At 59.6% G+C, this 42,958-nt stretch carries 50 protein-coding genes and 1 pseudogene; 24 read left to right on the forward strand and 27 right to left on the reverse strand.

Features of this window, described 5'->3' with window-relative positions:
* A partial coding sequence (locus GJ633_RS16890) for a YncE family protein (RefSeq protein ID WP_197431174.1) occupies window positions 1-1,013 on the forward strand: 1,013 nt, incomplete at its 5' end.
* A 113-nt stretch (window positions 1,014-1,126) separates the two neighbouring features.
* Window positions 1,127-1,510, forward strand: a complete 384-nt coding sequence (locus GJ633_RS01530) for a SaoD/DsrE family protein (RefSeq protein WP_156586580.1) — start codon at window positions 1,127-1,129, stop codon at window positions 1,508-1,510.
* A 104-nt stretch (window positions 1,511-1,614) separates the two neighbouring features.
* Here the strand turns inward: GJ633_RS01530 and GJ633_RS01535 are convergent, their stop codons facing one another.
* Window positions 1,615-2,412: a hypothetical protein gene (locus tag GJ633_RS01535; RefSeq protein ID WP_156586582.1), complete on the reverse strand. Its 798-nt coding sequence runs from the start codon at window positions 2,410-2,412 to the stop codon at window positions 1,615-1,617.
* Window positions 2,413-2,574: 162 nt separating this feature from the next.
* Between GJ633_RS01535 and GJ633_RS01540 the strand changes: the two genes are divergently transcribed.
* Window positions 2,575-3,288: a YqjF family protein gene (locus tag GJ633_RS01540; protein ID WP_156586584.1), complete on the forward strand. Its 714-nt coding sequence runs from the start codon at window positions 2,575-2,577 to the stop codon at window positions 3,286-3,288.
* Window positions 3,278-3,709 carry a thiol-disulfide oxidoreductase DCC family protein gene (locus tag GJ633_RS01545; protein WP_156586586.1) on the forward strand — a complete coding sequence of 144 codons (432 nt, stop codon included), beginning with the start codon at window positions 3,278-3,280 and terminating at the stop codon, window positions 3,707-3,709. Before GJ633_RS01540 ends, GJ633_RS01545 begins: the two co-directional genes overlap by 11 nt.
* Here GJ633_RS01545 and GJ633_RS01550 read toward each other — a convergent pair.
* The 4 genes from GJ633_RS01550 to GJ633_RS01560 form a co-directional block, all read right to left on the reverse strand.
* Window positions 3,706-4,137 (reverse strand): hypothetical protein, encoded by a 432-nt coding sequence (locus GJ633_RS01550; RefSeq protein WP_156586588.1) that lies wholly within the window; start codon window positions 4,135-4,137, stop codon window positions 3,706-3,708. The genes GJ633_RS01545 and GJ633_RS01550 overlap by 4 nt on opposite strands.
* A 62-nt stretch (window positions 4,138-4,199) precedes the next feature.
* Window positions 4,200-4,337 (reverse strand): hypothetical protein, encoded by a 138-nt coding sequence (locus GJ633_RS16895; RefSeq protein ID WP_197431184.1) that lies wholly within the window; start codon window positions 4,335-4,337, stop codon window positions 4,200-4,202.
* A gap of 250 nt (window positions 4,338-4,587) precedes the next feature.
* Window positions 4,588-4,794 (reverse strand): helix-turn-helix transcriptional regulator, encoded by a 207-nt coding sequence (locus tag GJ633_RS01555; RefSeq protein ID WP_156586590.1) that lies wholly within the window; start codon window positions 4,792-4,794, stop codon window positions 4,588-4,590.
* 5 nt (window positions 4,795-4,799) lie between these two features.
* Complete coding sequence (locus GJ633_RS01560; protein ID WP_156586592.1) at window positions 4,800-5,228, reverse strand: DUF2178 domain-containing protein; 429 nt, start codon at window positions 5,226-5,228, stop codon at window positions 4,800-4,802.
* A gap of 108 nt (window positions 5,229-5,336) precedes the next feature.
* On the opposite strand from GJ633_RS01560, the gene GJ633_RS01565 reads away from it, so the two are divergent.
* The gene (locus GJ633_RS01565) at window positions 5,337-5,972 is read left to right on the forward strand and encodes an IS6 family transposase (protein WP_156586594.1); all 636 of its coding nucleotides are present in this window, start codon (window positions 5,337-5,339) and stop codon (window positions 5,970-5,972) included.
* Window positions 5,973-6,028: 56 nt separating this feature from the next.
* A complete protein-coding gene (locus GJ633_RS01570) occupies window positions 6,029-6,868 on the forward strand; it encodes an ABC transporter permease (RefSeq protein WP_156586596.1) in 840 nt (279 codons plus the stop codon).
* Here the strand turns inward: GJ633_RS01570 and GJ633_RS01575 are convergent.
* On the reverse strand, window positions 6,813-7,013 hold the full coding sequence (locus GJ633_RS01575) for a 7-cyano-7-deazaguanine synthase (protein ID WP_321168853.1): 201 nt from the start codon (window positions 7,011-7,013) through the stop codon (window positions 6,813-6,815). The two genes, GJ633_RS01570 and GJ633_RS01575, sit on opposite strands and share 56 nt — an antisense overlap.
* 270 nt (window positions 7,014-7,283) lie before the next feature.
* Between GJ633_RS01575 and GJ633_RS18055 the strand changes: the two genes are divergently transcribed.
* Together GJ633_RS18055 and GJ633_RS18060 are read left to right on the forward strand one after the other, a co-directional pair.
* The gene (locus GJ633_RS18055) at window positions 7,284-9,263 is read left to right on the forward strand and encodes a UvrD-helicase domain-containing protein (RefSeq protein ID WP_321168858.1); all 1,980 of its coding nucleotides are present in this window, start codon (window positions 7,284-7,286) and stop codon (window positions 9,261-9,263) included.
* Between the two features lie 14 nt (window positions 9,264-9,277).
* On the forward strand, window positions 9,278-10,480 hold the full coding sequence (locus tag GJ633_RS18060) for a 3'-5' exonuclease (RefSeq protein WP_156586600.1): 1,203 nt from the start codon (window positions 9,278-9,280) through the stop codon (window positions 10,478-10,480).
* Between the two features lie 127 nt (window positions 10,481-10,607).
* On the opposite strand, the gene GJ633_RS01590 is transcribed toward GJ633_RS18060, so the two are convergent.
* The 3 genes from GJ633_RS01590 to GJ633_RS01600 form a co-directional block, all read right to left on the reverse strand.
* Window positions 10,608-11,447 (reverse strand): hypothetical protein, encoded by an 840-nt coding sequence (locus GJ633_RS01590; RefSeq protein WP_321168854.1) that lies wholly within the window; start codon window positions 11,445-11,447, stop codon window positions 10,608-10,610.
* 54 nt (window positions 11,448-11,501) lie between these two features.
* Window positions 11,502-11,954 (reverse strand): helix-turn-helix domain-containing protein, encoded by a 453-nt coding sequence (locus tag GJ633_RS01595; RefSeq protein WP_156586602.1) that lies wholly within the window; start codon window positions 11,952-11,954, stop codon window positions 11,502-11,504.
* Window positions 11,955-12,046: 92 nt separating this feature from the next.
* The gene (locus GJ633_RS01600; RefSeq protein WP_156586604.1) at window positions 12,047-12,856 is read right to left on the reverse strand and encodes a hypothetical protein; all 810 of its coding nucleotides are present in this window, start codon (window positions 12,854-12,856) and stop codon (window positions 12,047-12,049) included.
* Between the two features lie 359 nt (window positions 12,857-13,215).
* On the opposite strand from GJ633_RS01600, the gene GJ633_RS01605 reads away from it, so the two are divergent.
* Complete coding sequence (locus GJ633_RS01605) at window positions 13,216-14,130, forward strand: hypothetical protein (RefSeq protein ID WP_197431176.1); 915 nt, start codon at window positions 13,216-13,218, stop codon at window positions 14,128-14,130.
* An 87-nt stretch (window positions 14,131-14,217) separates the two neighbouring features.
* Entirely contained in the window at window positions 14,218-14,622 is a 405-nt protein-coding gene (locus tag GJ633_RS01610; protein WP_156586608.1) for a hypothetical protein, read from the forward strand.
* A 73-nt stretch (window positions 14,623-14,695) separates the two neighbouring features.
* Here GJ633_RS01610 and GJ633_RS01615 read toward each other — a convergent pair whose 3' ends face one another.
* From GJ633_RS01615 to GJ633_RS01630, 4 genes are all read right to left on the reverse strand, one after another.
* A complete protein-coding gene (locus GJ633_RS01615; protein WP_156586610.1) occupies window positions 14,696-15,409 on the reverse strand; it encodes a hypothetical protein in 714 nt (237 codons plus the stop codon).
* A 2-nt stretch (window positions 15,410-15,411) separates the two neighbouring features.
* Window positions 15,412-16,116, reverse strand: a complete 705-nt coding sequence (locus GJ633_RS01620; RefSeq protein ID WP_321168855.1) for a DUF6159 family protein — start codon at window positions 16,114-16,116, stop codon at window positions 15,412-15,414.
* Window positions 16,117-16,253: 137 nt separating this feature from the next.
* Entirely contained in the window at window positions 16,254-16,640 is a 387-nt protein-coding gene (locus tag GJ633_RS01625; protein WP_156586612.1) for a hypothetical protein, read from the reverse strand.
* 91 nt (window positions 16,641-16,731) lie between these two features.
* Window positions 16,732-17,133 carry a hypothetical protein gene (locus GJ633_RS01630; protein WP_321168856.1) on the reverse strand — a complete coding sequence of 134 codons (402 nt, stop codon included), beginning with the start codon at window positions 17,131-17,133 and terminating at the stop codon, window positions 16,732-16,734.
* A gap of 231 nt (window positions 17,134-17,364) precedes the next feature.
* Here GJ633_RS01630 and GJ633_RS01635 point away from each other — a divergent pair, with 231 nt between their 5' ends.
* Window positions 17,365-18,477 (forward strand): peptidase, encoded by a 1,113-nt coding sequence (locus GJ633_RS01635; protein ID WP_156586616.1) that lies wholly within the window; start codon window positions 17,365-17,367, stop codon window positions 18,475-18,477.
* Between the two features lie 336 nt (window positions 18,478-18,813).
* Here the strand turns inward: GJ633_RS01635 and GJ633_RS01640 are convergent, their stop codons facing one another.
* The 4 genes from GJ633_RS01640 to GJ633_RS01655 form a co-directional block, all read right to left on the reverse strand.
* Complete coding sequence (locus GJ633_RS01640) at window positions 18,814-19,239, reverse strand: DUF5518 domain-containing protein (RefSeq protein WP_156586618.1); 426 nt, start codon at window positions 19,237-19,239, stop codon at window positions 18,814-18,816.
* Window positions 19,240-19,351: 112 nt separating this feature from the next.
* Window positions 19,352-19,534 (reverse strand): hypothetical protein, encoded by a 183-nt coding sequence (locus GJ633_RS01645; protein ID WP_092817141.1) that lies wholly within the window; start codon window positions 19,532-19,534, stop codon window positions 19,352-19,354.
* 70 nt (window positions 19,535-19,604) lie between these two features.
* Complete coding sequence (locus GJ633_RS01650) at window positions 19,605-19,808, reverse strand: hypothetical protein (RefSeq protein ID WP_156586620.1); 204 nt, start codon at window positions 19,806-19,808, stop codon at window positions 19,605-19,607.
* A gap of 82 nt (window positions 19,809-19,890) precedes the next feature.
* Window positions 19,891-20,451: a hypothetical protein gene (locus tag GJ633_RS01655; protein WP_231741187.1), complete on the reverse strand. Its 561-nt coding sequence runs from the start codon at window positions 20,449-20,451 to the stop codon at window positions 19,891-19,893.
* 67 nt (window positions 20,452-20,518) lie between these two features.
* Between GJ633_RS01655 and GJ633_RS01660 the strand changes: the two genes are divergently transcribed.
* Both GJ633_RS01660 and GJ633_RS01665 read left to right on the forward strand, forming a co-directional pair.
* A complete protein-coding gene (locus GJ633_RS01660) occupies window positions 20,519-21,298 on the forward strand; it encodes a hypothetical protein (RefSeq protein WP_156586622.1) in 780 nt (259 codons plus the stop codon).
* Between the two features lie 257 nt (window positions 21,299-21,555).
* A complete protein-coding gene (locus tag GJ633_RS01665) occupies window positions 21,556-23,457 on the forward strand; it encodes a serine hydrolase (RefSeq protein ID WP_156586624.1) in 1,902 nt (633 codons plus the stop codon).
* A gap of 69 nt (window positions 23,458-23,526) precedes the next feature.
* On the opposite strand, the gene GJ633_RS01670 is transcribed toward GJ633_RS01665, so the two are convergent.
* Window positions 23,527-24,327 (reverse strand): hypothetical protein, encoded by an 801-nt coding sequence (locus tag GJ633_RS01670; RefSeq protein WP_156586626.1) that lies wholly within the window; start codon window positions 24,325-24,327, stop codon window positions 23,527-23,529.
* Between the two features lie 115 nt (window positions 24,328-24,442).
* Between GJ633_RS01670 and GJ633_RS01675 the strand changes: the two genes are divergently transcribed.
* Window positions 24,443-24,931, forward strand: a complete 489-nt coding sequence (locus tag GJ633_RS01675) for an ArsR family transcriptional regulator (protein WP_156586628.1) — start codon at window positions 24,443-24,445, stop codon at window positions 24,929-24,931.
* Window positions 24,932-24,995: 64 nt separating this feature from the next.
* Here the strand turns inward: GJ633_RS01675 and GJ633_RS18165 are convergent.
* Window positions 24,996-25,166 (reverse strand): annotated as a pseudogene (locus GJ633_RS18165) (transcriptional regulator); the annotation flags it as partial.
* 189 nt (window positions 25,167-25,355) lie between these two features.
* Here GJ633_RS18165 and GJ633_RS01685 point away from each other — a divergent pair.
* Window positions 25,356-26,438 carry a DUF2249 domain-containing protein gene (locus GJ633_RS01685; RefSeq protein WP_156586630.1) on the forward strand — a complete coding sequence of 361 codons (1,083 nt, stop codon included), beginning with the start codon at window positions 25,356-25,358 and terminating at the stop codon, window positions 26,436-26,438.
* 91 nt (window positions 26,439-26,529) lie between these two features.
* Here the strand turns inward: GJ633_RS01685 and GJ633_RS01690 are convergent, their stop codons facing one another.
* Window positions 26,530-27,153 (reverse strand): hypothetical protein, encoded by a 624-nt coding sequence (locus GJ633_RS01690; RefSeq protein WP_156586632.1) that lies wholly within the window; start codon window positions 27,151-27,153, stop codon window positions 26,530-26,532.
* A 114-nt stretch (window positions 27,154-27,267) separates the two neighbouring features.
* Window positions 27,268-28,626 carry a hypothetical protein gene (locus tag GJ633_RS01695; protein ID WP_156586634.1) on the reverse strand — a complete coding sequence of 453 codons (1,359 nt, stop codon included), beginning with the start codon at window positions 28,624-28,626 and terminating at the stop codon, window positions 27,268-27,270.
* Between the two features lie 207 nt (window positions 28,627-28,833).
* On the opposite strand from GJ633_RS01695, the gene GJ633_RS01700 reads away from it, so the two are divergent.
* Window positions 28,834-31,359, forward strand: coding sequence for a cation-translocating P-type ATPase (locus GJ633_RS01700; RefSeq protein ID WP_156586636.1), 2,526 nt, complete (start codon window positions 28,834-28,836; stop codon window positions 31,357-31,359).
* Window positions 31,360-31,405: 46 nt separating this feature from the next.
* On the opposite strand, the gene GJ633_RS01705 is transcribed toward GJ633_RS01700, so the two are convergent.
* The 4 genes from GJ633_RS01705 to GJ633_RS01720 form a co-directional block, all read right to left on the reverse strand.
* Window positions 31,406-32,017 carry a hypothetical protein gene (locus tag GJ633_RS01705; RefSeq protein ID WP_197431178.1) on the reverse strand — a complete coding sequence of 204 codons (612 nt, stop codon included), beginning with the start codon at window positions 32,015-32,017 and terminating at the stop codon, window positions 31,406-31,408.
* Window positions 32,018-32,144: 127 nt separating this feature from the next.
* Complete coding sequence (locus tag GJ633_RS01710) at window positions 32,145-33,869, reverse strand: cbb3-type cytochrome c oxidase subunit I (RefSeq protein ID WP_156586640.1); 1,725 nt, start codon at window positions 33,867-33,869, stop codon at window positions 32,145-32,147.
* A 1-nt stretch (window position 33,870) separates the two neighbouring features.
* Complete coding sequence (locus GJ633_RS01715) at window positions 33,871-34,413, reverse strand: cytochrome C oxidase subunit II (RefSeq protein WP_156586642.1); 543 nt, start codon at window positions 34,411-34,413, stop codon at window positions 33,871-33,873.
* Between the two features lie 326 nt (window positions 34,414-34,739).
* On the reverse strand, window positions 34,740-36,101 hold the full coding sequence (locus tag GJ633_RS01720) for a heme o synthase (RefSeq protein WP_156586644.1): 1,362 nt from the start codon (window positions 36,099-36,101) through the stop codon (window positions 34,740-34,742).
* A 189-nt stretch (window positions 36,102-36,290) separates the two neighbouring features.
* On the opposite strand from GJ633_RS01720, the gene GJ633_RS01725 reads away from it, so the two are divergent.
* The 8 genes from GJ633_RS01725 (at window position 36,291) to GJ633_RS01760 (ending at window position 42,332) form a co-directional block, all read left to right on the forward strand.
* Complete coding sequence (locus GJ633_RS01725) at window positions 36,291-36,773, forward strand: metal-dependent transcriptional regulator (RefSeq protein WP_156586646.1); 483 nt, start codon at window positions 36,291-36,293, stop codon at window positions 36,771-36,773.
* A gap of 68 nt (window positions 36,774-36,841) precedes the next feature.
* Window positions 36,842-37,075 (forward strand): DUF2249 domain-containing protein, encoded by a 234-nt coding sequence (locus GJ633_RS01730; protein ID WP_156586648.1) that lies wholly within the window; start codon window positions 36,842-36,844, stop codon window positions 37,073-37,075.
* A gap of 124 nt (window positions 37,076-37,199) precedes the next feature.
* Window positions 37,200-37,679: a redoxin domain-containing protein gene (locus GJ633_RS01735; protein WP_156586650.1), complete on the forward strand. Its 480-nt coding sequence runs from the start codon at window positions 37,200-37,202 to the stop codon at window positions 37,677-37,679.
* Window positions 37,680-37,757: 78 nt separating this feature from the next.
* Window positions 37,758-38,108, forward strand: coding sequence for a glutamyl-tRNA reductase (locus GJ633_RS01740; protein WP_231741188.1), 351 nt, complete (start codon window positions 37,758-37,760; stop codon window positions 38,106-38,108).
* 207 nt (window positions 38,109-38,315) lie between these two features.
* On the forward strand, window positions 38,316-39,413 hold the full coding sequence (gene nirK, locus GJ633_RS01745) for a copper-containing nitrite reductase (protein ID WP_156586654.1): 1,098 nt from the start codon (window positions 38,316-38,318) through the stop codon (window positions 39,411-39,413).
* 214 nt (window positions 39,414-39,627) lie between these two features.
* A complete protein-coding gene (locus GJ633_RS01750) occupies window positions 39,628-41,463 on the forward strand; it encodes a multicopper oxidase family protein (protein WP_156586656.1) in 1,836 nt (611 codons plus the stop codon).
* A 186-nt stretch (window positions 41,464-41,649) separates the two neighbouring features.
* On the forward strand, window positions 41,650-42,030 hold the full coding sequence (locus tag GJ633_RS01755) for a cupin domain-containing protein (protein WP_156586658.1): 381 nt from the start codon (window positions 41,650-41,652) through the stop codon (window positions 42,028-42,030).
* Window positions 42,027-42,332 (forward strand): cupin domain-containing protein, encoded by a 306-nt coding sequence (locus GJ633_RS01760; protein ID WP_156586660.1) that lies wholly within the window; start codon window positions 42,027-42,029, stop codon window positions 42,330-42,332. Before GJ633_RS01755 ends, GJ633_RS01760 begins: the two co-directional genes overlap by 4 nt.
* A gap of 113 nt (window positions 42,333-42,445) precedes the next feature.
* Here the strand turns inward: GJ633_RS01760 and GJ633_RS18400 are convergent, their stop codons facing one another.
* Both GJ633_RS18400 and GJ633_RS01765 read right to left on the reverse strand, forming a co-directional pair.
* Entirely contained in the window at window positions 42,446-42,616 is a 171-nt protein-coding gene (locus GJ633_RS18400) for a HalOD1 output domain-containing protein (protein ID WP_394351111.1), read from the reverse strand.
* Window positions 42,617-42,622: 6 nt separating this feature from the next.
* On the reverse strand, window positions 42,623-42,958 hold a 336-nt coding region (locus GJ633_RS01765), incomplete at its 5' end, for a DsrE/DsrF/DrsH-like family protein (RefSeq protein ID WP_197431179.1).

The raw sequence follows: 42,958 nt of genomic DNA on the forward strand, positions 1-42,958 counted from the left end.
GCCGCGACGCGGTCGCCGCCGTCGCCTGCGAGGGGGCGGACGCGCTCGCACTCTTCGCGCTCGACACCGGCGAGCCGCTCGGCGAGATCCCCGTCGGTAGCCACCCGGTCCACGCGACGACAGTTCGCGGACAGACGTTCGTCGCCACGATGGGCGACCGGGCCGTCAGCGTGGTCGGCCCCGATGGAACCGTCTCGCGGATCGAAACGGGAGTGCTCGGTCCGTCTCACTTCGCGATGGCGGACGGGAAACTGTTCGTCTCCTGTTCGGCCGGAGACGTACTGGCCGTTATCGAACCGGACGAACGGACGCTCGTCGACAGGATCGGCGTCGGGGCGGAGCCTCACGAGATGGCGGTCTCGGCGAACGGACGCTGGCTGTACGCCGGGAGTCGGCGCGACGGCGTCGTCGACGTGATCGAGGTCGAGACGCGTGAACGCGTCGCTGCCGTCGACATCGGTGCGGGAGCCAGGGTGCAAGGAGTCGCACTCTCCCCGGAAGCGGAGCGCGGGTACGCGGTCGACCAGCGTGGCGAACGGGTCGTGGCCTTCAAGACGGACGAATCGACCGGCACCGTGACCGTTCCGAACCCCGGATCCGCGGTCGACCCCGACGCCACGCCGATCGTCGGTACCGCGGAGGTCGGCGCAGATCCGTACGACCTCGTCGTGGCCGATGGTCGCGTGTTCGTCCCGGGTCGAGAGGACGGGACCGTCAGCGAGTTCGATCTCGACCTGACGCTCCGGACAGTCCACGACGGGTTCGTCCGGCCGGTCGACCTGTGCCGTCTCGACGAGCGCTGGTGGGTACTCGACGCGGGCGACGCTCGTATTCGGTCGCTCGACGGCGAGGTGATATCGACGACCGCGCCGGGACTCTCGGCGACGACCGCCGGTGACCGGCTCGTGGTCTCTCACTACGACGACGACGCGGTCTCGGTCGTCAGCGTCACCGCCGGGACGGTCTGGACGGCCGACTCGCCGGCGCACCCGTTCGGATCCGTGGTCGTTTGAGCGGTGCGGGGTCGCGGTCGTTCGAACGGTACGGAGCACGGCGGGTCGTCATCGACGTCGGGGATTCCTGCCGAAGCCCGAGCGACGATAATCTCCGTGGTCGTGGTCCGCCCATGAAAGTCGCCTACGTCTTCGCGACGGCGGGTCAGACCATCGATTACGTGCTCGGGGACATGATCCTCCCGCAGCTAGAGGCCGGTACGCACGGCGTCGACGTGGTCGGGATGTTCTTCTTCCACGACAACACGTTTGCCCTCCGCGAGGACGACCCGCTCGGTCGGCGGCTCGCGAGCGTCGCGAGCGAACAGGGGATCCTCCTCATGCTGTGCGACCAGTGTGCGAGTCGACGTGGACTCGCGGAGTTCGACCGAACCGACGAGCACGGCCGCGATCACTACGAGCCGACGAATACGGTCGAAGGAGTCACTGTCGGTTGTTTCCCGGACCTCTATGACGCGCTCGGAGAGGTGGGTGTCGATCACGTCATTACGCTGTGACCACCGCTTCTCGGATCTCTCCGGCTGTCCAGCAGCCGATTCGACGGATCACACGAACGGATCCGCGAAACGGAACCGCGCTACGTGGGGAGTCCGCCGCGCGGTTAGAGCCGGTCCATGCTCTCGGCCGAGGCCGTCGCCGAATCGGTGGAGTCGACGGTTACGGGCCCGCTTTCGCCGTCCCCCCCGTCGTCACGAACCCGGAGGTACGCCTCCGCGGTCACGCCGTAGAGGAACACGAACAGCACGCTCCCGAGGGTGTTGGTGACGAGCTCCGCGACGAGCGGCTCGTTGGCGATGTCGAACACGCTCCCGACCACGCCGAGGACGAGCCCGAAGACCGCGGCCACGACGACGATCAGGGCGAGCCGGAGCCGGTTCCCCCGCGAGAGCGCCCAGCTCCGCTTGAGCGCCCCGACGACGCCCCGGTCTTCGACGCCGACGGCGAACATGAAAAAGATGAAACAGGTGCTGAGGAACACGCCGGGGAAAAAGAACAGGGCGGTCCCGATCGTGACCGCGATCCCGACGACGATCCCGCCGACCAGGGTCGTGAGCGTCGATCGACCGATCCGCCGCGTGTACAGTTCAGAGGGGAACGTCGCGAGCTCCCGCCGCGGGCGCGTGAGCGCCCGGGAGACCGCGACGACGTACGCGGAAGCGAGCACGACGCCCGCGGCGAGGAGACCGCCCGCAACCCTCCCCGAGACGGGGAGCGTCACGCCGAGGTACGCTTCTAGTTCACCGGCCGGTCCGGGCGGGAAGAAGCCGACGACGGCCGTGTTGATCGACGCCTGGATCAGCAACTGGATCGCAACGAGCGCCGCTATCAACACGCCGCCGGTTCGGGTGAGTACCCGTCCGATGCCGTCGCGTACCGTCTGACCGAGGTGGAGGGCCATGTGCGACCGTTCGACGGAGTGGCTATAACGGTCCCGGTGACTCACAGCCGCGTTTGAGTGTCTCTGCGGGATCAATTGCGGGGTGTGTGAACCGTTCTGTGACCTCGTTACCGCGGAGTGGCAAGTGAGAGGCTTTTTCGCCGGTGTGCGTGAATATCCTGTATGGTCGTCCCGCTGGAGATGGGCTGGCGACAGCTGCTGTTCGAGAGTTGGCCGGTCGACCCGGAGGTGATGGACGCCCATCTCCCCGAGTCGCTCAGCGCGGACCGTCACGACGGGAACGCGTGGCTCTCCGTGATTCCGTTCACGAACGTCGCTGTCCGGCCGAAAGGACTCCCCCGACCGCTGGGCGTGCGGCTCCCAGAGATCAACGTCCGGACGTACGTCACTCGTGACGGCGTCCCGAGCGTCTACTTCTTCAGCCTTGACGCGCAGGGGCTCGCCGGCGTCACGGGCGCCCGCCTGTTCCACCATCTCCCGTACTATTACGCCCGTATCTCGTTGGCGGTGGCCGACGGGTGCGTTCGGTTCGAGAGCTGCCGATGCCATCCCGGGGCCCGTCCCGGGCGATATGAGGCCACCTACTGGCCGACCGGCGAGCCGTTCGACGCGCTTGCAGACCCGCTGGCGGAGTTCCTCGTCGAGCGCTATCGCTTCTACACCGAAGCGCCCGACGGTTCCGTCCGCTACACCGACGTCGATCACGACACGTGGACTCTCTATCCGGCCGACGCGACCGTTGAAACCGACACGCTGGTACGGGCCGACGGCTTCGCTCGCCCGGACGCGGACCCGGTGTACTACTACAGCCCCGGGTTGGACGTCGTCGCGTCTCGGAGCCAACGACTACGGAAGGAAGCCCAGGATGACCGCTGAAACAGACAGCGAAACGGATTCCGCGCCGGAAGGGCCAGTCGTACTGTTCGACGGCGTCTGCAATCTCTGTAACGGCCTCGTTGCGTTTCTGATCCCCCGCGATCCGGAGGGCCGACTCCAGTTCGCCCCGCTCCAGTCGGAGGCGGGCCACGAACTCCTGACCAGACACGACCTTCCAACGGAGGACTTCGACTCGTTCGTGGTCCTCGAAGGCGACCGACTGTATACGAAGTCAGACGCCGCGATCCGAGTTGCGGAACTGCTCGGCTGGCCCTACCGGGTGGCACGCATCGGTCGCCTCCTCCCGACCCGTCTCCGCGATTACCTGTACGACGTCGTCGCCAACAACCGCTACGACTGGTTCGGGCGCAAGGATCGGTGTATGATTCCCGACGAAGACGTCAGCGACCGGTTTCTCTAACTCAAAGCGACCGCGAGGTGGAACAGTCCGAGGAGTGCGAACCCGGCTGCGACCAGCCGATCGCCCGTCCGCGACCCCATATGACGCTGGGTTGCCGCACGGAGGAACCACCACCCGGCGATCCACGCGAGCAGGTACGGCGCGAACCACGCCGCAAGCCAGCGCGACGCGAGTAAATCGACGATCCCAATCGAGACGAGGGTATAGCTGACGGCGTGATTCATGATCTGGGCAATACCGCGGAGATCCGACCGCTTCGTCTGGTATGTGACGACGCGCAGCTCGAGCGGACGTAACGGGTCCCCGTCGACCGGGATGGCGCCGTCGAAGTCCAGCAGCCACGGCATAGCGAAGTGAACGAGACCCAGTACGACGGTGAACGCTCCACAGACGAGGAAGCCAGCCGTGAGAACGAAATCAGAAACCATCGGTAAACCGGATGTTTGTCGGGAGAGGTATTGGTGCTGATGGTTCAGTTACCGTTCAGAGATCACTTCTCCGCGTGTTTCAGTATCTGTGGAGTGACGATCACTTCGAGGGCAGCAATCCCGAGTGCGACCCAGCGGATCGTACCCTCAAGGAGGACGAAGGCGATGATAGCGATAACCGCGGCACTAACGAGGCTCATCCCATAACGGATGGCTGGACTGTCAAAGATGGAGGGCATCTGTATGGTCCGATCAGGAGCACAATATTATTCTTTTATGTCTCTCATCATAACGACAGGAATCAGCTTCCGATCAGAGATCGACATCCTCACTCGTCTGAAACAGTTGGTCGCTGAAAGATGCGTATACAACGATTCTCGACCGAGCCGCAAGAATACCCTCCGAATTAGAGATCTGGATGTGCGGTTTGTCAACACAGTTACCTGAATCTCACGCCGATCCACCGTCTTCGGGCTGGAAGATGTCCTCGATGTGGCACTCGAAGTGGGCTGCGAGCTTGAAGGCTAACTCCAGCGATGGGTCGTAGCGCTCGCGCTCGATAGCGTTGATCGTCTGTCGGGTGACGCCGACTGCCTCGGCCAACTCACTCTGGCTGAGTCCTGCCGCCTCGCGTCGTCGTGGAAGGTTATTCTCCATTATTGTTATCGTCGCTTGACGATCCCGTAGGCGACACCCCACAACAAAAAGAGTCCCGAAGCGAGGAATATCGCGCCAGTCACTTCCGGCGGCGCTTCGATGCGTCCTGCAGCTTCAAGCACGTAGATCACCGGGATGATTGAAAGTCCGCCCACGAACAGGACACCCAGCGTCAACCCGCTAGCACGGTTGTAGAGATCCGTATCGCGCTCGTCTTGGAGCGGTACGTCGGTCAGCTTCGGAGCGAGAAATGATATTCCGCCGCCAAGCCACACACCAACACAGTAGATACTCGTTCCGATGAGTTCCCGCCCTGTGGCCATCCCGGCGAGTAATCCAATGATCGCTACCGTCACGATGGCGTACACGCTCCGGTAGTACAGACGGCGGGCGCGTCCTGGATCGTCCGTTTCGGGTACTACGGTGTCAAACATACTTTACAGTAAAGCCTGCTTTACAGACGATATAAAACTTTGCCTGGGAGATGGGGCGGTGTTCAGATAAGGATTGAAAGGTGAGGCGGTGCGTTCTCAAAGTGATCTATGCCCGAAAACGACCGCCTCTGCGGCTGTTTAGACGAGATCAACTTAGAGTTTGTGGAGCGAGAAGCAACACCGCGACTGTTGATGAAGCTCAGGATTCAGCTTCATTTGTCTGGAGTATCGCTTTCGAATACTGTCTCGTTTCTTGAGGTATTCGGTGTTGATCGGGTTCGATCCACTGTTCATAACTGGGTTCACAAGGCCAATTTACAGCCGGAATTTGGTCGGATCCCGAATCACGTTGCGGTCGATGAAACGGTGATTCAGCTTGACGATGAACAATATTGGCTGTACGCCGCCGTCGATCCTGACTCGAACAATTTTCCCCACACAAAGCTTGAACCGACAAGAACGAACGTGATCGCAGATCAGTTTGTCGCGGAACTCCGCGACACACACGATGTGGATGACGCGATCTGTCTCGTTGATGGTGCGGTTCCACTTCACCGAGCCTGTGAAAAACATGGCCTCGATCTCAGAAACGAACGACATGGAAATCGGAACAGCGTCGAACGTATCTTTCGTGAGGTAAAACGCAGAACTATCTGTTTCTCAAACTGTTTCAGCAACGCCGAAGCAGAAACTGCCAACGAGTGGTTGAGATCGTTCGCTTTCGCATGGAATCAGCTTATCTGAACACGACCTCTCCAACTCTCAAGATTTATTGACAGCCCTGGTCAATTATCCAACAAATGTCCCTCCACGCGGTCGTTTGGAAAGACTTCAACGACTCAATCCGTTCAGGATCATTCCTCGCCACCACGCTGTTATTCGTCCTCGTCTCCGGGTTTTGGGCGGCGATCCAGCACGTCCCTCAGATGTATTCCAATAGCGATGTCCCGACCAGTACCCTAGCACTGCTCAATAGTATGGGCCAGCCAATGGCCTTCTTTGTCCCGCTGCTGGGATTGGGACTCTCCTACGGGGCCATCGCTGGAGAGCGCGACAGCGGGAGCATCATGTTCCTGCTCAGCCTGCCGAACTCCCGCTGGGATGTCGTTCTCGGAAAGTTCATCGGTCGGTGCGCCGTATTGACTTTCGCAATCCTCAGCGGCTATTCGGCCGTTGGCGTCTTCGCACTGGCAACCTACGAATCATTCGCCGCCATCAAGTTCCTCCTCTACACCGTACTGACAATCTTCTATGGTGCAGTCTACGTCGCAATCGGCATCGGGTTCTCGTCGGTGATGAAGTCTCAACATACGGCGTTTATCGGTGCAGCGGGCCTCTACGCCCTGTTTCAGTTGGGATGGGATGTCGTAACAGCAATTCTACAGACAATCACCGTCGGCTACATTCCCCCAGAATCCGGTGCCCCTCCCTGGCTGATCGTCGTCCACGCTCTCAACCCAACAGCAGCAGTCGGCTACGCAACACGGGCGATAATCCCCACGTTTGACGAACTAATGTCATACCCAGTATCAGCCACGTTCCACCCCCCGAAATGGACCGGGTTCGCCATACTCACGGCTTGGCTCATTCTATCACTCGGATTCGGCTATCTTCGATTCCAATCAGCAGACATACTGTGAACAGCCTGCCGGCCACCATCCTACTGATACGTGATCGTGTCGCGTGACTCTTCCGGAACACACACGCGTCACACGTTCCGTAGGCCGGGTCGTCATCGCGGTAGCACGACTGTGTCAGGTCGTACGGCACATCGAGCTGCTGCACGACGAACCAACATCACAGCACGTTCAACGAACTAGAGAAGCTAGGACTTCGGGAGAGCATCTATTGCCCCCCACGCTACCCACTCGTTATGGCTCTCAGCAAAGGGACCAACAGGGCCTCAATCCTCGTTTGTGAGCAGCGTTGCACCAGCGGGCGTGAGGACCGTTCATCGGTGTACGGATGAACCAAACCCTAGATGAATGGTGCGGCATCTACTGTCAGATGAGGATAAGTTTTATTGAGCCAACGACTTGGAATTGTATCTTGATCGTGATCGGCCCGGATACTCCAAACGTACCGGATATCTCCGTTGAAGACCCAGACTGGAAGACATTCGAAGACATTGAATCATATATTTCCCGTGAATCAACTGGGATCCTCCAACGGTTACTCCCAAGTACTGTCTGGGAATACTTTTTTGCCCCAACCGACGCCGATCCATCGATACTTCGACGAACTCGGGAAACAGTCGTAACGCAACACCAGAACGTTCGACATATTTGTGATGCTGCGATAACACGACTTGATATTGATGCTGCGTCCTCTGCTGAAGTCTCTTCAGGCCACCTATACGAATTCTTCCCAGCAAATACTCCAGAACAATACCCGTTCTCCTCACCCAATTCTATCAATTATGACGATCGAGCAGAGTACCTGTCTGCTGTCCGCTCAGCGATCACTACCGAACGTGAACTCGTTACCATAATCAACCACTTATTAAGTCACCCTGCGGCCGCGTTTCTCCAACGCAGTGAAAAACAGGTTCTCGCTACTGCACGCACTGCCTTCGAACATTCCATTGAACAAAGCCGAGATATCGTTGAGCACACCGAGTGGTTTGACGACCAATTCGAAACGCTACAGGACCAGTGGACGCGCCTCCTTGATACTGCTACTCCATTCATCGAATACGAGCAGTACCTTACTGACCCGACGCGGGAGGAACTTACAGACCACATCAACGAACTACGAACCCGGATACGTCATATCGCTGGTGAGATGGACTCCGACCTGCTTCGGGAATCAGATCTAACCCAGTTTGAACACCTCCGCGACCGCCTTGATTCCGTTGAATCTCAATTAGAAGGATACAACCCTGAGTTCGTCGCCCGGCAGCGAAAAGCCTGCAAACCACTGTTCACTGATATCGGCCCAGAGAAGCTCGATTTAACAGCCGAACAGGAACGCGCTGTGATCCGCAACGGGATCTACAACCAAGTAATCGCTGCTGCCGGCACCGGGAAAACCCTCACCCTCACGACACGCGTTGCGTATCTAATCAGCGAACAAGACGTTGACCCGGATGACATCCTCGTTGTCACCTACACGAACGAGGCAACCGACGAAATGCGAGAACGACTCAGAAACCAGTTCGGAATCACCGACGTCTCCGTGCAGACCATCCAATCATTCGGGTACGGGTTGATTCAAGAAACACAGGATGAGTTCGTCGAATCTATCGATCCGAACGAACAACGGAATTTTATCGATCAGCAGATTCGGGACGCCCGGAACGATGCGTCGTCCGCATTTCTGAATCACTACTACGAATTCCTCGTCCATTTTGATGACGTGTATTATGATGAATCCGATTTCGAAACGCGGAAAGCGTACGTTGAGGCACGATTGGAACAAACGTACGTGACGCTGAAAGGTACTGAAGTGAAATCACGAGCGGAGAAGCTAGTCGCCGACTTCCTGTTCACACACCAAGTCGAATATCAATACGAAGCCCGTGCATCGTGGGCTGAGTCTGCAGCCGACAAAGCCGGGTATACACCCGATTTCTACCTCCCAAACCACGACCTCTACATTGAGCACTGGGGGATCGACGAGTCAGGCTCGGTTGCACCGTGGTTCTCACAGCGTTCTGGGGAGTACCGTGAAAAAATTCGCTGGGGACGCGAACAGTTCACCGATACCGACCATACACTCGTCGGAACCTACGAGTTCGAACACGAAGCCAACCGCCTCAAACAAGCGCTTCGCCATCGACTCACACATCACGGGGTCAAACTTGACCGCTTAGAGTTCGAAGAACTCGTCGATACTGCGTTCGAATACGATCAGCGTGAAGGATGGATCAAAAGCCGGTTTGTCAATTTCATCGAGAACGCCAAGCGATTCGACGTTAAGCCAGCCGACATCACCGCGCAGCTCTCAGAAGAGAACCCACGCCAGTACCACTTCGGGCACTGCGGCGTCCACCTGTTACAACAGTACGTTCTGTACCTCACACGAACGGTCTGATCGATTTTCAGGACATGGTACACGACGCGGTGGACACTATCCAACAGCACCCAGAACTGTACAAAGATCGATATGAACACTTACTTGTTGATGAGTTTCAGGATATCGGGAAAGGAAAACTCGAACTCATTCAAGGGCTCACTGGTAAAAACGCAGCGCAATTATTCGCCGTCGGCGACGACTGGCAAAGTATCTACTCGTTCCAGGGCGCGGTTATCGACTACTTCACCGACTTTCGCACTTACTTCGGCGATCCAGTCCGAACGGAATTAACTGCGAACTTCCGATCACCACCCACCCCCATCGAAGCAGGGAACGACCTTATCGAGAACAACTCAAACCAGCTCGACAAGACCGTTCAACCAACGCTTGACCGCGATCACACACCACGCGTTCACGTGTTACGCGGGTACCAATTCTACGATTACGTCCGACGTGTTCGACGTTACGCTGTGAACCTAGTCAGTGAATACATCGCTTCAGGCGCTGATCCAAGCGACATCATGGTGTTGTGCCGGTACGATGATGCCGTACCGTACCTCAGCGAAATCAAAGACGGACTTCAATCACAACACATCCCGTATACCGGGAAATCTGACCAGTACCGAGGTCCTAACGGCTCCAACGACGACGGCGTCTCCGTGTACTCACTGTACCAAGCCAAAGGCCGTGAAGCAAAACACGTCATCCTTGTTCACGCTGCTGAAGGCCCGTACGGGTTCCCATCTGATCGTCGGGAGAGGGAGTTACTCGCCCCTGTCAAACCATTAGAGATCGGTGGCCTTGAAGAAGAACGCCGTGCGTTCTACGTCGCCATCACTCGAACCAAACATACACTCGGCTTCCTCACGCGGGCCGAGAAGCAATCCCAATTCCTCGACGAGATCGACGAGTACACCGACACGATCGACGCTGGGCAGGTTGAACCACTCGACGATGTCGGTGAACGAATGACTGTTATCGCCGAAGTGGACCAGTTACTGGACCCGTGGACGAAGCAACATCAACGCGGTATCCTCGCCGACCGGTACGGCGGATCCGCACGGTTTGTTTCTTGGTCTAACACCGACCCTCCAACACTCGAAGCAGACGAGTGGTACCGACTAACGAACCTCAAGGTCGGTGAGTTCAACGACGAGAAAGAACTGACTTGGACCGCCGATAGTACAGCACAGCAACTGTCCACCGCCCCGTCAATTACGGAAAATTCGAGGTGAAAGCCTCGCACTTCAGCACGAGGAGGATGTCAATGATACGAGTTCGATCCCGACAGAGCCAGTCGTGATCGCAGCGATCGTTATCGATGCGATTCAAGGAAATTGAATCTCCGGCCCAAGCCTCAGTTTACGACACGATCCCTTGGACGTAGATGTGCGCGTAGGCGCTTGCCCACACGATTGAGAGTAGTTCACCGACACTCGCTGAGATCACGCTCAAAACGGGGTTCAACGAGGCCAAACTCTCCCCCATCTCGGGAAGATATGTTGGCAGATAGAGGCTAAGTGCACTTCCGGTAGCGATCATCCCGATAAGCACAAACTTTCCCCGGTAGTTTGTCGTAATGTGCCAGCTAACCCGTAGTGATTTGAGCGGGCCGTATTGGCCGATGACGCACGCCTCGGGCGCGAACCAGAACTTGAACAAGAGGAACAGAAACGGCACGGCAAAGGCGATTCCACCGACCGCCGCAGCGACGGGAAACCCCACCATATTCACGGGATTCCCTGGAATCGCGCCGGCCAGAACCAGGAGTGGAAGAAACACGAGGAACGGGATCGTCATCAGGGAAAACACGATGAGAAGGATAACGCCGACTAACGATGGTGTCCGAGCGAGGCTTCGACGGAGTCCCTTACGTATCGTGACAGACTCTCCTGTCAATTCGCTGACGACAATCGTTCCCACGTAGGCGCGAATCGAGATAATAAACACGAACGCTGTCAGGACTTCGGCTACGCCGATTGCGGGCATCGGAAGCACGGTAATAATGTCTGTTTCGAGAAGCCGGTTGGCCAAGATGATCACACCCGCAAAAGCCAGGATTGACGGATAGGATCGAAACAGGCGAACTGACCAGACGAGCGCGTCAAGGACGGTACGATTGGTGGTGGTTGTCTCGATGTTGCGGCATTCGAGACAGCCACAGCCATCGACATCGTCTCGGGCCTTGATCGTCGGTGCCACGTCACACGTAGTTGTGTTGTCGCCGGTAGAAGTGCTTCGAATCGGTGTGTTCGCTCATTCGGCAGTAACGAATTGAGAGATGGATTCGCCGGCAGCAAGCAGAATCGATGGCGGGCCGAGCAGCGAGGCGAAGGACTTGAACGCGCGTTTGAGACTCGGCCGGTCGTCCTCGGTGCCGAGAAAGAGCAGCGTCGGATCTTCAGAGACGACGTACACGCTCATCTCCCGGCCCTTCTCCGAATAGCAGGTGTCCGTGACTTCGATCACGCCAGCCGATTCGAGATTCTCCAAGTGGTAATGGACGTTCTGCACGCTCTGGTCGAGCTGATCAGCGATCCGCGACGGGGTCGCCGGCGTCTCGTTGAGCAGCTGGAAGATCTCGTAGGCGGTCTCGGAAGACAATGCCTCGATCACGTCTCGCGTCGTGTCGTCGTCGAGACTCAGGACGGCTGGGGTATCGCTTCGTTCGACGGTTGCGTCAGTTTGTGTCGGGAGGATCCGTGACATAGGGTTTGGCTAGTTTCTGTGGGTGGCGATCGCAGGGATCTGATCTGGTCGGTGGCTGTTCGAAGCTAGCGTACGTAATTGTTGGTGGATGGTCATACTGAGTCCAGAGTATCAGTTGAGGCAGCGATTAATCGCATATAGTAGGCCGTGTACACCGTGTAGAAGTACGCGAAGCCGACCGCGGAAAGAGCGATCCCGATCGGGAGCAGGACAGCGATCGGAATCCCGAGCTCGATCGGTAATACGTCAGCTGGGCCAGCGTCTGTCATCGTCAACTGGAGCAGGTATTCCGGAATGAAGAAGACGTTTAGTAGGACGAGCCACGCCACGGAGAATCCAGCGACGCTTTTCAGGTTCGAGCGAACGAGTCCAACGCTTCTCCGGAACGCATCAGTAACACTCGCGTTTTCGATGACGATCGCCGTGTCGTAAAACTGCACGAACATAATGACAACGAGGATCGACACGAGCCAAATAAGCAGAGAGATGACGCCTGCTGCGAACGCAGCCATCTCGTGAATCGCGGTGAGCGCTATCGATCCGATACCGAGGATGAACCCGATGAGCCCAAATCCGATCGCGGTTCCAAACACGAGTAGCACGAACACCACAGTTGCAAGGAGAAGCCGAAGGTAATGAGTCCGGGCTACAGTGAAAAAGTGAGCCAGCGACGCGTCTGTGCCGTCGATCGCAGCTCGGGCAGTGCCGATGAACCCGCCGAGAACGAACGGGAAGACGATCAGCCAGGCGAGCGACACGCCAGCCGAGAGGAGTGGTGATTCAATCAGGTGATCGACGTATTGCAGCTGGCCGCCGGCCCCGACGAGCAGGCCGGCGGCGAACAGGATCGGATTCGCGCGGAGGGCGGTGAATCCATCTTTGAATGCGGAGACGGTGACCATCGTGTCTACGGGTTACCGCTGTCATATATTAGGTCGAACGTAGTATCAAAACCATATTTAACCATTTGAGGCCTTCTATCGCCTGTTTCGCGGACACGACGCAAAGCACAGTTTCGATTTGAGCTATCGGGGTCTTGAAGCATCCCGCCCAGCGATAACTGGCTACTCGTGATACTACGTCAGTATCGTCTATTGTTCGACCAGTTCTGTGGGGCAGAACCGTTTCGAACCTTCTCGGTGATCGGTGGACGGGGCAAATGAGTGCTCAATATACTCGACGGACATTGTTGACGACACTCGGGGCAGCGGGCGTCACGAGTGTCGCTGGCTGTCTCTCGTCAGGTGATAGTCGCTTTCGATTGAGTGCGTATCCGACAGAGGATCCGTACGAGTCGTTCCTACTGACAGATCCAGCGGGACACCGGGCCCAGTTCGCTATCGATTACCCTGACGAGTACAAGTGTGCCGTCTACGACGAACTGCTTGCGAGCGGCTCGGTTACCGTGCTGAACTACCAGTTGGCCTACGAGTACGAGTTCGGCTCCGAGCAACGGGAACGCCCCCAGTTCGCTACGGACGGCGATAGTTACTACCGGACCCACGTCGAGACGGTTCGCACTGTCGAACGAGACTGGTGGGAATTCTATCTCGACTTGCAGGGTTCGGAACTGCCTGACGGTGCTGATCCGGCGACAGTACCGATCACGTCACTGTCGGATCGTGACCAGCAGATACTCCAGCAGGCGATGGAAGCCGCCGCCGCGGATCGAGATCCGGCGATCGATGTCGGTGATCAGGAGCCCGGTTCACGCGGCGTCACGTATCACCACTACCTCGATACCGAAGCAAGCGATCTCGTCCCGTCGCCGCCGTTCGAGTATCTGCAACACAACGACTATCTGTTTCAGGCACGAGCCGAGCAGAATGCCATCCCCGTGACCGAACGGACGTTCACGGCCGAGCAGATCGGGAGATCACAATCTGAATACGAGCGACACGTACGCGATACCGTTCTCGAAGTCGACTTTTCCACGGTCTCGCTCCCAAGCGAGGCGACGGACGTACTCGACACGGCAACGGACGGACGCCCAGTCTCGGGATTTTATGAAGAGTCGCCACCAATGTCGGACGGACTCGACACAGTCCTCACGCAGCTCAACGCCGCCGACCACGTCCAGGAACACAGCGAGTATACAGAATATACGACGTTTCCGAATATGTACGCGGTCTACGACGGGAGTTGGTACGAATTCGAGTTAGCTGTCTATCCCTGAGCGAAATCACCAGCTGATAGCTTTTGATCTGGTTGCGGTCTGTATAACTAGGTGATTGATTAAGTGCCTCGATCAAAATTGTGAATTATGCCAAACACAAGCCCTTCTATACTTTTTGAAAAGAAAGGTGAGGGACGCCCACCAGTAGATGTCCTCGGTCTTGTAGCCGGATTAGCGGTGTTCTCAGCCCTTTCGTTCCTGTTTGCGGCACTATCTCAGCTATCGGGGCCAGTTGTTGAAACGGGGGTCAGTCCCCAAACTGTCGCTGCTTTCCAATGGAGTGTGGTAGGCATTGTACTTGGTATACTGACGGGTTTTGTCTATCAACAAAGGCCTATTGGCTGGTACGGAACACTCGTAGCGGCGATAGCTAGTGCGATTCAGGCTGTGAGAATAGATATTCCATTTGGGGTATTGATCATCTACCTATCAGTCCCAACGGTCGTGATCACTCTCCTGTTGGTACGCCGAGACACATTCTTTGGTCGGTAGGTTCGCACTCTTCAGCGACCAGCTGTTTCGGATGAAATATACCTGATGGATAAGATTTCAACAGCAATCGGATTTAGCTTCGATCGCCAAGTGCCGCTGTCAGCGCCCGGATTTGCCCCCATCCGTTGGATCGAAGCGCTGCAGGCAAGCGGTGACGCGCTCCATCAAGGGCCGTCCTCAAAGCCGGCGAGGCGTTCTCAAAGATTCCCTGGCCGTGTCCGACGAGGATTCGTTGTGGAGACAGCTCCTCGAACACGGCTCGGGGTGGTGTAAACCGGCATAGAAGGTACATTCCGAGCCGCTCCTCACCCACGGTGAACAGCGGCGCAGTCCCGAGTACGTCGGGGACGTAGAGCGTTTCATCGGATCCACGATACGCAACTGCTTCGGACCAACCCGGAAATGGGTGGCAACGACGGAGTTCGAATCCGGACGTACCGACGGTACTCGTTTCCAGTTCGATCACAGTATCGAGTTGAGATGTCGCCCGAGAGAGCCACGGGGGACAGTACACTGGTACGTCGTGACGCGCCGCGAACACGTCCGCGTCACGGACGTGGTAGTTCGAACAGACGATCACACCGTGTACGTCGCCAAGCGTCGAAAGCTCTTCATCAATTCGTGGCGCGTCGATCGGATCGATGAGCCACACGCCACCGTTCTCTCCAACAACGGCGTGACTCGTCCGGCGACCGGTTTCGTTCGGATGTGCGAGCCACCCGATCCCGCCGTCCCATCGATCGACTACCTCGTACTCCGAAGGGGGACGCCGGTCGTAGATCGGCATCGTCAGCTCTCGGGGAAGACCGTGTCCGGATCCCGATCCTCGAACGGGCCGACCCCTTCACCCGTCGTCGCGTATCGATACAGCGCGGTCCGGACGATTGCAGATGCCGTCTGCGAGCCGACGATGGCAGTGACGATGATCACGCCACCACCGACGAGCGCCCCCGTAGCGACTATGCCATCAAGCACGAAGTATCCAACTGCACCCAGTGCGACACCGGGCAGCGCAACGAGTAGGAAGACGAAACTCACGCCGAGCGTAGCGGAGACGCTTTCACCCCACGTGTCTCGAAAGAGCGACCCACTTCGCCGTAGCTGGCGGCGCAGACTCCGTCGCTGATCGAGGACGATGACCGGCACGATGAAGAATGTCAGGAGCGCCCACGCGAGATTGAAGACAGCTCGTGTCAGGCTTCCGACGACGCCGAACTTCTCATCGAGGATGTACAAGACCGTCCCGAGCGTCGCGGCGACGACGGCCCACACAGCGATCTGACGGCGGGCACGCCACGCTGCGGCGAGTCCATCTCGAACGGATGTCGAGTTACCATCGAACAGCTGGGCCGCACAGTGCACCACGGCGGCGTTGAAAAACGTCGCTACGCTCGACGAGATCGCAATCGCACAGAACAACGCCCCGTACTGGTAGAGATCGTTGGTGACAAGCGACTCGACGAGTCCCTGCTGGAAGGCGATCGCTGCGAGCACAGCGAAGGCGCTCCCGACGGCGAGAAGGCTCAACACCGGCAGGAGTATCAGACTCGGTTCTCTGGTGAACACGCGCAGGCTGTCACGGGTAATGTCGAAGCCGCGTCGGTATTTAGAGGCCATACTGAATCACCAATTTAGGGCGGCGTTGCAACGACGAAGCCGATTTCGTCCGTGGAGACACCGACCGATAATGCGTTCTCTGGATCGGTTTCTTCCCATCGATACGTGTTCTCCAATCCGGTTTCCGTGCGAATCGTCACGTCAAGTGGTTCATTAGACACGAGACCAGTGTATCCGTGATCGCCGTTTGCCGAAATGGCTGCTGTGTCGTCGACGAGAACCTTGCTATCTTCTACAGTGCGGATGACCGTCGTGATGTCCAGTTCGCGCTTCGTTTGATTGTTCACGATCAGATGCGGCGCGTTCTTCTGTGTCGTATGTGCCACGGCACCGCCGATTGCGCTGAGAGCAACACACCCTGTGAGCAGGCCAATCGTCTTTCGTCGCGTGATGGAGGGCATCTGTAGCAGGATTCAACAATAGAATATATAAAAACTTGGAAGAGTCAAAACGGGCTTGAACGAGAACGAGAAGCGAAATAGATAGTGCCAGTTATGCCTGTGCGAAGTCGCTCAACGACTCGCCAACGATAAAGCCGATCGCGTCATCGACCTCTTCCATACCGAACGCGATGGCGAGCATCTCCTCTGACGTGTCATCAATCGAGATTGACTCTGATGCAGTGGATTCTCCCTGAACTTCGGAATCACCATCCAATTCGACACTGGCTTCATAGGTGCCAGGATCAGTCCACACGTCTTCGTAGGCCGTCACGCCGTCTTCGTCGTTGTTCTCGTCAGTATCGTCGTCATCCGATTCTGGTGGTAAATCGAACGATTCTGAGAGAACAGTCTCATCTCCCGGACCGATGATGGTCACAGTACCGGTAAGGACATCCTCAGTTTCGTTGAAGAGATTGACATCGCCTAACGCGAGATCGGCAAGGCTGTCCACGATCGTCGTACAGCCAGCAGTGCTGCCGAAAAGTCCAACGCCACACGCGGCGAGGAATCGGCGTCTATTGGGGCTGTTCGAACACGAGCTAAGTGTCTGATAGAGGGTCATATGTAGCATCAAAGTGCAGGCAATGTCAATATCTCGAACGTTCAAAATCTGTTTTGAGAAACGGCTATCGTTTCCCATCAATCGCAGTGATTTTAGTGCGTGTTTCAGGAAGACACCAGTATGGCTGCCCTCCAAGCCACGCTGCCCTCGATTAGTGCCGCGATCGCCGCATTTGTTGGACTTGCGCTCATCGGTGGCCTCATCGGGCTCGTCGGTACCGTCGTGGTTCGCCGGCTTCGAAACCCCGTCGGAAAGTACCGGTTGCTGTATGGAGCCGTGCTATTCCCGTACGCATTACTCTCCTACGGCGTGTTCGCTCTCACTGGATCCGGGGCCGCGTTCCTCACGGCGCTCCCCGCTATTCCGGAACTGCTGGACGGAGTGCTCTCGCAATTCGTCACGTTCCTCGCGGCCGGCTGCATCTGGCTCGTTTCGTATCTCCCGACGGTACGTGGTGTCCGCGAAGTACGTGATCTAGAACTTGCCACTAGCACCGCGATCAGCAAGATGGCACGGTACATCGTTGGACTTAGCGTCCTTCTCACGGTCATACTCACACCGTTGCAAGTGTTCTCGCTTGAATCCTCACTACTTGCCCCAGCACTCACACTCATCGTTCTCATACTTGGTTTGCTGTACGCGTCCCCATGGGTAATCCCGCTACTTCGTTCGACGGCGACACCAACTGGAGAACGTGCCGACAGACTGGAACAACTCCGTTCACGGGCCGGTCTCAGCGTTCGAGACGCCCGAATCCTCGATACTGAAAACGAAGAAACGGCGAGTACAATCGTTCGCGGGCCACCAAACTACCGACGCCTCTTCGTCACAAGTACATTTCTCGATGTATTCGACGATGAGACAGCCACTGCGCTGCTTGCAATCGAGGCAGGGAAACTTCGGACCCATGTTTTCGAGATCAGGCTTGGTACTGTCCTCGTTGCGAGTATCGCACTCATCGCGTCCGTCATCGGTATCGGACCACAGTGGCCGTTACTCGGACTCTCACTTGGAGTGGTTCTTATCGGGTTTTGGCTTGCCCGTCGACGAATCCGTGCAACTGACGAGTACGCTGCCGAACAGGCCGGGCGGACAACCGTCGCTGATGCGCTCACCGAATATGCCGACGTGCACGCCTTAGAACCAACACGAAGGCGAGTCCCGAATCCGCTCTCTATCAAGGTGGCGCTCGGGGATCGAATCGATCGGCTTCGCACAGCCCGCGATCGATAACTGATGTGCTATGTAGAACACATAATCCAGAAAACAGGGTTCTAAGTATGCCTTCCAAGCGTGACCTACTCAAAATGGATACACCATATGATGGATCAAACTGGTCCGAGTTTCAGTGGGACCGGATCTTAGCCTTCATTGGTGGAGTCGTTATGACTGTACTCTACCTCTTGACGGATCCATTCCAGCATTCTCCAGATTGGACTGCGGCGGCGCTCGGATCAGTCCCCGTTGGATTCCTCTTTTATAGTTTCAGTTCGCAGTCTTGGCAAACCTGTGCGAAAATCGCCGCCGGTACTGCAATCGGAATAAGTCTTGGAACGTATTTTTGAGATCTTACTTGATCTCGGGATTGGTTTTCTTAGCGACCCATCCGCCGAAGAAACCGCCGAATACGCCGATTAGTGTCGCCAACATCCCCGTGGCAAGAATAAGAAAACACAGAAGCACGACCGCGAATATCTGCCCACCTTCGGAAGCCGACGTGATAAACCAGCCTCGTAGAAAGTCAGACGACCATGCAAAGGCGGGAACTGTTCCGAGGATACCGGCACCCATCCCCGCTCTTTTGAAATGCCCCGATCCGTTCGCGGCGAGAAAACCGGCGAAACCACTGCCGACAATTACTCCTGAGAGGTGATAATACGATTCTGCCCCGATGAACAGATTATGTACTGTCACCACCAGAATACCGACCACGCCGCCGAAGAGCGCATACACATACGTTGGCAGATCCTGGTCGAACAACCAATCTAGATCCATACTGACTAATTCAAAAAAGGAGCATATATTCGCTCCGCTGGCTCAAACTGATCTCGAAGCTATCCATTCAAATCTGGGAGTAGATAGTAGCTTCAATTCTTGCTAACTATGTCTACGATGTAATCGCGTCTGTGTAGCCTTCAAAAAAGAATTTCAGTATCCACAGTAATGCAATGACGACACCAACGAACACGATAAGTGCCTGCGCGATGCCTTCAACAGCCTGAGCCGCAGAAAGCGTTATCCCAAGAACGATGAGGATGCCAACTGAATCCTGGAGAGACCAGCCGTTCATAATTTCCGATACTGCTGTTTCCGTAATCGGTCTTTTGTTACTGAAGGTGGTTCCGAGGCAGCCGAGACTATTATTGAGATACACCCCACAGATACAACCCGACACTCGCAAAGACGACGGTTGTCAGCCAGACTGCTTCGAGTTCAGACGCGAATGATGCAACGAGATGGACGGTAAAGAGATACCCAACAACCCCACCAATAGCACTCGCAAGGACAACAATCGAAACCGCGTGATTCACCGGAATCACCGTCTCATCCGAGTCCTGACTCATGGCTTCGATGTCTCTTCAACAGGTAAAATATCTTGACACCGTTCTGGATGCGTTATTCCACTATCAGGGCACTGTGTGCCAATTAATCGAGAGCGAACGCAAGTGAGATGAGCGCGCCGTTGATACCCAGAAACCCAGTAATGAGAAGGCCCAGCGGCGGATCGTCGCTTGATGACGTAACGAGGAGCGCGAACGATCCGATTCCAACAGCACCGAGACACACCGTCAACACGAGATCGGACCACACGTTCCAGGTGTCTTCAAGTGCCGGCTCGACTCGACTCAGCCACCACTCTGTTTCCTGTTTTTCGTCCGTATTCGGTTCCGCGCGTCCGGCCAGCCGTAGCACAGCTGTCTGCCCGCCAGCCGCGAAGAGGGCGACGATCGTGACAATCCCGATCGTCAGTAGAACCGGCAGTGAAACGAGCCCCGTCTGCGCAAACAGAAATATCAGCACGAACCCCACCCCCGAGAGTCCGGCAACGAACCCCCGAAGAATGGCCCGGATCTTCATCCTAGTCGGGAGATAGCGCCGACTAACGAGGTTAATCTGGCGGTCGATAGGGAACGGTGAGATAGTAGCTGACACCACCACTTCTAACTCGATCTCCCGTGAGTGGTTCGATATGCCCTCCACGAGCATCGAGCAAGGAGATTCAGGTCTCAGCTGGGAGACGAACCTACACGGCATTCGTCGGCTCCCACACCGGATGGCGGCATTCATCGTCACGATGCACCCTATGATCTGGGGTGGCTTTTTCATCGTGCTACCGCTGGCGGTTCTCGGTTCAATGACCGTCTTCGGCTCTCGGGCAGCTATCGCGTACGTGATCGTCTGTGCGTGCCTGTGGTTGATGGTGTGGTTTTCGAGTGCGGGATTCAAAACAAACCATTACCGGCTCAATCCCGAGAAGCAAACATTAACGATCAGGCCTGAATTCGACGATCCAGAGACCACACAGTTCGCAGCCGCTACCGGCACTGACGAACGGACGATCGATGTCGACACAGTAGACGCGCTTCAAATGATTCCACTCGGCCCGATCGTTGCCGCTCGACTCCGCTATCAGTCTCCTACTGTCACGAAACCGGAAGGGATCTTCATACCGCGCGAACAGGTACGCGAAATTGCGGGTGACTTTCGGTCATGTGGTGTGTCAGTCTCTGAACTGACGCCTGGCGATCGCCCGACGCCGGAGCGCCGGCCGCTCCGTCCTGTGGCCCGGATCGCAACAACGCCGATTCTGATCGGCGTACTCCCGGTCTATATCGTACAGGTTCGACTCGGAATCGACGTGTGGCCGTTTCTGTTCGGGTTTGTGCTTGTCACGTGGGTCGTGATCGTTCGACACCTAACGGTCCGGTTCGGTATTCGCCCCGAGGGAGCGCGGGTGCGAGACTGGTTGCTTCGATGGACGATTGATTTAGTCGTCGCCGCGCTTGGCTTGGCAGGTGCGTTCGGGCTTCTCACCATCGTGGGATCGAGCTGACAACCGATTCTGAAGATAAAGATTCATATAACATGGAAAGTAAGCTTTACTGTAAAGTGTATTTGACACCACGACACCCGTGATGAAGGTGCGAAGGTGGGCACCCCGCGTGACTACCGGGTTAGGTAGAGAGATATGGCTGTCTCAAACCACAACATCCGGCTGGCCACCTTCACCGGAGCAACGTAGGTACACGCTCAATCAGACGACTTGTCCCGCCTTTCACGGCGTGAATCGTCTTTCACACACTCCCACCGATGCCCTCCACACTCTCACGACGCAGATTCCTGTCGCGGTCCGCGGCCGTCGGCGCTGGCACCGCCGTCGCGGCCAGCGGTCTCGCCAGTGGTTCGACCGAACCGACTCAAACGACCAGCGTGGATGCGCTCGACGACGCGGCCACCCGCGCGTTAGCTGACCACGATGCGGGCGGGCTGACGGTCGCCGTCGTCGACGGTGACACGGTCCACACGAGCGGCCACGGTCACGCATTCCGAAGCGAGGATATCCCGGTTCGAGCGGACGAGACGCTCTTTCGTGTCGGCTCCGTCTCGAAAGTCGCTACCTGGACGGCTGCGATGCAGGCCGTCGATCGCGGGCAGATCACACCAGACGCACCGGTGGATGATCACCTCGAAACCGTTGATCTTCCCGAAACGTACGATGAACCAATCACGCTCGAACATCTCGCCACCCACACGCCAGGATTCGAGGTCCGCGGTCGAGGCGATTCGGTGCGAAAGCCCGAGCACGTCCGTCCCCTCGCTGAGTCGGTGTCGACAGACGTACCGGCGCGTGTCCGCCCGCCCGGCGAACTCCATCAGTACACCAACTATGCCGCGGCACTCACCGGACAGCTGATCGCGGACATCTCAGGGAAACGCTTCCGGTCGTTCGTCACGGACAACGTGTTCGCGCCGCTAGGCATGTCGAACAGCACGTTCCAGCCAGCACCCCCCGGCCTCGTGCCCGCCGATGGAACGACCGTCGAAGACGTTGTGAGTTTCTACTCCGACGTGTCACCGGCGTCCGGCCTTCACACGACCGGAGCAGACATGGCACGGCTGCTCCAAGCGCATCTACACGGTGGCGTCGTCGACGGCGAACGGATCCTCTCGGAGAGCGCGGTCGACGCGATGCACCAGCAGTGGTTCACCCCACACGAGCGGGTCGACGGGATGACGTTCGGGCTTTTCGAGGGATCGCGTGGGGACACCCGACTGGTGCGTCACGGTGGTAGCGTCCCGCAGTTCGCCGCTGAATTCACGCTGATCCCAGAGGAAGATGTCGGCCTATTTGTTGGTGCTCACGGCAACGAAGCGTCCGGGGCGAAGCAGGAAGTCGTAGATACACTACTCGACGAGTTCGCACCCGTTGATTCAAGCGGAAATCGACGGACGCCCGACGGGATGCCCGAACATGCCGACGAACTCGAGGGCCGTTACCGGTCGGTGAACACGACCGACACCGTCAGCGCTGAGAAACTCGTCTACGGGCTGCTCACAAGCCAGCCAGTCGACGTCCGAATCACTGACGACGGGCGACTGATAACCGAACAGGGAGACAGAACGGACGAATGGATCGAAGTCGAGCCGCTCGTCTTCGAACACGTCGAGGAGGACTCGACGCTGCTGTTCCGGGAGACGGACGGTGAAGTGACCCACCTGTTGAACGGACTCAGCGCGTACGAACAGATCGGCTACCACGAGCAGCTGTCAGTACAGGGATGGTTAACGGTAGCTGCTTCGGTGATGGCGCTGACCGGATTGGTGGGGTGGCCAGCAGCCCGAGGGTGGCGTCGGTATCGCGGCGGCGAGTCACCACCACAATCCGTTACCCGCGCTCGATGGGTGGCTGGCGCGGGCCTCGCCGGGCTCTTGCTATTCGTCCTCGTCTTCGTCGGTGTTACCATCGCCGTGGCGTCGATGGACAGACCGACGCTGTTCAATCGTCCGCCCGCGTGGTTCGAGGTCGTGTTCGTTGTGCCGACGCTGGGAGTCATCGCCACCGCTGGCGCAGTCGCCTACGCGGCTCGTGCGTGGCTGCGAGACGACTGGTCACTCGTCACTCGTGTCCACTACTCGGCGGTCGTTGGCGCGACGAGCGTCTTGTACTGGATCCTCCAGTATTGGAACCTGCTGTGGGTCCGGATGGGCTGAATACGCCATCTCCACTCCAATCCGACTCACTCTGATGTGTGTGTAGCCGAGCGAGTAGGGCAGGATAGTTCATCGTTCCCCACTTGCTTCCCACTCTGGACGTGGTGTCGGGGATGGAAGTTCGTCAACGACAGTTCGAAGTTCGTCCTCTGTCGTCCACGGGAAGCACCGATCGTGGAGTTCGAATTTGCGGAACTTGTTGAGATGGACCCAACTGTACGTGGCCGGTTCTTCGCCCTCATCTATCCGGTCATCGATCACATTCCAAACCTCTTTTTCGTCGATGTCAAGACCGCTCTCTTGTGCGCGATCAACGAGCGAATCGACCTTTGATTGGACCTCATCTGCCGACAAATCGTCTGCGAACGCAATCTCAAGGGCGGCCTGAATGGCGTGCTGTTTCGAGTCAAGGTTCGCGTCAGTTACCCACGCGTAATCACGCGGGAACACGTACGACTTGTCGAAATACGGTGGGTCATCGATCTGACCCAATTCAGGAGCCTCACCACCACTCTCCTTCTCGAAGACACCGACGATGTAGTCGCTGTATGTCGCGAGCAACGAAAACATAATATCGAACGTATTGAGCCGGTCAGTCGGAAGCTCGAGGAGATCACCCATAATGAACGGATAGGCACTGAGCTGCTTCGTGAGTTCGTTCTGGACGGCGCGGAGCCGGCGGAGATAGGGGTCGCGATAGCTCCCCAGGATGAAATACGACGTCCGCTGACTCCAGAGATACGGCAATTCACGCCGGGCGAACCGCCAGATCTCCCGTTTCTCCGCTGGTTCAAGTTCGATGCCCCCGACGGCCTCGTGAACGACTGCCATAATCTCCCCAGCGGCCGGCGGAGAGCTTGGATCAGTCATTAGCTGTCGATTCAAACCACAACACCTTATCCCTTCTGAATCACTTTGGTTTTTTCTATTTTAACCAACTTGGATGACCCTAACTATTATAGCGCCCCTTCTCGTACCATCACGTATGAGCGAAACCGACACTGGCGGGGCCGATGCGGGGCCGTTTGCGGAACAACAGCGGCTGTTCAAGCTGCTGTCCCAGGATACGCGCCATCTCATCATCCAGGAGCTGCTGGGCCACCCCGCCCATCTGATGTCGCTCGCCGAACTTGAGTATATGACTGGGAGGAGTCAGGCAGCAATCAAAGACCAGCTGGAGACGCTGATCGACGCCGGGCTCCTCGCACGCTACACGTACGAACCAAGTGAGGAAAAACGTGATCTCCCGGCACAGTTCTACGGGTTCACCGAGCGGGGCGTCGGGGTCCTCCACGACTACAAGTATCTCCGTGGCCTCCCGGTCGCACGCGCTCTCTACGAAAACACACGTAAAACCGAAAAAATCGACCGCCACGAATCGGCGCCCCGCCCGGAGCTTCCGGATGCTGTCGCAGACGCACTCGAGTTCGACGAACCCGATCTCGACGCCGTCGATGGTGGCACGAACCCATAGTCCGTCGTCGAACAGCACCGTTCTCAACGCCGGAGGCTGAAGGTACGGCGACTTCGTACCCTGGTCAGGACTCTGTCGGCGCCAGCGTGGCTGGCTCGACGTTGATCCGGAGGCGATACGTGCTGTTGGTCGAGCCCGTTTCAGGTTGCGTCGGATCCAGCAGCGAGTACCCACTCGTGAACGATTCGACGAGGTCTTCGCGGACGGGGAGGTCGATGCCGAGTTGGTCGGCGATGCGTCGATCGTTCGCGAAAGCGTCACCGAATTCACCGGTTGAGATTTTCTTCGGAAAACAGCCGAGTATCCTGTACTGGATTGGTGAGCATTCGATAATTCACTCCTCGACTCCGTCTTGTTTGATGGATATCCCGAACAAGTTCGGCTGAGGGTCCATCCCTCTTCGCGACCGTACTCGATCCGAGAGATGGTTACTGAAATCGACCTGCGTGATTCCTCGCCTCACGAGTTTCCAGACCGGATCTACGCCGCGCTCGACGAGACCGAGACAGGTGTCGAAGTTCTCGTTATCGCTGATCGAGATATCGACGCTCATCTGATCCAGTACCAGATCGAACGGGACTGTGCCCTCGACTGGGCCCACGAGGATCCTGACGCGGAGCCCCGCGAGGTTCGGGTGTCCAAACAGGAACCACTCGGTGACGATGAGTTAGGGACGTTCGACGTGCGTGACCTGATACCGCAGCGGCGACACGAGGTGTTGCTCGATACGTTCGATCGCCTCGGACCCGGCGAGGGGTTCGTGCTGGTCAACGACCACGACCCGAAGCCGCTCTACTACGAACTTCGATCGATGCATGGCGATGTCATCGAGTGGGAGTACGCGAGTCGCGGGTCGGGTGAATGGCGCGTCGAGATCGTGAAGACCGACGCCTCGATAGCCGACGACGAGGGCGTGATCACGCGATACGATGTCCGGGAGATCCCGAAGCCGGATCGCCACGAGACGATCCACCACCGGTACGGCATGATACCCGATGGGGAGACGATGGAGCTCATCGCTCCGCACGAGCCGCAGCCGCTCCGTCGCGAGTTTCGGGAGCAGTACGGTGACGCGTTCGACTGGGAGGTAGTCGAAGAAGAGCCCGGCCGCTGTCGGGTACAGATCACGAAGGCCGAACGAAGCGATGCCACATCCGACGGTGAGGAGCCCACGTCCGCGACGGCTGACAATGACGGGGTGTCCGCGGAAGCGTCCGACGAGATACCAGAGAGTGCGGCAGAGCTCGACGTCCGCGATCTTCCACCCGCTCAGCGCCACGAGAAGATCTTCAAGGCGTACGCGGACCTCGACGACGGAGAGGGATTTACCCTCGTGAACGACCACGACCCGAAGCCGCTGTACCACCAGTTCGACGCCGAGGCCGGCCCGGAGTTCTACTGGCAGTACCGCAAGCGTGATCCCGGCGAGTTCAGGGTGCTGATCGGGAAGACAGAAACGCACAGCGGTGAACCAACTGTCTCAGAGGATCCGAACGCACCGTTCTGACGAGTCAGTTTCGCAGACAGACGGATTCGGAGAGACTGCAGATCGCAGTGCTAACCGTGTAGTGTCCGTTGCCCCAAATGACTAGTCCCTCTCAGAATGGAGCGTCCGTCGATCCGCGGCTCGGACCGTCATTCTCCATCGATCGTTCCATCGGGTTCGACCCGATCTCGGTACCGCCCGCTGGGTCGGCGGTCACGTCCCCCGTCTCGAGATAGGTGTGCTCAAGTTCGGCGAGCTGCTCGTTAATCGCTTCGCTCTGGTGGTGCATCGGTGCTGCACGGACGCGGACGAGGTCGTACTCGTGCCGATCCGAGAGCCCGTTCCATGCGCGGAACGACCCGATCGTCAGCGTGTGGGTCTGCGGACAGAACGGGGTGGTCGGCGTGAACTCCGCACGGAGTACGCGGTCGATGTCCGCCGCTTCGATAGCGTCGGCGGCGTCGTCGCGTTCGACGGCGTAGCGGTAGCCGGCGCCCGTGTGACGCGTGTCGAGGTTCAGCCGTGCGAGGTTGTAGTTGAACGTCATATCGTACACCTTCCGGTCCTCGAAGCAGTCGCGCGTGAGGCGGTGAAACGCGACGTGGTCCGCCCCGGTGAGCAGGTCGTGAGGCTCGAGGAACTCGCCCGGTCTCGGGAGGTGAGCCGCGACGAACTCGTCGTACCCGTCGAAGAGATCGCTGTCATCAGATCCGAACGGAGACGGAAAGCTGGGCATACGCACGTGTTCGAGACCGGAAGTGGTACTCCTGATCCCGTACATGTTCGAACCGAGCGGCTCGTCGCTCCGGAAATTGCCGTCCTGTCGGCTGTTCCGTTCGTCGATCTATCCTCACTCCTTGACCGTCTCGTCGGAGCCGTGTACTCGAAGCGGCGAGAACGACCCCAACACGATCCGATCGATCGAGTGAGGGCTGTGACGGACCAACACGAGGACCATGTTCGACACGAACGCCACGACGCCGACGCCCACGAGTACCCCGCCGAGGAGCGCCGGCGTTCCGGTGACTTCCAGTAGGTTCGCGCCCACGATCAGTGCGCTTCCGCCCCCGAGGAGTACCCCGTCGATCGCGGCGATCCGGTCGCCGTAGAGGTCGTCGATCATCGGGACGTCCTCTAATCCTAGCAGATCGCTGTACCGGTTGACCCAGATAACGAAGGGAATGATGTGATAGAGCGTCCCCACGACGACGAACCCGATCGCTCCCAACAACAGCAGATGGCCGGCGTTCGCCGCGCCGAGCAGATGATCGCGCGTCAACGGGTCAGATATCCACGCGGGCACTGAGACGGCGATCCACAGCGCGAGTGCGCCGACCGCCACGATGTACCGCGTGTGCATCGGAGTCCGTTCGACCTGCATCTCGTACAGTTTGCGTGCCAGGATGAGACAGAACGCCGACGCGGCGAACAGGATCAACAGACCACCGACCCTCGAGGCGGGGGCGTGAGCCACGAGTCGTCCAAACGCGAGCACGACCACGCCGGTGGGATGTGCGATCTCCTCGATCGAACGAAGACGGTGGTCGATCCCGTGTAGTTCCGTCTGTGTGAACATCGTCCCGAGCTGGTACAGCGCTCCGTACATCGTCGTGAGTACGGCACCGAAGACCGCGAGGGTCGCGTGGGCTCCAACCACCCCGGACCGGCTGACGCCGATCCGCGAGAACGTCGGAACCGTGAAATCGACCGCGAGGAGGACGCCGAGAACGGTCAACAGAAGGAAGAAGCCGAGCGCACCGAGGAAGTGCCGTTCGGTGACGTCGTACTCCTCGACCGTGCCGAGCGTTCGGATGATGTTGTACGCGAAGGCCCAGAAGCCGACGAGCATGAGCGCCGCGAACGGGATCAGCCACGCCGTCTCGACTAAGAGAAACGCGACGACGAATCCCGAGAGACCGGCGACGACCAGCCCCAACTGCAGATTCGCGAGCCGCCGCGAGTGGAGGATCGCTCCCGACCAGACGGGCACGAACTGCGTCATCGCACCCATGATCGTGATACAGATCCAGCCGGCTAACAGGAGATGGACATGAGCGAGCCGGCCCAGTCCGGGAACGGCGTTCAGATGTAAGCCAATCCCGAGTCCGACTCCCGCGACGAGGAAGGCAAGCCCGACGACAAAGTGTCGTAACGGGACCGTCATCGGGGGCTGTTGGTCCGTCTCGATATTGCCTGGGATGGCGCCCATGGGGCTGGCTACGTTCTCTTCGCACCTGACAGTACCACCGAAGATGTTCCCCTTCTCCCCACTGTGGTCCTCCTCGTATTCGGATGGAAGTGACCACTACCTCGGCTCGTCTGGGTACCAGAGCGAACGTGACTCAACAGGACGCGACGTCCGTACCCGAACACGTTCGCGGATAGCGACTCCCGGGTCGCCGGACGATCACGATCGATGGCTGATTGCCGTCTCTGTGATCTCCCGACTTCGGACTCACCTATCAGGACTGCCGATATCGATGGGGAGTTCTGCTGTCGCGGCTGCTTGGAGGTGGCCCGTCGCCTCGACGACTTGGATCACGTGAAGGATGCGGGCGGGGTCGGGACAGACTCAGGGCCGTTGGGAGATGCGACGACCGAAAGCGGCGGATCGGCAACTGAGACGGCACTTCCGTCGGGAGCCACCGAGGCCTATCTGGCGGTCGACGGGATGCACTGTACGACCTGCGAGGCGTTCCTCGGACTACGCGGTGACGACCAAGCCGGAATCCACGCCGTGGAAGCGAACTACGGCACCGAGACCGCCCGCGTCGTCTACGACCCGGGGGAGATCCAACGGACAGCCCTCCCGGAGGCGCTCTCCGGTTACGGCTACACGCTCCGACTTCGAGACGAGACATCGGCAGACAACGGTGCGGCCGCCGGTGATACCCGCACGTCCTCACAGAACGATCGGTCGGTCGAGCGACTCGTCGTCGGCGGCTTCCTCGCGATGCTGATCATGCCGTGGTACGTCCTCTCGCTGTACCCGAGGTATCTCGGCGTGGAGACGAACGTCCTCACAATCGATACGACCACGGCGGTCGGGTGGTACCTTCCGCTGGCGTTCATCGCGCTCCTCACGACCGTTCTGTTGGCGTACACGGGCGCGCCGCTCCTCCGAGGCGCGTACGTAAGCGTTCGAGCACGCCGGCCGAACATGGACCTCCTCGTCGCGGTCGCCGCGCTGTCAGCGTACGCGTACAGTACCCTCGCGCTCGCGACCGGCGGCACGCATCTGTACTACGACGTCACCGTCGCCGTCGTGATGGTCGTCTCGCTCGGCCGGCACTACGAGCGACGAGTCCGATCGCAGGCGACTGACCTCCTCGAGACCGTCACGGCCGCTCGCGTCGAAACGGCCACGCGGATCACCGAAACCGGCTTCGAGACCGTCCCGATCGGGGACCTCGATCCGGGCGACCGCGTTCGAGTCACACCGGGGGAACACGTGCCGATCGACGGCACCGTTATCGAGGGGGCCGCCGACGTCGACGAGTCCGTGATCACCGGAGAGTCGCTCCCCGTGCGAAAGCGACCCGGCGAGACCGTAATCGGCGGTGCGACCCTACTCGGCGATGTCGGTCGAACCGACCAGGGGGAAGCCGAGGGGAACGGGCCGGCCGGTGCGATCGTGATACGGGTCGGCGAGGACGCGGAGAGCACCGCGGATCGCCTCGCCGCCGCACTCTGGGAGGTCCAGACCGCCACGCCGGGGATCCAGCGGTTCGTCGATAGGCTCGCGACCGTCTTCGTACCGGTCGTGCTCACACTCGGGCTGCTCGTCGCTGGCTGGCAACTTGCGACCGGCAGAACGGTCGCCGCTGCGATGCTCGCCGGGCTGACCGTTCTCGTCGTCTCGTGTCCGTGCGCGATGGGACTCGCGACGCCGCTCGCCGTCTCCGGCGGGCTGCGCGACGCGCTCGATCGCGGCGTGGTCGTCACGGACGCCTCGGTGTTCGAGGTCGCCCAGGAAGCTGAGACGGTCGTGTTCGATAAAACGGGAACGCTCACCGCCGGGGAGATGCGCGTCAGCGCGACGTACGGCGACGACCGGACGCTCCGGCGCGCCGCCGCGGTCGAACGCCGCGCCGATCACCCAGTCGCGGATGCGATTCGGGAGGCGGCTACCGGCGACCGGCCGGCCAACGTCCACGCCACTGAGGCGCCGACGGTCGAATCGTTCACCCACCACCCCGGATCGGGGGTCTCGGGGACGCTCGCTGATGACGATCCCGACAGATCCGGTCCTCGACCGGGTGGAACACGCGTCGTCGTGGGGACCGCCGAGCTCGTCGAACGGGAGTGTGGTCCGGTCCCCGAAGAACTGCAGGAGCACATCGAAGCCATCACGGGCCGGGGCGCGCTGCCGGTCGTCGTGGGCTGGAACGGTGCGGCCCGCGGGATGATCGCCGTCGAGGACCGCGAACGAACGGGCTGGACGGCGACGCTGGAGGCGTTCGCCGATCGAGAGGTGGTCGTCCTGACCGGCGACGAAGGTCCTCGGGCCGATCGATTCCGGGATCATTCCGCGGTGGACGAGGTCTTCGCGGGCGTGCCGCCGAACGGAAAGCTCGAGGCGCTCCGCGGGTTCGCGTCTGCCGGGCCCACCGTAATGGTTGGCGACGGGACCAACGACGCGCCGGCGCTCGCGGCGGCCGACCTCGGTATCGCGATGGGCGACGGGACGGCTCGCGCCGTCGAGGCCGCGGATGTCGTGATCACCGACGAGGATCTCCGTGCAGTCGAGACGGTATTCGACCTCGCGGCAGGGACGCGACGGCGCATTCGGGAGAACGTGGCCTGGGCGCTGTGTTACAACGCGGTGGCCATCCCGCTCGCGGTTGCGGGGGCGCTCAACCCATTCTTTGCTGCGCTGGCCATGGCCGCCAGCAGCGGTATCGTCGTGACGAACTCGACGCGATCGGTGCTCCGAGACTGAAACGTGACCGCCCCGTCCAGAGTGATGGGTTATCCCAACAGCCGCGTCAGACGATCCGAATGAATCGACGGAGGGTCTCGCCGTTCGAATCCCGAAGTTCGATCACGAACTGCGCCCCGGACGGCCCCTCGGAGAGTGAATCACGCGGCGCTGAAACCGCGTACGGCGGCTCGTCACTCCGATCTATCTCTTCGCCTCCGGAGAGGAGTACGACGTGGTCGACACCCGCTGCGGTCTCGAGCTCGCAGGTGATCGGGTCGCCGTCTGTCTCACAGACGAGGTCTGCGGTCACGTCGCTGCCGTCGGTTCCAAAGCCCGACGAGAAGTCGAGCAACATCACGCCGGGCCCGACCGTCCCCACGACCGCGACGATCACAAGGAACGTCGTGAAGTTGATCTTCGATCCGTGGCGGACGATCCGCCGCACGACGGGATTCTCGGCGGTACGACGCAGCCGAATCACGGCCGGCACGACGACCAGGTGGGTGAGCGGTCCCCACGCGATCAGGACGAAGCCGTAGGCGGTCGCGTACCGCAGCGCGGTCGCGTCTATCCAGTAGGCCAACAGGACGTTCCCGCCCATCCACAGAAAGAGCCCGAGGAAGACGAGCGCCCCGCTCTTGAGCCAGCGCCAGACCGGCGTGTTGGCGTAGTACACGCTCAGGAAGTCACGCCAGGCCTGGCGAACGATACCACCGAATCGTGTCCGAGGAGTAGTTCGGGAGGTGTCAGTCATTCGTTGGATGTCGCACAGTCGGTCGGTCAGTAGTCCGGGCGGTCGGCGGCTACGCACCGATCGCCCACAGCTGGGTCAGCAGATACCAGTTCAACACGTAGACGGCGACGAAGACGCCGAGGAAGATCAGACAGAGCGCGAAGGTTCCGCGGAGCTCCACCGCGTGGACGGGCTCTCCGCCGTCTGCGTGGAGTCCCCCCTCGGGTAGCATTCCGCCGTCGTCACCGTCGGGGAGCCGCCCGCCGAACAGCAGCGAGCCGACCGAAACGACAACGAACAGGACCCCGGAGAGAGTCGCCAGCAGCGCGAAGACCCCGAAGATCATGAAGATCGGGATCGCGGCCGAGAAGCTGAACTCCGAGCCGGGGATGTTCCGGACCACTTCGGCGGTCCGGCGCGGCACGCCGTAGAGGATTCCGGCGTACATCAACATCAGCGTGGCGACGCTCATCGCGCCCCCGTAGGCGTACGGGATCGCGGTCGCCAGCGTGTCCGAGACGAAGTCCCGCCGAAACATCGTTTTAATCACGAAGAGGACGAGCCCGAAGAACGCGAGCGTCGTCCCGAGCGCGACGGTGGCGTGGAAGTGTCCCACCGTCGCGAGGGTATTGTGCCAGGTCATGTTCACCTGTATCTGCCCCATCACGACGCCGGTGATCCCGCCGAGAAAGCCGAAGAGGATAATGCTAAAAATCGTCGCAGCGAAAACGGGATTCTTCCACGGCGCAGAGGTGAGCCAGCCGAAGAGCCCGCCGCCCTGTCCTCGACGGCGACGACCGGCCTCGATCCCCGCCGGGATCGCGAACGCGTGAATCATGCTCGCGAAGGCCGCGCCGTAGAAGGCGTAGGAGGTGTTCCAGATCCGCCAGCCGGCAGAGACACCGGGATCGACGAGGAGGTGGTGGGCCGCTCCGAGATTGATGAAAAAGAGGTAGAGTATGAACGCGGTCCGAGAGACCTTCTCGGAGATTACCACCGCGCCGCCAACGACGTGGGTGAGGAAATACCACACCGTGATCATCGCAAGCAGGTTGATCTGCTGAGTTCCGTGGCCGACGATCCAGTAGAGCTGCCGGTAGATCCCCGGATCTACCGAGGCGATGAGGTCGACACGCCAGGCGAGCGCGTACGCGAACGCGGCGATCCCGCCGAGGATCGCTTCGACGGCGATAATCCCGGTGACGAACGCGCCGAACGCGACGAGCGGGAGCGTTCGCCGGCTATCGCGGGTCTCCGACCAGATCGTCGCGAAGAACGGCACCGCGGCGATCGTGGCTCCGATCAGAAAGACGATCGCCGTTCCGTAGAACCACGGCGTGACGGGAAGCGGGACGTACGCCGTCAGAAGCGGCGCCTCGTTGGGCGCCTCGGACAGCCAGATGGATGCGTTCACGCCGATCGCCCCGGCGACCATGGTGATCCACCCGACAGTCGCGAGCCGCCGAAGCGGGAGCTTCCGGCCGAGCACCATCGGGCCGCCGACGTAGAGGACGGCGATCTCCATGAACACCATCCAGAAGATGAGCAGGTTCCACGCGTGCATGCTCAGGTGCGTGTAGTAGCTGCTCGGGTCGAGCAGACCGACGAACTCCCAGCGCGTCATCGCGACGGAGAAGGCGAAGCTCCCGCCGACCGCGAGCGCGATCACCGCGGTCAGCCCGAACAGCTTCACGTAGTTCTCCACGGATCGGTGGATGTCGAGGCCGGTCACCGAGCACGTGCGGAAGCCGTCCGCGCCGTAGTCGTTCCGGAACAGAGAGGCGATCGCCGACATACTACCCCTCCACCACGGTGAAGCGGCCGTGCATCGTTCGGTGTCCCTGTCCGCAGAACTCGTTGCAGACGACGTGGTAGGTGCCCGGTTCGTCGAAGGTCATCGGGATCACCCACTCGGAGCCCGGAAACACTTGGAGATTGATCTGCTTGTTCAGGTTCTCCTCGGGCCTGACCGAGAAGCCGTGTTGGACGTCGTAGGCACCGAGGTGGATGTCGTACTCGCGTCCCGCTTCGAGGACGGCCGGGAGTCCGTCCCAGTTGAACCGCATCGCGCCGACGTACACGTCGTCGTTGGGCGGGACCAGTCCGTCTTCGGTCTCTTCGGCTGCGTCCTTATACTCGCCGACGCGTTCCTGATACCGATCTGGATCGACATCGTAGGTCGTGCCGATCGGATTCTGATCGCCGAACTGGGTGAACCCTGCCATCCACGTGAAGATGCCGAGCGACCACGCACCTGCAATTCCCAGCCAGATGCTCTCACGACGGTTTACCGGGGAATTCCACCAATCGTCGTCGGGGTCCTCGAGCGGATTACTCATGCAGAAGTCACCTCACGGACAACGAGAGGAGGTCGAGCAGCCCCCAGCCGACGTAGGCCACGAGGAAGAAGACCATCGCGGCCACGGCTAACAGCCAGATACGGTTATAGAGGCGTTGCATCGCCGGGATATTGCCGTCGTCGTGTGTCGGTTCGTTACTCATCGATCGCTCACATAGAAGGGTACAGACACGCTCGTGGTGGAAGTTATCACGCACATGTTCGACGGCCGTTTCGGATCGTGAGAACACGAGGCGTGAGCGGGGAGGGGGATCCGGGGTCGGCAGTTCGGATCGGCGGGTCCGCCGACGGTCCGGCGATCGCTGGCTACAACACGAGCGTTTCGACGAGGATCGCCACGAGTACGGTCCCGAGGTAGGCGTTCGAGGCGTGGAAGCTTCGGTAGGCGGCAGCCCGTTCGTCTTCGGATCCCCGTGGATCGACGTCGTACTGTCGGACCACGCTTCGAACGAACACCGCTCCGAGCACCGTGGTGGTGAGCGTGTAGAGGATACCGAGATCGGTAGCGGCTCCCAACAGAACCGCGGCGATCAGGGTGACTCCGAGCCAAGCAAGAATCCGCTGGCGGGCGGTCCGCACACCGGCGACGACGGGCAGCATCGGGTAGTCGGCGCGGGCGTAGTCCTCCCGGTGGGCGATCGCGAGGTTGTAGAAATGCGCCGGGGTCCAACAGCAGACGACGATCGCAAGCAGAATTGCGGGGAGGCTAACGGTCCCTGTCACCGCAGCATATCCGATCAGCGCGGGTAACGCCCCGGATCCTCCGCCGATCACGGTGTTCCACCGCGTAGTCGGCTTCAGAAGGACCGTGTAGACGTACGCGTAATAGACGATCGCTGCCGCCGTGAGCGCGGCCGTGAATACGTTAGCGAACGCAACCATCACCGCCATTGAGGCGACGACGAGCACGATGCCGAAGCCAGTCGCGCGTCGAACACCGACCCGATCGGTCGCGATCGGTCGGTCAGCGGTCCGTCGCATCTTGCGGTCGCGATCCCGTTCGTACACGTGGTTGAACGTCCCTGCTGCGCCGATCGCGAGAACGCCGCCGCCGAGAGTCGCGACGACCGTCACGCCGTCGAGTTCGGCGCCGGCCGCGACGGCCAGTCCCATCCCTGCCAGCGCCAGCAGGCACAACAACCACATCAATCGAGGCTTAGTCAACTCGAGATACGCCCGAACCCGGTCGCGGAACCGAGTCGTATCGGTTTCGGCTACTTGGGTAAGAGTGTCTCCATCAGACACGTTCGGCGTCACGCGGTTGCTTGGACCGTTCGGAGAGCTGTCGTCGACTGATCCCCCCGCGACCGTCTCTACTCTGATCACGAGCGTCACGAGGAGGACGGTAAACACTGCGATCCCGCCCAGCAGGTGGAGCCCGCCGTCGAACGGCACGACGTCAGTTTGGCCCGCGAGCCCGACACCGGCTTGTGCCAAGTACGTGATCAACACCGCGAGCGTTCCGACACGGACACTACGCGAGGCCGCCGTTCGGTGGGCAAGCAGAGCCGTAACGGTGAGCAAAACACCGACAGCCACGGCGGAGGCGTGGTGGACCACGACGACTACGGAGCCGGTGTCCGTCGCAGCGGTCGCTCCAAGCGCAACGAGCAGGTATGTCCCCACGACTGACCAGATCAAAAGCGTCGTGAGCCGTGGCAGATACATACGTATGATTCACGTTCGCCCCTCGCGTTCCTTCCGCCGAACATATTCGGCGCGACGATCTGGAACTCTCTGCGACTCACTATCTTTCTAACTCCTCGCCGCTGTCATGACCGGGTGTATTGAAGCCGACGATAGACGGGAACATATTCGGAGGTACCCTCATGTCCTGATCGTGTCGAACGTACGGTGATGGCTATCGACCACTCCCAGGCGGATGTCTGCGGCTGCACACGGCCCACCGTCTGCGTTGATCGGCACAGGGGGCTGTATCTCGTCACTATCGGACGGGTCGGTATTGACCGCGACGATCGGGTTCGGACCGGGGAGGTGAGCGATCGTCTCGACGTCGCGCCGTCAAGCGTGACAGAAATGTTCGAGCGACTCGCCGCGGCTGGACTCCTTCGATACGAGAAGCAGGCCGGGGTTGTCCTCACCAATCGGGGGAGAGAGATTGCGCTGGAATTGGAAACGCGCCAGTGTGCCGTCCGAACGTTCTTTCGCCGTCGAACGGGATTTGACATGTCCCTCGAAGTGGGCTACCGAATCGGATACGCTCTTCCGGACGAGGCGATCGAACGCCTGCAAGTACTCGTCGATGAGATGTCGAACCCGTGCTCTGCGACTCCACCAACCGGAATCGAACAGTGCCCGTTCACAGAAACCGGGTGTTAAACCTCATCAACGGTTCTTCCGGATACGTTCGGGGGAACACGCACCCTCTCGTCGACTCTTGAACAGATCTGGCCACCGAGCGAAACGAGACCGGTCGACGCCTAGACATCCGAGGGATCGATGGCGAACCGTTCGGAGACATCATGGCCGAACTCGAGGCGCTTCCCGACGACGAGACGCTACTGTTACTCAATAGCTTCGAGCCAGAGCCGTTGTATCAGGTCCTCGAAGAACGCGATTTTCAGTATGAGACGATGTCTGGCGGCTCCGATGTATGGTATCTCGAGATTCGACACGAATGAACTGACTCTCCGATATCTGTCGATTCCCGGTGTATCAGATTCTGAACCGCTACCCGAGAAGACTCGACTTTACCGAACATGTTCGTGTGAACCTTATCCTTTGGAGAGCTGGATAGCTAACCTGATGGTTGCACTTTCAGATACTGCACCGCTGTTTACCGCAACGCGTGGAACGAGCGATCACGAATCGTTCGAATTAGCAGATCACTTGGGTGACGGACCGATCGTACTCGCGTTTTTCCCAGGTGCGTTCACGCCGCCATGTACCAACGAGATGGTCGCGCTTCAAGACAATCTTGGGGCGTTCCAGGACGCCGGAGCGACGGTCTTCGGCGTGAGCGCCGATTCACCGTTCTCACAGGGCGCTTTCCGCGACGAACACGGGATCGAATTTGATCTCGTTAGCGACATGAGTGGTGATGTGATCCAGAAATACGACCTCGAGATTGACATCGAAGAGCTCGGACTGTACGGGATCGCGAACCGGGCGGTGTTCCTACTCGATGAGGCAGGCACGGTAACGTATCGGTGGGTTGCAGATGATCCCACGAACGAGCCCGACTACGAGGAACTGCTTGAGGCTGTGAATACAACAAACGAATAGAACGGAACGGTACATGTACGGCGGACAGGTCGCCGATCACGTTTGAATATCCCTCTTTCCAACGTCACTCTGTATTCCATGATGGCTCCCGAACGTCCCAACACGGAACGGCAGTCGAACTGTCGTGACGACGCTACCGATACCGAGATCGACCCCGACTGGGTTTGGAGACGACTTCACCGCCGGTCGGCGCGGATCGAACGGCGTGAGGTCGAGGAAGCCCTCTCCAAACTCGAGGCCTGCGGTGACCTTACCGACGAGCAGCGGCGCACTGTCCGACAGCTTGGAGATTCCCTCGCTTGGCGGCTAACGCTAGCCCCCGAATTGGCGCTGAAACGAAGCTCCCGGGATGAGCAAACGACTGTCTGCACCGTCGCACGACTGTTCGACCTCTCTCCAGAGATCCGTTTTGACAGCGATTGCGAGTAGTCGTGGTGTGTTCGTCTTCGTCCCAATATGGATGCGTTCGCGGACACCAACTCAATATCGACGGCTCCGAGTGAGTTCTGTCGTATCGGATTACGTAGGTATTTAATACCCCCTATACCGGGGAGAAGGACATTTTTATCTCGATATTAGGGAACAGTATATATTGTATATATCATCAGAACACCTCGGACGAAGTAGGGACGTATCATGTCACAAGACCTCAGCAGACGGAAGATGGTTACAGCTCTCGGGATTGGAGCGGTCGGCGCCGTTGCTGGCTGTATTGGCGCACCCGTGAACGCGGAGCCGACTTCCGACACCGAAGCGACCCCGGACGTAGCCCCAGAGCTGGACCCCGCACGCGGCGTCGACGTGGACCGGATCGCGGCCGACCCGACCGACGTACCGGCGCCGGTCGACTGGGACGAGCCGCGCGAACACGACGTAACGCTCCGGACGAAGGAGCTCGTCGCGGAGATCGAACCCGGTGTCACGTTCAAGTACATGACCTTCGAGGGGCGGGTCCCAGGGCCGATGATTCGCGTCCGGCGGGGCGACACTGTGAACCTCCGGTTCGAGGTGCCGGCCGACGACAACAACGACATCCACAACGTTGACTTCCACGCGGTGTACGGGCCCGGCGGCGGCGCCGTCGACACGACGCTCGTGCCCGGCGACGACGTGGCGGAACTGAGATTCCGCGCCGAGTTCCCTGGACTGTTCACCTACCACTGTGCGGTGCCCGCGATGGACCACCACGTCAGTTCCGGGATGTTCGGCGCGATCCTCGTCGAGCCCGAGGGGGGGCTGCCAGCGGTCGACCGCGAGATCTATCTCGGTCAGCACGAACTGTACACCAAGGGTGACCTCGGTGAGAAGGGTCACCACGCCTTCGACCACGGGTCGATGCTCGACGAGGCCCCGACCTACGTCGTGTTCAACGGCGAACACCACGGCTTCACGAAGGACCGTCTCGGCGCGATCGGTGCCGCGGTCGGCGAAACCGTCCGCGTGTTCTTCGTCAACGGCGGCCCGAATCAGTCCAGCTCGTGGCATCCGATCGGGAACGTCTGGTCGCGGCTGTACCGCGACGGTGACCTCGTCTCGCCGCCCGCACGGTACGTCGAGACGACGCCGGTCACACCGGGCACGGCGACCGTCGGCGAGATGGACCTCGTAGTTCCAGGCCCGATCAAGATCGTCGATCACGCGCTCTCCCGGGCGGGCCGGCGCGGAGCACTCGCGGTCGTTGACGTCGAGGGCGAACCGAACCCGGATGTGTACGACCCGAAGACTGACGAGTAGGTGCCGATATTTCGCCGTGTCGTGTTTTTTCAGTATCTCGTCTGGCGTTTTGGGTTGGTAGGGTCGAAAAGAGAGGATATCCGTCGAAGCAGATGTCGAGGGAGGACTTTTGATTCTGCGACCTCGGCTTTGTCGGCAAACATGTTCGGACTACTCCCCACCAGATGGGGTTTGCCCGGCCTCCTATTTGCATGAACTGGCTAGCGAGTACGTGATGGGTGACAAGGCTGAACAATCCCGAAGCGATGTTACGCGGCGGAGATTTCTCGCGGCCGTGGGTCTCACCGGTACCGCGGCGTTCGCGGGCTGTTCCGGGAAGAGTATCGGCGCCCCGGTAGCTGCAGAAGAGCTGGAAGACACCGAAGGAGCATCCGACGCGACCCATACGTCACCGGATCTCGAACGGTGGGTCGACGAGGTGCCCCGTCCGGGCGTTATCGAACCGAGCGGAACGAAGGATGGCCAGCCCCACTACGAGGTGGAGATGGCCGAGATTGAACAAAAGCTCCACCGTGACCTCCCGCCGACGACCCTGTGGGGCTACGGCGGCCAGTTTCCCGGTCCGACGATCGAAGCCGAGCAGGGCGAACCAATCTATGTTCGGTGGCAGAATCACCTGCCGGACGAGCATCTGCTCCCAGAGGATCCGACGATCCACGGCGACATCATCCCGTACGACGAGCCGGGCACCCGCGTCGTACCGCACCTCCACGGTGGCAACGTCGAACACGAAAGCGACGGGAAACCGCAGGCGTGGTTCACCCGCAACTTCGAGCAGACGGGCCCCGACTTCGAGAAGAAGGACTACTACTATGCGAACGACCAGCCGCCGGCGACCCTCTGGTACCACGACCATTCGCTTGGCATCACGCGGCTGAACGTCTACGCCGGCCTCGCGGGGTTCTATCTGCTCCGGAGCGATCACGAGCGGGAGCTCGACCTCCCGACGGGTGACAACGAAATCCCGCTCGTGTTGCAGGATCGGAGTTTCAACGAGGACGGCTCGCTGTACTACCCAACGGACGTCCCGGCGACACAGGAAGATGATGACGACTCACGCCCCGACCCGAGCATCGTTCCGCAGTTCTACGGTGACACGTCGACGGTCAACGGGAAGGCGTGGCCCCGATTGTCTGTCGATCCCGAACAGTACCGGTTCCGCTTGCTCAACGGAGCCAACAGCCGATACTACAACCTCAAGTTGCTCGAATACGACGAGGAAGCAGGCGACACGGGCGATGCGGGGCCACCGTTCGTCCAGATCGGTAACGACGGTGGTCTCCTCTCGGAGCCGGTCGAGACCGCCGACCGCCTCGAACTCGGATCGAGTCAACGGGCGGATGTCGTCGTCGACTTCAGCGAGTACGCGGGCGAGACCCTGCTCCTGCATAACGATGCTCCGGCAAAGTATCGCGGGACGAGCGGGATCGGGCCGGACGACGCCGAACCCCTTCCGGAGGTTATGCTCATCGACGTGGCCGCCGCGGAAAGCGAAGTGGAGTCGACGCAACTCCCAGACGAATTGACCCAAGTCCCCGAGATTCCGACGGAGTCCGTCGACACCGAACGATACCTCACGCTCGCCCGGCAAACAGACGAGTACGGTCGCCCGCTCTTTGCGCTCGGGACTCGCAACGAGAAGACCGGATTCGAACTCACGGACCCGGTCACCGAGACTCCAACGCTCGGAGACACCGAGATCTGGAGTCTCGCTAACTTCACGGGGATGTCCCACCCGATGCATCTCCACCTCGTTCACTTTCAGGTGTTGGGCCGACAGTCGGCCGCCGATTACGATCCCTCCGAAGACGAGGTCGATCTGGACGCGCTTGACGGGCCCGAGTCGTACGAATTCGGGTGGAACGACGTGGTCACTGTCGACCCGGGCGACGTGGTGCACGTGATCGCGCACTTCGGAGAGTACGAGGGGTTATTCTCCGATCAGACGGGTGATTACATGTGGCACTGTCACATGATCGAGCACGAGGACCACGACATGATGCGACCGTTCAGGGTTCTGTCGCCCGACGACGAAGGTGGAAGTGACTAGTTGGTCGACCGAGCCGATCTGATCTGAACATGTTCGTCCAAACGCTATTGTGAATGTCTGCTACATACTGAAACGCATGAGTTTAGGCCTACCTAAAGTAATTCAAACAGTCGAATCATGGGCCGTCACCGAGCTACTCGCTGTCCGAACGAACGACTGCGGAACCTGTCGACTGGGTGACTCAATATGACTGCCATCGATTTCGATGCGGAACGGACGTACGACGACGAGAAGTTCGCAACAGTTGAAGTGTTCCGAAGCGAACGGATGAAAGTCGTCTGCGGCTACTTCGAACCGGGTCAGTTCATCCCGGTTCACGCGCCGTCCAGTGACGTGCTGATCGACGTCCGTTCCGGCACCGGCCTCGTCCGCGACGGTGACGAGGAACACCGTGTCGCACCGGGAGATGTCGTGACCGTCGAGGCGGACACCGATCGCGGTATCAAGGCCGACGACGATGTGCGGCTCGAAGCGCTGCTCGTCACCGCTCCACCGCCGACCGATGCCGAACACGAACCGGTCCGTCGGGGACTCCGAACTGGCGAGTTCGCTCCGACCAACACATGACGACGATACACACCCTCAACGAACTGGACGGACAACCCCACGCCAACGTCTTCCCCGACAAGGAACCGAAGACGATCAGACTCACCCTTGATGCGGGTGGCGAAGTAGCACCTCACTCGCATCCCGACCGCGAGATCGTATTTTATCTCATCAAGGGAACGATCGAGTTGGACCTTGGTGACGAGACACACGAGCTGTCAGTAGGCGACATTGCCCGCTTCGACGGCGACCAAGAGATTGCTCCGCGTGCCGTTGAGGAAAGCACCGCATTGATCGTCTTGGCGTCCCGGTCCGACGAGTAGTCCGAGTCCCGGCGACAGTACGTCACGGAACGTGAGACGTTTGGACGGCCCGGTTCGATGCGATACGATCCGATTAGGTCGGGGGGATCTCCTCGATCGTGCCGTGAACGTACTCACGATAAGGTATCCTCGAGCTCAGACGCTGTCGAATCCTCGACCAACGTTTCGAGCGCGTCTGGATCGATGACCTCTGCTAATGGCGGCTCGCGTTCGACCGCCTCGGCGTTTTCTGCTTCGGCGACGGCATCGATGGTGTGGGTAATTGGGTCTTTGAGTTCGATTATCGGTGGTTAGACGAGCAGCTGGATGTCGGCGTCGGCCATATCCTGGAGGGCGGTGGCTGCGCCGACGCCGGTGGTGATGCCGTCGTAGAAGTCGTCCTCGTCGTAGTCCATCAGGTCGATCGTCATCTGGCAGGCCTGGAACTCCACGCCCATGTCGAGGCTCGTCTCGAGTAGCTCCTCGATGGAAGCCGTATCGTTGTCCTCGATTTTTTTCTCCATCATCTTCGTCGTGACGCGGTCCATCCCGGGGAGCGCGGCGACCGCGTTCGGGACGGGCATGTTGGGGTTGCCGACGGAGCTGAGCTTGAGGTTCTTCGAGCGCTCCTCGTGGAGGATGTCCAG

This window comes from Halorubrum sp. CBA1125, from assembly GCF_009742825.1.
Taxonomy (GTDB): Archaea; Halobacteriota; Halobacteria; order Halobacteriales; family Haloferacaceae; genus Halorubrum.

Coding starts and splice junctions, on each gene's coding strand:
- GJ633_RS01530 (WP_156586580.1), top strand. CDS start 1,127: ATGAAAGTCGCCTACGTCTTCGCGACGGCGGGTCAGACCATCGATTAC.
- GJ633_RS01535 (WP_156586582.1), bottom strand. CDS start 2,412: ATGGCCCTCCACCTCGGTCAGACGGTACGCGACGGCATCGGACGGGTA.
- GJ633_RS01540 (WP_156586584.1), top strand. CDS start 2,575: ATGGTCGTCCCGCTGGAGATGGGCTGGCGACAGCTGCTGTTCGAGAGT.
- GJ633_RS01545 (WP_156586586.1), top strand. CDS start 3,278: ATGACCGCTGAAACAGACAGCGAAACGGATTCCGCGCCGGAAGGGCCA.
- GJ633_RS01550 (WP_156586588.1), bottom strand. CDS start 4,137: ATGGTTTCTGATTTCGTTCTCACGGCTGGCTTCCTCGTCTGTGGAGCG.
- GJ633_RS16895 (WP_197431184.1), bottom strand. CDS start 4,337: ATGAGCCTCGTTAGTGCCGCGGTTATCGCTATCATCGCCTTCGTCCTC.
- GJ633_RS01555 (WP_156586590.1), bottom strand. CDS start 4,794: ATGGAGAATAACCTTCCACGACGACGCGAGGCGGCAGGACTCAGCCAG.
- GJ633_RS01560 (WP_156586592.1), bottom strand. CDS start 5,228: ATGTTTGACACCGTAGTACCCGAAACGGACGATCCAGGACGCGCCCGC.
- GJ633_RS01565 (WP_156586594.1), top strand. CDS start 5,337: ATGCCCGAAAACGACCGCCTCTGCGGCTGTTTAGACGAGATCAACTTA.
- GJ633_RS01570 (WP_156586596.1), top strand. CDS start 6,029: ATGTCCCTCCACGCGGTCGTTTGGAAAGACTTCAACGACTCAATCCGT.
- GJ633_RS18060 (WP_156586600.1), top strand. CDS start 9,278: ATGGTACACGACGCGGTGGACACTATCCAACAGCACCCAGAACTGTAC.
- GJ633_RS01595 (WP_156586602.1), bottom strand. CDS start 11,954: ATGTCACGGATCCTCCCGACACAAACTGACGCAACCGTCGAACGAAGC.
- GJ633_RS01600 (WP_156586604.1), bottom strand. CDS start 12,856: ATGGTCACCGTCTCCGCATTCAAAGATGGATTCACCGCCCTCCGCGCG.
- GJ633_RS01610 (WP_156586608.1), top strand. CDS start 14,218: ATGCCAAACACAAGCCCTTCTATACTTTTTGAAAAGAAAGGTGAGGGA.
- GJ633_RS01615 (WP_156586610.1), bottom strand. CDS start 15,409: ATGCCGATCTACGACCGGCGTCCCCCTTCGGAGTACGAGGTAGTCGAT.
- GJ633_RS01625 (WP_156586612.1), bottom strand. CDS start 16,640: ATGCCCTCCATCACGCGACGAAAGACGATTGGCCTGCTCACAGGGTGT.
- GJ633_RS01635 (WP_156586616.1), top strand. CDS start 17,365: ATGGCTGCCCTCCAAGCCACGCTGCCCTCGATTAGTGCCGCGATCGCC.
- GJ633_RS01640 (WP_156586618.1), bottom strand. CDS start 19,239: ATGGATCTAGATTGGTTGTTCGACCAGGATCTGCCAACGTATGTGTAT.
- GJ633_RS01645 (WP_092817141.1), bottom strand. CDS start 19,534: ATGAACGGCTGGTCTCTCCAGGATTCAGTTGGCATCCTCATCGTTCTT.
- GJ633_RS01650 (WP_156586620.1), bottom strand. CDS start 19,808: ATGAGTCAGGACTCGGATGAGACGGTGATTCCGGTGAATCACGCGGTT.
- GJ633_RS01655 (WP_231741187.1), bottom strand. CDS start 20,451: ATGCTCGTGGAGGGCATATCGAACCACTCACGGGAGATCGAGTTAGAA.
- GJ633_RS01660 (WP_156586622.1), top strand. CDS start 20,519: ATGGCGGCATTCATCGTCACGATGCACCCTATGATCTGGGGTGGCTTT.
- GJ633_RS01665 (WP_156586624.1), top strand. CDS start 21,556: ATGCCCTCCACACTCTCACGACGCAGATTCCTGTCGCGGTCCGCGGCC.
- GJ633_RS01670 (WP_156586626.1), bottom strand. CDS start 24,327: ATGACTGATCCAAGCTCTCCGCCGGCCGCTGGGGAGATTATGGCAGTC.
- GJ633_RS01675 (WP_156586628.1), top strand. CDS start 24,443: ATGAGCGAAACCGACACTGGCGGGGCCGATGCGGGGCCGTTTGCGGAA.
- GJ633_RS01685 (WP_156586630.1), top strand. CDS start 25,356: ATGGTTACTGAAATCGACCTGCGTGATTCCTCGCCTCACGAGTTTCCA.
- GJ633_RS01690 (WP_156586632.1), bottom strand. CDS start 27,153: ATGCCCAGCTTTCCGTCTCCGTTCGGATCTGATGACAGCGATCTCTTC.
- GJ633_RS01695 (WP_156586634.1), bottom strand. CDS start 28,626: ATGGGCGCCATCCCAGGCAATATCGAGACGGACCAACAGCCCCCGATG.
- GJ633_RS01700 (WP_156586636.1), top strand. CDS start 28,834: ATGGCTGATTGCCGTCTCTGTGATCTCCCGACTTCGGACTCACCTATC.
- GJ633_RS01710 (WP_156586640.1), bottom strand. CDS start 33,869: ATGTCGGCGATCGCCTCTCTGTTCCGGAACGACTACGGCGCGGACGGC.
- GJ633_RS01715 (WP_156586642.1), bottom strand. CDS start 34,413: ATGAGTAATCCGCTCGAGGACCCCGACGACGATTGGTGGAATTCCCCG.
- GJ633_RS01720 (WP_156586644.1), bottom strand. CDS start 36,101: ATGTATCTGCCACGGCTCACGACGCTTTTGATCTGGTCAGTCGTGGGG.
- GJ633_RS01725 (WP_156586646.1), top strand. CDS start 36,291: ATGGCTATCGACCACTCCCAGGCGGATGTCTGCGGCTGCACACGGCCC.
- GJ633_RS01735 (WP_156586650.1), top strand. CDS start 37,200: ATGGTTGCACTTTCAGATACTGCACCGCTGTTTACCGCAACGCGTGGA.
- GJ633_RS01740 (WP_231741188.1), top strand. CDS start 37,758: ATGATGGCTCCCGAACGTCCCAACACGGAACGGCAGTCGAACTGTCGT.
- nirK (WP_156586654.1), top strand. CDS start 38,316: ATGTCACAAGACCTCAGCAGACGGAAGATGGTTACAGCTCTCGGGATT.
- GJ633_RS01750 (WP_156586656.1), top strand. CDS start 39,628: ATGGGTGACAAGGCTGAACAATCCCGAAGCGATGTTACGCGGCGGAGA.
- GJ633_RS01755 (WP_156586658.1), top strand. CDS start 41,650: ATGACTGCCATCGATTTCGATGCGGAACGGACGTACGACGACGAGAAG.
- GJ633_RS01760 (WP_156586660.1), top strand. CDS start 42,027: ATGACGACGATACACACCCTCAACGAACTGGACGGACAACCCCACGCC.